Source organism: Pantoea sp. X-Soil-ISGK-421 (assembly GCF_059730785.1).
The window spans coordinates 3,672,877-3,726,439 of sequence record NZ_AP035979.1 but is presented as its reverse complement, the minus strand read 5'-3'; the positions used below and the strand labels follow the sequence as shown (position 1 = coordinate 3,726,439).

The 53,563-nt window shown below is 51.3% G+C and carries 69 protein-coding genes, 3 tRNA genes and 4 rRNA genes (2 of these 76 running past the window's edge); 60 read left to right on the top strand and 16 right to left on the bottom strand.

What is annotated here, in order from left to right:
* Both tauC and tauD read left to right on the top strand, forming a co-directional pair.
* A protein-coding gene (gene tauC, locus AC6I8K_RS17275) for a taurine ABC transporter permease TauC (RefSeq protein WP_483816337.1) crosses the window boundary here: on the top strand, positions 1-81 show its end. Its footprint begins 747 nt before the window's first position; only the last 81 of its 828 coding nucleotides appear in the window; its start codon lies off the left edge, out of view; it ends in the stop codon at positions 79-81.
* Complete coding sequence (tauD, locus tag AC6I8K_RS17270; RefSeq protein WP_497827117.1) at positions 78-917, top strand: taurine dioxygenase; 840 nt, start codon at positions 78-80, stop codon at positions 915-917. The genes tauC and tauD overlap by 4 nt, the downstream gene beginning before the upstream one ends.
* 76 nt (positions 918-993) lie before the next feature.
* On the opposite strand, the gene AC6I8K_RS17265 is transcribed toward tauD, so the two are convergent.
* Positions 994-2,898 (bottom strand): ABC transporter ATP-binding protein, encoded by a 1,905-nt coding sequence (locus tag AC6I8K_RS17265; RefSeq protein WP_497827116.1) that lies wholly within the window; start codon positions 2,896-2,898, stop codon positions 994-996.
* Between the two features lie 114 nt (positions 2,899-3,012).
* Here AC6I8K_RS17265 and kefG point away from each other — a divergent pair, with 114 nt between their 5' ends.
* From kefG to slyD, 4 genes are all read left to right on the top strand, one after another.
* Positions 3,013-3,564 carry a glutathione-regulated potassium-efflux system ancillary protein KefG gene (gene kefG / locus AC6I8K_RS17260; RefSeq protein WP_061719708.1) on the top strand — a complete coding sequence of 184 codons (552 nt, stop codon included), beginning with the start codon at positions 3,013-3,015 and terminating at the stop codon, positions 3,562-3,564.
* Complete coding sequence (gene kefB / locus AC6I8K_RS17255) at positions 3,564-5,366, top strand: glutathione-regulated potassium-efflux system protein KefB (RefSeq protein WP_483816334.1); 1,803 nt, start codon at positions 3,564-3,566, stop codon at positions 5,364-5,366. Before kefG ends, kefB begins: the two co-directional genes overlap by 1 nt.
* A gap of 45 nt (positions 5,367-5,411) precedes the next feature.
* A complete protein-coding gene (locus AC6I8K_RS17250) occupies positions 5,412-5,606 on the top strand; it encodes a YheV family putative zinc ribbon protein (protein ID WP_007892203.1) in 195 nt (64 codons plus the stop codon).
* Between the two features lie 193 nt (positions 5,607-5,799).
* Positions 5,800-6,354, top strand: coding sequence for a peptidylprolyl isomerase (gene slyD, locus AC6I8K_RS17245; RefSeq protein ID WP_049851962.1), 555 nt, complete (start codon positions 5,800-5,802; stop codon positions 6,352-6,354).
* A gap of 43 nt (positions 6,355-6,397) precedes the next feature.
* On the opposite strand, the gene AC6I8K_RS17240 is transcribed toward slyD, so the two are convergent.
* A complete protein-coding gene (locus AC6I8K_RS17240; RefSeq protein ID WP_064739697.1) occupies positions 6,398-6,616 on the bottom strand; it encodes a protein SlyX in 219 nt (72 codons plus the stop codon).
* Positions 6,617-6,896: 280 nt separating this feature from the next.
* Here AC6I8K_RS17240 and fkpA point away from each other — a divergent pair, with 280 nt between their 5' ends.
* The 42 genes from fkpA to AC6I8K_RS17030 all read left to right on the top strand — a co-directional run bounded on the left by fkpA (position 6,897) and on the right by AC6I8K_RS17030 (position 30,338).
* Complete coding sequence (fkpA, locus tag AC6I8K_RS17235) at positions 6,897-7,727, top strand: FKBP-type peptidyl-prolyl cis-trans isomerase (RefSeq protein WP_497827115.1); 831 nt, start codon at positions 6,897-6,899, stop codon at positions 7,725-7,727.
* Positions 7,728-7,900: 173 nt separating this feature from the next.
* Positions 7,901-8,623, top strand: a complete 723-nt coding sequence (locus AC6I8K_RS17230) for a helix-turn-helix transcriptional regulator (RefSeq protein ID WP_007886240.1) — start codon at positions 7,901-7,903, stop codon at positions 8,621-8,623.
* Positions 8,623-9,009: a sulfurtransferase complex subunit TusD gene (gene tusD / locus AC6I8K_RS17225; RefSeq protein ID WP_064739695.1), complete on the top strand. Its 387-nt coding sequence runs from the start codon at positions 8,623-8,625 to the stop codon at positions 9,007-9,009. Before AC6I8K_RS17230 ends, tusD begins: the two co-directional genes overlap by 1 nt.
* On the top strand, positions 9,009-9,368 hold the full coding sequence (tusC, locus tag AC6I8K_RS17220; RefSeq protein WP_064739694.1) for a sulfurtransferase complex subunit TusC: 360 nt from the start codon (positions 9,009-9,011) through the stop codon (positions 9,366-9,368). The genes tusD and tusC overlap by 1 nt, the downstream gene beginning before the upstream one ends.
* Positions 9,369-9,377: 9 nt before the next feature.
* Positions 9,378-9,665 carry a sulfurtransferase complex subunit TusB gene (gene tusB / locus AC6I8K_RS17215; protein WP_497827114.1) on the top strand — a complete coding sequence of 96 codons (288 nt, stop codon included), beginning with the start codon at positions 9,378-9,380 and terminating at the stop codon, positions 9,663-9,665.
* Positions 9,666-9,791: 126 nt separating this feature from the next.
* On the top strand, positions 9,792-10,166 hold the full coding sequence (gene rpsL / locus AC6I8K_RS17210; protein WP_006120575.1) for a 30S ribosomal protein S12: 375 nt from the start codon (positions 9,792-9,794) through the stop codon (positions 10,164-10,166).
* Positions 10,167-10,262: 96 nt separating this feature from the next.
* Positions 10,263-10,733: a 30S ribosomal protein S7 gene (gene rpsG / locus AC6I8K_RS17205; protein ID WP_007886246.1), complete on the top strand. Its 471-nt coding sequence runs from the start codon at positions 10,263-10,265 to the stop codon at positions 10,731-10,733.
* Between the two features lie 93 nt (positions 10,734-10,826).
* Positions 10,827-12,941 carry an elongation factor G gene (gene fusA, locus AC6I8K_RS17200; protein WP_064739692.1) on the top strand — a complete coding sequence of 705 codons (2,115 nt, stop codon included), beginning with the start codon at positions 10,827-10,829 and terminating at the stop codon, positions 12,939-12,941.
* A gap of 69 nt (positions 12,942-13,010) precedes the next feature.
* A complete protein-coding gene (gene tuf, locus AC6I8K_RS17195) occupies positions 13,011-14,195 on the top strand; it encodes an elongation factor Tu (protein WP_180822597.1) in 1,185 nt (394 codons plus the stop codon).
* 177 nt (positions 14,196-14,372) lie between these two features.
* Positions 14,373-14,567, top strand: coding sequence for a bacterioferritin-associated ferredoxin (gene bfd / locus AC6I8K_RS17190; RefSeq protein ID WP_064741591.1), 195 nt, complete (start codon positions 14,373-14,375; stop codon positions 14,565-14,567).
* A gap of 103 nt (positions 14,568-14,670) precedes the next feature.
* Positions 14,671-15,153, top strand: coding sequence for a bacterioferritin (bfr, locus tag AC6I8K_RS17185; RefSeq protein WP_064741590.1), 483 nt, complete (start codon positions 14,671-14,673; stop codon positions 15,151-15,153).
* A gap of 321 nt (positions 15,154-15,474) precedes the next feature.
* Positions 15,475-15,786 (top strand): 30S ribosomal protein S10, encoded by a 312-nt coding sequence (gene rpsJ, locus AC6I8K_RS17180; protein WP_006120582.1) that lies wholly within the window; start codon positions 15,475-15,477, stop codon positions 15,784-15,786.
* 32 nt (positions 15,787-15,818) lie between these two features.
* Positions 15,819-16,445, top strand: a complete 627-nt coding sequence (rplC, locus tag AC6I8K_RS17175; protein WP_008104741.1) for a 50S ribosomal protein L3 — start codon at positions 15,819-15,821, stop codon at positions 16,443-16,445.
* Positions 16,446-16,455: 10 nt separating this feature from the next.
* Entirely contained in the window at positions 16,456-17,061 is a 606-nt protein-coding gene (gene rplD, locus AC6I8K_RS17170) for a 50S ribosomal protein L4 (RefSeq protein ID WP_064741589.1), read from the top strand.
* On the top strand, positions 17,058-17,360 hold the full coding sequence (gene rplW / locus AC6I8K_RS17165) for a 50S ribosomal protein L23 (RefSeq protein ID WP_007891652.1): 303 nt from the start codon (positions 17,058-17,060) through the stop codon (positions 17,358-17,360). The genes rplD and rplW overlap by 4 nt, the downstream gene beginning before the upstream one ends.
* Positions 17,361-17,377: 17 nt before the next feature.
* Positions 17,378-18,199, top strand: coding sequence for a 50S ribosomal protein L2 (gene rplB / locus AC6I8K_RS17160; protein ID WP_007891654.1), 822 nt, complete (start codon positions 17,378-17,380; stop codon positions 18,197-18,199).
* A gap of 16 nt (positions 18,200-18,215) precedes the next feature.
* Positions 18,216-18,494 carry a 30S ribosomal protein S19 gene (gene rpsS, locus AC6I8K_RS17155; RefSeq protein WP_001138115.1) on the top strand — a complete coding sequence of 93 codons (279 nt, stop codon included), beginning with the start codon at positions 18,216-18,218 and terminating at the stop codon, positions 18,492-18,494.
* A 13-nt stretch (positions 18,495-18,507) separates the two neighbouring features.
* Positions 18,508-18,840 carry a 50S ribosomal protein L22 gene (rplV, locus tag AC6I8K_RS17150; RefSeq protein ID WP_007891659.1) on the top strand — a complete coding sequence of 111 codons (333 nt, stop codon included), beginning with the start codon at positions 18,508-18,510 and terminating at the stop codon, positions 18,838-18,840.
* Between the two features lie 17 nt (positions 18,841-18,857).
* Complete coding sequence (rpsC, locus tag AC6I8K_RS17145; protein WP_034830744.1) at positions 18,858-19,556, top strand: 30S ribosomal protein S3; 699 nt, start codon at positions 18,858-18,860, stop codon at positions 19,554-19,556.
* Between the two features lie 12 nt (positions 19,557-19,568).
* Entirely contained in the window at positions 19,569-19,979 is a 411-nt protein-coding gene (gene rplP, locus AC6I8K_RS17140; RefSeq protein WP_002438716.1) for a 50S ribosomal protein L16, read from the top strand.
* Positions 19,979-20,167 (top strand): 50S ribosomal protein L29, encoded by a 189-nt coding sequence (gene rpmC, locus AC6I8K_RS17135; protein WP_007891662.1) that lies wholly within the window; start codon positions 19,979-19,981, stop codon positions 20,165-20,167. The genes rplP and rpmC overlap by 1 nt, the downstream gene beginning before the upstream one ends.
* Positions 20,167-20,421, top strand: a complete 255-nt coding sequence (gene rpsQ / locus AC6I8K_RS17130) for a 30S ribosomal protein S17 (protein WP_007891663.1) — start codon at positions 20,167-20,169, stop codon at positions 20,419-20,421. The genes rpmC and rpsQ overlap by 1 nt, the downstream gene beginning before the upstream one ends.
* A gap of 169 nt (positions 20,422-20,590) precedes the next feature.
* Positions 20,591-20,962 (top strand): 50S ribosomal protein L14, encoded by a 372-nt coding sequence (gene rplN / locus AC6I8K_RS17125; protein WP_006120590.1) that lies wholly within the window; start codon positions 20,591-20,593, stop codon positions 20,960-20,962.
* A gap of 10 nt (positions 20,963-20,972) precedes the next feature.
* The gene (gene rplX, locus AC6I8K_RS17120) at positions 20,973-21,287 is read left to right on the top strand and encodes a 50S ribosomal protein L24 (RefSeq protein WP_007891664.1); all 315 of its coding nucleotides are present in this window, start codon (positions 20,973-20,975) and stop codon (positions 21,285-21,287) included.
* Positions 21,288-21,301: 14 nt separating this feature from the next.
* Complete coding sequence (gene rplE, locus AC6I8K_RS17115; RefSeq protein WP_007891665.1) at positions 21,302-21,841, top strand: 50S ribosomal protein L5; 540 nt, start codon at positions 21,302-21,304, stop codon at positions 21,839-21,841.
* Between the two features lie 14 nt (positions 21,842-21,855).
* Positions 21,856-22,161 (top strand): 30S ribosomal protein S14, encoded by a 306-nt coding sequence (gene rpsN / locus AC6I8K_RS17110; RefSeq protein ID WP_039380805.1) that lies wholly within the window; start codon positions 21,856-21,858, stop codon positions 22,159-22,161.
* A 32-nt stretch (positions 22,162-22,193) separates the two neighbouring features.
* The gene (rpsH, locus tag AC6I8K_RS17105) at positions 22,194-22,586 is read left to right on the top strand and encodes a 30S ribosomal protein S8 (RefSeq protein WP_064741587.1); all 393 of its coding nucleotides are present in this window, start codon (positions 22,194-22,196) and stop codon (positions 22,584-22,586) included.
* Positions 22,587-22,598: 12 nt separating this feature from the next.
* Entirely contained in the window at positions 22,599-23,132 is a 534-nt protein-coding gene (rplF, locus tag AC6I8K_RS17100; RefSeq protein ID WP_064741586.1) for a 50S ribosomal protein L6, read from the top strand.
* 9 nt (positions 23,133-23,141) lie between these two features.
* Complete coding sequence (rplR, locus tag AC6I8K_RS17095; protein WP_007891678.1) at positions 23,142-23,495, top strand: 50S ribosomal protein L18; 354 nt, start codon at positions 23,142-23,144, stop codon at positions 23,493-23,495.
* A 14-nt stretch (positions 23,496-23,509) separates the two neighbouring features.
* Positions 23,510-24,010, top strand: a complete 501-nt coding sequence (gene rpsE, locus AC6I8K_RS17090; protein WP_007891679.1) for a 30S ribosomal protein S5 — start codon at positions 23,510-23,512, stop codon at positions 24,008-24,010.
* 5 nt (positions 24,011-24,015) lie between these two features.
* The gene (gene rpmD, locus AC6I8K_RS17085; protein ID WP_007891681.1) at positions 24,016-24,195 is read left to right on the top strand and encodes a 50S ribosomal protein L30; all 180 of its coding nucleotides are present in this window, start codon (positions 24,016-24,018) and stop codon (positions 24,193-24,195) included.
* 3 nt (positions 24,196-24,198) lie between these two features.
* Entirely contained in the window at positions 24,199-24,633 is a 435-nt protein-coding gene (gene rplO, locus AC6I8K_RS17080) for a 50S ribosomal protein L15 (protein ID WP_007891684.1), read from the top strand.
* 7 nt (positions 24,634-24,640) lie between these two features.
* The gene (secY, locus tag AC6I8K_RS17075; protein ID WP_007891686.1) at positions 24,641-25,972 is read left to right on the top strand and encodes a preprotein translocase subunit SecY; all 1,332 of its coding nucleotides are present in this window, start codon (positions 24,641-24,643) and stop codon (positions 25,970-25,972) included.
* Between the two features lie 32 nt (positions 25,973-26,004).
* Positions 26,005-26,121 (top strand): 50S ribosomal protein L36, encoded by a 117-nt coding sequence (gene rpmJ, locus AC6I8K_RS17070; RefSeq protein WP_004160566.1) that lies wholly within the window; start codon positions 26,005-26,007, stop codon positions 26,119-26,121.
* 146 nt (positions 26,122-26,267) lie between these two features.
* Positions 26,268-26,624 (top strand): 30S ribosomal protein S13, encoded by a 357-nt coding sequence (gene rpsM, locus AC6I8K_RS17065; RefSeq protein ID WP_034830736.1) that lies wholly within the window; start codon positions 26,268-26,270, stop codon positions 26,622-26,624.
* 16 nt (positions 26,625-26,640) lie between these two features.
* The gene (gene rpsK, locus AC6I8K_RS17060) at positions 26,641-27,030 is read left to right on the top strand and encodes a 30S ribosomal protein S11 (protein WP_004160563.1); all 390 of its coding nucleotides are present in this window, start codon (positions 26,641-26,643) and stop codon (positions 27,028-27,030) included.
* 31 nt (positions 27,031-27,061) lie between these two features.
* On the top strand, positions 27,062-27,682 hold the full coding sequence (gene rpsD / locus AC6I8K_RS17055) for a 30S ribosomal protein S4 (RefSeq protein WP_007891687.1): 621 nt from the start codon (positions 27,062-27,064) through the stop codon (positions 27,680-27,682).
* 25 nt (positions 27,683-27,707) lie between these two features.
* Entirely contained in the window at positions 27,708-28,697 is a 990-nt protein-coding gene (locus AC6I8K_RS17050) for a DNA-directed RNA polymerase subunit alpha (protein ID WP_007891688.1), read from the top strand.
* A gap of 40 nt (positions 28,698-28,737) precedes the next feature.
* The gene (gene rplQ / locus AC6I8K_RS17045) at positions 28,738-29,124 is read left to right on the top strand and encodes a 50S ribosomal protein L17 (protein WP_008104728.1); all 387 of its coding nucleotides are present in this window, start codon (positions 28,738-28,740) and stop codon (positions 29,122-29,124) included.
* Between the two features lie 113 nt (positions 29,125-29,237).
* Positions 29,238-29,609 carry a DnaJ family domain-containing protein gene (locus tag AC6I8K_RS17040; RefSeq protein ID WP_483816332.1) on the top strand — a complete coding sequence of 124 codons (372 nt, stop codon included), beginning with the start codon at positions 29,238-29,240 and terminating at the stop codon, positions 29,607-29,609.
* A gap of 1 nt (position 29,610) precedes the next feature.
* A complete protein-coding gene (gene zntR, locus AC6I8K_RS17035; protein WP_483816331.1) occupies positions 29,611-30,048 on the top strand; it encodes a Zn(2+)-responsive transcriptional regulator in 438 nt (145 codons plus the stop codon).
* 50 nt (positions 30,049-30,098) lie between these two features.
* Positions 30,099-30,338, top strand: coding sequence for an alternative ribosome-rescue factor A (locus tag AC6I8K_RS17030; RefSeq protein WP_483816330.1), 240 nt, complete (start codon positions 30,099-30,101; stop codon positions 30,336-30,338).
* Here AC6I8K_RS17030 and mscL read toward each other — a convergent pair.
* The 5 genes from mscL to def form a co-directional block, all read right to left on the bottom strand.
* Positions 30,333-30,746 (bottom strand): large-conductance mechanosensitive channel protein MscL, encoded by a 414-nt coding sequence (mscL, locus tag AC6I8K_RS17025; protein WP_483816329.1) that lies wholly within the window; start codon positions 30,744-30,746, stop codon positions 30,333-30,335. The genes AC6I8K_RS17030 and mscL overlap by 6 nt on opposite strands.
* A 109-nt stretch (positions 30,747-30,855) precedes the next feature.
* Positions 30,856-32,232 carry a Trk system potassium transporter TrkA gene (trkA, locus tag AC6I8K_RS17020; protein ID WP_064741582.1) on the bottom strand — a complete coding sequence of 459 codons (1,377 nt, stop codon included), beginning with the start codon at positions 32,230-32,232 and terminating at the stop codon, positions 30,856-30,858.
* A 31-nt stretch (positions 32,233-32,263) separates the two neighbouring features.
* Entirely contained in the window at positions 32,264-33,550 is a 1,287-nt protein-coding gene (rsmB, locus tag AC6I8K_RS17015) for a 16S rRNA (cytosine(967)-C(5))-methyltransferase RsmB (RefSeq protein WP_064741581.1), read from the bottom strand.
* Positions 33,551-33,595: 45 nt separating this feature from the next.
* Positions 33,596-34,540: a methionyl-tRNA formyltransferase gene (gene fmt / locus AC6I8K_RS17010; protein WP_483816327.1), complete on the bottom strand. Its 945-nt coding sequence runs from the start codon at positions 34,538-34,540 to the stop codon at positions 33,596-33,598.
* Positions 34,541-34,561: 21 nt separating this feature from the next.
* Positions 34,562-35,074, bottom strand: coding sequence for a peptide deformylase (def, locus tag AC6I8K_RS17005; RefSeq protein ID WP_008104717.1), 513 nt, complete (start codon positions 35,072-35,074; stop codon positions 34,562-34,564).
* A 115-nt stretch (positions 35,075-35,189) separates the two neighbouring features.
* Between def and dprA the strand changes: the two genes are divergently transcribed.
* From dprA to aroE, 5 genes are read left to right on the top strand one after another with little or no spacing between them, the layout of a single operon-like run.
* The gene (dprA, locus tag AC6I8K_RS17000) at positions 35,190-36,314 is read left to right on the top strand and encodes a DNA-protecting protein DprA (RefSeq protein ID WP_497827113.1); all 1,125 of its coding nucleotides are present in this window, start codon (positions 35,190-35,192) and stop codon (positions 36,312-36,314) included.
* Entirely contained in the window at positions 36,286-36,759 is a 474-nt protein-coding gene (smg, locus tag AC6I8K_RS16995; RefSeq protein ID WP_007891699.1) for a DUF494 family protein Smg, read from the top strand. The genes dprA and smg overlap by 29 nt, the downstream gene beginning before the upstream one ends.
* Positions 36,760-36,786: 27 nt before the next feature.
* Positions 36,787-37,341, top strand: coding sequence for a DNA topoisomerase family protein (locus tag AC6I8K_RS16990; RefSeq protein ID WP_064741577.1), 555 nt, complete (start codon positions 36,787-36,789; stop codon positions 37,339-37,341).
* Positions 37,338-37,913 (top strand): L-threonylcarbamoyladenylate synthase type 1 TsaC, encoded by a 576-nt coding sequence (gene tsaC, locus AC6I8K_RS16985; protein ID WP_497827112.1) that lies wholly within the window; start codon positions 37,338-37,340, stop codon positions 37,911-37,913. The genes AC6I8K_RS16990 and tsaC overlap by 4 nt, the downstream gene beginning before the upstream one ends.
* 3 nt (positions 37,914-37,916) lie before the next feature.
* A complete protein-coding gene (gene aroE, locus AC6I8K_RS16980) occupies positions 37,917-38,735 on the top strand; it encodes a shikimate dehydrogenase (protein ID WP_483816324.1) in 819 nt (272 codons plus the stop codon).
* Positions 38,736-38,747: 12 nt separating this feature from the next.
* Here aroE and AC6I8K_RS16975 read toward each other — a convergent pair whose 3' ends face one another.
* Positions 38,748-39,302 carry a gamma carbonic anhydrase family protein gene (locus AC6I8K_RS16975; protein WP_064741574.1) on the bottom strand — a complete coding sequence of 185 codons (555 nt, stop codon included), beginning with the start codon at positions 39,300-39,302 and terminating at the stop codon, positions 38,748-38,750.
* Between the two features lie 491 nt (positions 39,303-39,793).
* On the opposite strand from AC6I8K_RS16975, the gene AC6I8K_RS16970 reads away from it, so the two are divergent.
* The 7 genes from AC6I8K_RS16970 to rrf (AC6I8K_RS16940) all read left to right on the top strand — a co-directional run bounded on the left by AC6I8K_RS16970 (position 39,794) and on the right by rrf (AC6I8K_RS16940) (position 45,394).
* Positions 39,794-41,335: ribosomal RNA gene (locus AC6I8K_RS16970) — 16S ribosomal RNA — on the top strand.
* 73 nt (positions 41,336-41,408) lie between these two features.
* Positions 41,409-41,485: transfer RNA gene (locus AC6I8K_RS16965), tRNA-Ile, on the top strand.
* A gap of 142 nt (positions 41,486-41,627) precedes the next feature.
* Positions 41,628-41,703 (top strand) — tRNA-Ala (locus AC6I8K_RS16960).
* Positions 41,704-41,903: 200 nt separating this feature from the next.
* A 23S ribosomal RNA gene (locus tag AC6I8K_RS16955) occupies positions 41,904-44,812 on the top strand.
* 227 nt (positions 44,813-45,039) lie between these two features.
* Positions 45,040-45,155, top strand: a 5S ribosomal RNA gene (gene rrf, locus AC6I8K_RS16950).
* A gap of 14 nt (positions 45,156-45,169) precedes the next feature.
* Positions 45,170-45,245: transfer RNA gene (locus tag AC6I8K_RS16945), tRNA-Thr, on the top strand.
* Positions 45,246-45,278: 33 nt separating this feature from the next.
* Positions 45,279-45,394, top strand: a 5S ribosomal RNA gene (gene rrf / locus AC6I8K_RS16940).
* Together the 16S, 23S and 5S rRNA genes with 3 tRNA genes alongside form the textbook arrangement of a ribosomal RNA operon.
* A gap of 161 nt (positions 45,395-45,555) precedes the next feature.
* On the opposite strand, the gene AC6I8K_RS16935 is transcribed toward rrf (AC6I8K_RS16940), so the two are convergent.
* The 8 genes from AC6I8K_RS16935 to prmA all read right to left on the bottom strand — a co-directional run.
* Positions 45,556-46,317 carry an amino acid ABC transporter ATP-binding protein gene (locus AC6I8K_RS16935; protein WP_064738341.1) on the bottom strand — a complete coding sequence of 254 codons (762 nt, stop codon included), beginning with the start codon at positions 46,315-46,317 and terminating at the stop codon, positions 45,556-45,558.
* An 8-nt stretch (positions 46,318-46,325) separates the two neighbouring features.
* A complete protein-coding gene (locus AC6I8K_RS16930) occupies positions 46,326-47,426 on the bottom strand; it encodes an amino acid ABC transporter permease (protein WP_064738342.1) in 1,101 nt (366 codons plus the stop codon).
* 15 nt (positions 47,427-47,441) lie between these two features.
* Positions 47,442-48,620 (bottom strand): amino acid ABC transporter permease, encoded by a 1,179-nt coding sequence (locus AC6I8K_RS16925; protein WP_064738343.1) that lies wholly within the window; start codon positions 48,618-48,620, stop codon positions 47,442-47,444.
* Between the two features lie 66 nt (positions 48,621-48,686).
* Entirely contained in the window at positions 48,687-49,712 is a 1,026-nt protein-coding gene (locus AC6I8K_RS16920) for an amino acid ABC transporter substrate-binding protein (protein ID WP_064738344.1), read from the bottom strand.
* A 541-nt stretch (positions 49,713-50,253) separates the two neighbouring features.
* The gene (gene fis / locus AC6I8K_RS16915; RefSeq protein WP_007891954.1) at positions 50,254-50,550 is read right to left on the bottom strand and encodes a DNA-binding transcriptional regulator Fis; all 297 of its coding nucleotides are present in this window, start codon (positions 50,548-50,550) and stop codon (positions 50,254-50,256) included.
* Between the two features lie 24 nt (positions 50,551-50,574).
* A complete protein-coding gene (dusB, locus tag AC6I8K_RS16910) occupies positions 50,575-51,540 on the bottom strand; it encodes a tRNA dihydrouridine synthase DusB (protein ID WP_064738345.1) in 966 nt (321 codons plus the stop codon).
* 310 nt (positions 51,541-51,850) lie between these two features.
* On the bottom strand, positions 51,851-52,594 hold the full coding sequence (locus AC6I8K_RS16905; RefSeq protein WP_497827111.1) for a carbonic anhydrase: 744 nt from the start codon (positions 52,592-52,594) through the stop codon (positions 51,851-51,853).
* Between the two features lie 188 nt (positions 52,595-52,782).
* A protein-coding gene (gene prmA / locus AC6I8K_RS16900) for a 50S ribosomal protein L11 methyltransferase (protein WP_064738347.1) crosses the window boundary here: on the bottom strand, positions 52,783-53,563 show its 3' portion. It continues 101 nt past the right edge of the window; only the last 781 of its 882 coding nucleotides appear in the window; the start codon falls outside the window, past its right edge; the stop codon is at positions 52,783-52,785.

Sequence of the window (53,563 nt, the reverse complement as noted above, 5' to 3'; positions counted from 1 at the left end):
GCCCTGATTGCCTTTGGCTTAGAACTGAGTCTGCGCGCCTTGCAGCGCCGACTGACGCCCTGGAATGGAGAACAGCAATGAACGAACGACTTTCTTTTACCGCTCTGGGCCCGAATATCGGGGCGCAGGTCAGCGATGTGGATCTCAGCCGCCCGTTGAGCGATGCACAGTTTGAACAGCTTTATCATGGCCTGCTGCGTCATCAGGTGCTTTTTTTGCGCAATCAGGTGATTACCCCGGAACAGCAGCGCGCGCTGGCGATTCGCTTTGGCGATCTGCACATCCATCCGGTCTATCCGCATGCGGCAGGTGTGGACGAGATCATTGTGCTGGATACCCATCAGGACAATCCGCCGGACAACGATAACTGGCACACCGACGTTACCTTTATAGAAACGCCGCCAGCGATAGCTATTTTGGCGTCGAAGCTGCTGCCGGCGAGCGGCGGCGACACCTTATGGTCAACCGGCATTGCGGCATACGAAGCGCTATCTGAGCCGTTCAAGCAGCTGCTAAGTGGATTGCAGGCGGAGCATGACTTCAAGAAGTCGTTCCAGGAGTACAAATACCGTAAAACCGAGGAAGAGCATCAGCGCTGGCAGCAGGCGGTGGCAAAAAATCCGCCGGTGCAGCATCCGGTGATTCGCACCCATCCCGTCAGCGGACGTAAAGCCTTGTTTGTGAATGAGGGTTTCACCACGCGTTTGCTGGGCCTGAGCGAAAAAGAGAGCGATGCGATTCTAAACTTCCTGTTTTGGCATAGTGCTAAACCGGAGTTCCAGGTGCGCTGGCGCTGGCAGGAGAATGATGTGGCGATCTGGGATAATCGCGTGACGCAACACTATGCGAATGCGGATTATTATCCAGCGCGGCGGGTGATGCATCGTGCGACTGTTCTTGGTGATAAGCCGGTTTGATTTAGCGTGGTCGGCATGAATGCCGACCCTACAAATTAACGTAGGGTCAGCATTTATGCTGACCAGCTAACGTGCATCACTGCGCTAGCATCTGCTCCAGCTGTTCCTGTGCATCCAGCCATGCCATTTCGACCTCTTCCAGCGCAGCCTTGCTTTCGGCCTGACGCTGCAATGCCACATTCAAATCGGCTTTGCGGCTCTGATCGTAGATCGCGCTGTCGGCCAGTTGCGCCTCGGCTTCGCTGAGCTGGGTCTGCCACTTCACCATCTGCTTTTCAAGCTTCTCGATCTCTTTACGCAGCGGTTGGGTTTGTGCGCGCAGTTCGGCGTCACGGCGTTTTTGATCTTTGCGCGATTGCGCACTGTTGCCGTTATCCTGCTTCGGCGCGGCATCCTGTTGCGCTTGCTGCTTCTGCAGATCGCTCAGCCACTGCTGATAATCTTCCAGATCGCCTTCAAACACATCGACCTTGCCATCATGCACCAGATAGAGATCGTCGGTGGTGGCACGCAGTAAATGACGATCGTGCGAGACCACCACCAGCGCGCCTTCGAAATCGATCAGCGCCTCGGTCAACGCCTGACGCATGTCCAGATCGAGGTGGTTGGTCGGTTCATCGAGCAGCAGCAGGTTTGGCCGCTGCCAGACAATTAAGGCCAATACCAGGCGCGCTTTTTCGCCGCCGGAGAAACGCTCGGTGATTTCGCTGACTTTATCGCCCTGGAAGCCAAAGCCACCCAGGTAATCGCGCAGCTGCTGTTCGAGCACTTTCGGCGCGATGCGTGAAAGATGCTGCAACGGCGATTCATCGGCGCGCAGATATTCCAGCTGATGCTGAGCGAAGTAACCGAGCTTGATGCCTTTCGCCAGGCCGACTTTGCCGTCCAGCGCCTCTAATTCACCGGCTAACAGTTTGATCAGGGTGGATTTACCCGCACCATTTCGGCCCAGCAGACCAATACGCGAACCTGGCACCAGGTTGAGTTTGATGGCGTCGAGAATAATGCGCTCGCCGTAACCGGCGGTAACCCGCTCCATCTTCAACAGCGGATTGGGCAAGCTTTCCGGCGCGCGGAAACTGAAGCTGAACGGATTATCGACGTGTGCGGGCGCAATCAGCTCCATGCGCTCCAGCATTTTGATGCGGCTCTGCGCCTGTTTGGCTTTGGTCGCCTGCGCGCGGAAGCGATCGATATACTTCTGCAGGTGCGCCACTTTTTCCTGCTGGCTCTGGAACAGCGCCTGCTGTTGCGCCAGCTTGGCGACACGCTGACGTTCGAACGAGCTGTAGTTGCCGGTGTATTCGAACATCGTCTGTTGTTCGATGTGGATGATCTTGTCTACCACCGGATCGAGGAAGTCGCGGTCGTGCGAAATCAGCACCAGCGTGCCTTCGTAGCTTTTCAGCCAGCGTTCAAGCCAGATGACGGCATCAAGATCAAGGTGGTTAGTGGGTTCATCCAGCAATAGCAGATCGGAACGGCACACCAGCGCCTGCGCGAGGTTGAGGCGCATGCGCCAGCCGCCGGAGAAGTCGCTCACCGGCCGCATTAATTGTTCCTGACTAAAGCCCAAACCGTGCAACAAACTTGAGGCGCGAGCAGGTATGCTCCACGCCTGAATCGCATCCAGCTTGCCGTGCAGCAGGGCGATGGCATTGCCATCGTTGCGCGCATTGGCATCGGCTAATTCAGATTCAAGCTGACGATATTCGCGATCGCCGTCGATAACATACTCCAGCGCGGGTTTGCTCAGCGCCGGGGTTTCCTGGTTAACCCACGCCAGCGCCCAGTTGCTCGGGAAGGTGGCATTACCTGCATCACTGCTGATTTCGCCTTTCAGCAGTGACAGCAGCGTCGATTTGCCGCAGCCGTTTTTGCCCACTAAACCCACTTTCTGGCCTGGGTTAATGGTGGCTGTTGCGTTATCCAGCAGCACATTGGTGCCGCGGCGAATTTGTAGTGCTGAAAAGACAATCATAAGCGCCGTATCGTCAGAATATGTTAATTTACCGGCAACATAATTCGAGAAAATTTGTTGCGTCGAGCATGGTAGCGGAATTCCTGTGCCGTGACGACGCTTTGGAGGGGAACGATGTCGCAGCCACCCAAAATATTGCTGCTTTACGCCCATCCGGAATCACAGGATTCGATTGCTAATCGGGTTTTGCTGCAGTCGGCTATGGAACTGGACCACGTCACGGTGCACGATTTATACGCCCACTATCCGGATTTCTTTATTGATATTCACTATGAGCAACAGCTGCTGCGCGAACATCAAATCGTTGTATTCCAACACCCACTTTATACCTACAGCTGCCCGGCGCTGCTAAAGGAGTGGCTGGATCGCGTGCTGTCGCGCGGCTTTGCCAGTGGTCCGGATGGCAATGCGCTGGAAGGCAAATATTGGCGCAGCGTGGTGACCACCGGCGAACCGGAGGCGGCGTATCACCATAGCGGCCTGAATCGCTATCCGATGAGTGACATCATGCGTCCGTTTGAACTGACGGCGCAGATGTGTCGCATGCACTGGATGACGCCGATGGTCATTCACTGGGCGCGTCGGCAGACGCCGGAAGTGATGCGTAATTTTGCGCGGGCGTACGGCGATTGGCTGGCCTCACCGCTACCGCAAGGAGGTGTGTGATGGAAGGTGAAACGTTACTGACGGCTGGCGTCATTTATCTGGTCGCGGCGGTATTAATTGTGCCGATTGCGGCGCGGCTCGGCATTGGCGCTGTGCTGGGTTATCTGCTGGCCGGTATTGCAATTGGCCCCTGGGGTTTGGGTTTCATCAGCGACGTTGAGGAGATTCTGCACTTCTCCGAACTGGGTGTGGTGTTCCTGATGTTTATCATCGGTCTCGAACTGAACCCCTCGAAACTCTGGTCGTTACGCCGCTCTATCTTTGGTGTCGGCGCCGCTCAGGTGCTGATCTCTGCGGCCATTCTGGGTGGATTGCTGTGGCTGACGGACTTTAGCTGGCAGGCGGCGGTGATCGGCGGTATTGGCCTGGCGATGTCATCGACGGCGATGGCGCTGCAGCTGATGCGCGATAAAGGCATGAACCGCAGTGAATCCGGCCAGCTCGGCTTCTCGGTGCTGCTGTTCCAGGATTTGGCGGTGATTCCGGCGTTGGCGCTGGTGCCGCTGCTGGCGGGCGGCGACAGCGGCCACGTTGATTGGTTGAAAGTCGGCATGAAAGTGCTGGCATTCGGTGGGATGCTGATTGGTGGCCGTTATCTGCTGCGTCCGATCCTGCGTTTTATTGCCGCATCCGGCGTGCGCGAGGTGTTTACTGCTGCGTCGCTGCTGCTGGTACTCGGTTCGGCGTTGTTTATGGACGCGCTGGGCCTGTCGATGGCGCTGGGTACTTTTATCGCCGGTATTCTGTTGGCAGAAAGTGAATATCGTCATGAGCTGGAAGTGGCCATCGAACCGTTTAAAGGCTTGCTGTTGGGCTTGTTCTTTATCTCGGTAGGCATGGCGCTGAACCTCGGCGTGCTTTATACCCACATCACCGAAATTTTGTTGGGCGTGTTAATTTTGGTTACGGTGAAAACGCTGGTGCTGTATGTGCTGGGCCGCATTTATGGCCTGCGCAGCTCAGAGCGTCAGCAATTTGCCGGCGTGTTAAGCCAGGGCGGTGAATTTGCCTTTGTGCTGTTCTCGGCGGCGTCTTCGGCCAAAATGTTCAGCGGCGACCAAATGCCACTGCTGCTGGTGACGGTTACGCTATCGATGATGACCACGCCGCTGCTGATGAACGGCATCGACCGATTACTGGCGCGTCGCTTTAATGAACCCGATGAAAATGCCGAAAAACACTTTGTTGAAGACGATCAGCCACAGGTAATTGTGGTTGGCTTTGGCCGTTTTGGTCAGGTTGTGGGCCGTTTGCTGATGGCCAATAATAAACGTATCACGGTGCTGGAGCGTGATATCTCTGCGGTGAGCCTGATGCGTAAATATGGCTATAAGGTTTACTATGGCGATGCCACTGAACTGGAGCTGCTGCGTGCGGCGGGCGCCGAGAATGCGCAATCCATCGTGATTACCTGTAACGATCCGGAAGATTCGATGACCATTGTGCAGCTGTGTCAGCAGCATTTCCCACAGCTGGAAATTCTGGCGCGCGCGCGCGGTCGTGTTGAAGCACACGAACTGTTGCAAGCGGGTGTTACGCTCTTCTCGCGTGAGACCTTCTCAAGTGCGCTGGAGCTGGGGCGCAAAGCATTGATCACGCTTGGCATGCATCCGCATCAGGCGCAGCGCGCGCAGCAACATTTTCGTCGCCTGGATATGCGAATGCTGCGTGAACTGGTGCCGAGCCACGATGATAGCGCGCAGGTTTCACGCGTGCGTGAGGCGCGGCGCGAATTGGAAGACATCTTCCAGCGCGAAATGCAGCATGAAAAACGCCAGTTTGACGGCTGGGATGATGAGTGAGGCTACACTTAACGTATCCGTTCATGAATAGCGGCAGGAAAGAGTATGCGTAAACAGTTTATTGCCGGTGCGGTTTGTCCGCACTGCCAGGAAAAAGACACATTAGCGTTGTGGCGTGAAAACAATGTTGATGTGGTGGAATGCGTAGAGTGCGGTCATCAAATGCGTGAAGCGGATAAGCAAGTGCGCGATCAGGTTCGCAGCAATGAGCAAGTGATCGGCATTTTTCATCCTGAGTAGCGCAATGGCTCAGGTTTTTTTACGCTTGAACTTACAGCGGGATTGAATTCCGTTACAATCGGCGCCATTAACGCTGAGCAGTATGCAACAACACATTTGTTGGCATCCTCAGTCTTGAACCTTTCTGGTTGGTTATTGCACGCAAAATTGACCAATGGGACGGGATCTTAGTTCTCAACGGTTAGGAGATATCATGAAAGTAGCAAAAGACCTGGTGGTGAGCCTGGCGTATCAGGTTCGTACCGAAGACGGTGTGTTGGTTGACGAGTCACCGGTGAGTGCACCGTTGGACTATCTGCACGGTCATGGTTCCCTGATTTCTGGTCTGGAAAAAGCGCTGGAAAATCATGATGTAGGCGATAAGTTTGACGTGCATATCCCGGCAAACGACGCTTACGGTCAGTACGATGACAACCTCGTACAGCGCGTACCAAAAGACGTGTTTATGGGCGTTGACGAACTGCAGGTTGGCATGCGCTTCCTGGCAGAAACCGATCAGGGTCCAGTTCCGGTTGAAATCACCGAAGTTGAAGACGAGCACGTCGTGGTTGATGGTAACCACATGCTGGCGGGTCAGAACCTGAACTTCAACGTGGAAGTTGTGGCGATTCGCGCAGCGACTGAAGAAGAGCTGGCGCACGGCCACGTGCATGGCGCGGATGGTCATCATCACGATCATGACCACGACCATGGTCACGATCACGGCCAGGGCGGATGTGGCACTGGCGGTTGCGGCTGCAGCCACTAATCAGTACTACGCTGGCGAGGCCACCTTCGGGTGGCCTTTCTTTTTAGTAATGGGGTGGTGGGGTCTCTTCAGACTGCGAGGCGATCATCGACGGCGCGCTATCTTTCACCTTGTCCACTAACAGACGGACCTGCTCACGCAGTCTGATCATCTCCAGCTCGTGCTGAACTACCGTTTGATTGAGCTGATCGATGGTGTATTCCTGAAAAGCCAGTTTGCTTTCCAGCGCCTCAAGGCGTTGTTCCCATTCTATTTGCGGCATGATCTTTCCTCATCTTCCGGTGTTGCGCATTAATCTGTTTCGGGCGTGATTCTACGGCCTTTCGCTTCAGAATCACCTGATATTTTACCTTAACGCGCCATGCTGCATTGAAACGACGCATAACGCCTATATCTCTGATGAAACTTCCTGAAGCAAAAAAGGTCGGAGGTTGAACGGGTAATTACATTGTGGGAGTGTTCGCCGCTGCCACGTAAAGTTATAGTGTGGACCTCAGTCCGCAATGATTCCCGAGGTTAGAGGCTTCGGTTTTGGAGAAAGGATGAATTCACTGTTTAAAGTCACATTGTTAGCTACCACCATGGCCTTCGCGCTGAATGCACCGCTGGCAATGGCAACAGAAACCGCCGCTGCTCCAGCAGACGCTGCGCAGGCAGCGCCGCAAGCACCGAAAAATGCTGCTTTCAAAAACGAAGACCAGCAATCAGCTTATGCGCTTGGTGCCTCCCTCGGTCGCTACATGGACAACTCTCTGAAGGAACAAGAGAAGCTGGGCATCAAACTGGATAAAGATCAGTTGATCGCGGGTGTTCAGGACGCATTTGGCGGCAAGAGCAAACTCTCTGATCAAGAGATCGAGCAAACCCTGCAGTCCTTTGAAGGCCGCGTGAAAGGCGCTGCTCAGGCTAAGATGGAAAAAGACGCGAAAGAGAACTCCGATAAGGGGTCTGCTTACGCCGACAAATTCGCGAAAGAAAAAGGCGTGAAGAAAACCGAATCTGGCCTGCTGTATCAGGTAGAGAAAGAAGGTACCGGTAGCGCGCCAAAAGACAGCGACACTGTAGTTGTCAATTACAAAGGTACGCTGATCGACGGTACTGAGTTCGATAACTCTTATACTCGCGGTGAGCCGCTGTCGTTCCGTCTGGACGGTGTAATTCCGGGCTGGACCGAAGGTCTGAAGCACGTGAAGAAAGGCGGAAAGATCAAGCTGGTGATTCCACCGAACCTGGCTTACGGCAAAAATGGCGTTCCGGGTATTCCGGCTAACTCCACGCTGGTGTTCGATGTTGAACTGCTCGATATCAAACCGGCACCAAAGGCCGATGAGAAAGCACAGGCTCCGGTCGCTGGCGATCAGAAAGCACAGTAATCTGAACTTTCTACTCACGCCGCCTACGGGCGGCGTTTTTATTTCGGAGAAGAGAGTAAAGGTCTGGCTAAAGACCATGACATTTGCCAGACTAGCGCCTGCACAATTATCACAATATGAGTCTGCCCCAATGCTGTCGAGACAGGCTCCAGCCATTTAGGGTAATGTCTTCGATGTCTAATCCATTCAATCCCGGTGAACTGACTGACTTCGATTTACTGGAGCAACGTCCGTTCGAGCAAGCAGACTACGATATCCTCAAATCATACGAAGCCGTTGTCGATGGCCTGGCGATGCTGATTGGCTCGCACTGCGAAATCGTGCTGCATTCCCTGGAAGATTTGAAGTGTTCCGCGGTGCGTATCGCTAACGGTGAACACACCGGGCGCAAAGTGGGTTCGCCTATTACCGATTTGGCTCTGCGTATGCTGCACGATATGCATGGCGCAGACAGCAATGTGTCCAGAGCCTACTTCACGCGTGCGAAAAGCGGCGTGCTGATGAAATCGGTCACTATTGCGATTCGTAATCGCCAGCAGCGCGTCATTGGCTTGCTGTGCATCAACATGAACCTTGACGTCCCGTTCTCGCAAATAATGTCGACCTTTATGCCACCGGAAATGCAGCAGGTGGATTCCAATGTCAATTTTGCCAGTTCGGTGGAAGATCTGGTGATGCAGACGCTTGAGTTCGCGATTGAAGAAGTGAGCGCTGATCGTAACGTCTCCAACAACGCCAAGAATCGCCAGATCGTGCTGAATATGTATGAGAAGGGCATCTTCGATATTAAAGACGCGATTAACCAAGTGGCCGATCGCCTCAATATTTCTAAGCACACGGTTTATCTCTACATTCGCCAGTTTAAAAGCGGTGATTTCCAGGGGCAGGATCGCTAATGCGCTACACGTTGCTAGTCACCGGACCGGCATACGGCACGCAACATGCCAGCAGTGCGCTATTGTTTGCGCGCGCGCTAGTAAAGGCCGGACATCAGCTAGAGAGCGTGTTCTTTTATCGTGAAGGCGTGTTAAATGCTAACCAACTTAGCGCGCCGGCGAGCGATGAGGTGGATATGGTACGTGAATGGCAGCAGTTGCGTGCTGAAAGTGGCACCGCGCTGAACATCTGTGTGGCCGCAGCATTACGACGTGGCGTAACGGATGCGCAGGAAGCGGCGCGCTTGCAACTGGCGGGCAGTAATCTGCAGCCAGGTTTTGAACTGAGCGGTTTGGGCGCACTGGCAGAAGCCGCGCTCGGCTGCGATCGTCTGGTGCAATTCTGATGAACCGCGTGGCCTTCCTGTTTACTCAGGCACCGCACGGCAGCAGCGCCGGCAGGGAAGGGCTGGATGCTGTGCTGGCGACAGGCGCGTTAAGCGAGGATATCGGTCTGTTCTTTATCGGTGATGGCGTGCTGCAGCTCCAACGCGATCAACAACCCGAGCAGATTCTGGCGCGCAACTATATCGCTACCTTTGGCGTACTGGCGCTGTACGATATCGACCAGTGTTTTATCTGCGCTGATTCGCTGCTGGCGCGTGGCCAAAGTTTGACGGCTGAACGTGTGTTGGCTGCTGAGGTGCTGGATGCTGCATCGCTGCGCGAGAAGCTGGCTACCTATCATCGTGTTATTCGTTTCTGAGAACTGATTATGCTCTACACGCTGCTGCACTCTCCCTGGCAATGCGATCTTGATAGCCTGCTGCTTCTATTGAAAGATGGCGACGATCTGCTTTTGTTGCAGGATGGCGTGACCGCCGCTTTGGCCGGCAGCCAGATGTTAACCAAGCTCAGCACATCGCCGGCTACGCTGTGGGTATTACTAGAAGATGTAGCGGCGCGCGGCCTGGCTGAGCAAATTTCGACCAAAGTAGCACGTTTGGACTATACTGGTTTCGTTGCTATGACAGCGAAGCATCAACAACAAGTGGCCTGGTAAGAGCGAAAACCTGGTTATTTCTTGACACCCTTTTGACACAGCCCTAAAATTCTGCCTCCTCGTAGTAATACGAGGCGATTTATTACGTGTTTACGAAGCAAAAAGCTAAATCCCAGGAGCTATTTAATGGCAACAGTTAACCAGCTGGTTCGCAAACCACGCGTACGCAAAGTTGCAAAGAGCAACGTGCCTGCGCTGGAAGCTTGCCCGCAGAAACGTGGTGTTTGTACTCGTGTGTACACCACCACCCCTAAAAAACCAAACTCAGCACTGCGTAAAGTTTGCCGTGTGCGTTTGACTAACGGTTTTGAAGTTACCTCCTACATCGGCGGTGAAGGTCATAACCTGCAGGAGCACTCCGTGATCCTGATCCGTGGCGGTCGTGTTAAAGACTTGCCAGGTGTGCGTTACCACACCGTTCGTGGCGCGCTGGACTGCTCAGGTGTTAAAGACCGTAAGCAGTCACGCTCCAAGTACGGCGTGAAGAAGCCAAAGGCTTAATGGTTCTCCGTTAAGTAAGGCCAAACGTTTTAACTTAAATGTCAAACTAAACTCGTAGAGTTTTGGACAATCCTGAATTAACAACGGAGTATTTCCATGCCACGTCGTCGCGTCATTGGTCAGCGTAAAATTCTGCCGGATCCTAAGTTCGGATCAGAGCTGCTGGCTAAATTTGTAAATATCCTGATGGTAGATGGTAAAAAATCTACTGCTGAATCTATCGTCTATACCGCGCTTGATACCCTGGCTCAACGCGCTGGTAAAGATGGCCTGGAAGCGTTCGAGGTTGCTCTCGAAAACGTACGTCCGACTGTCGAAGTTAAGTCACGTCGCGTTGGTGGTTCTACCTACCAGGTTCCAGTTGAAGTCCGTCCGGTTCGTCGTAATGCCCTGGCAATGCGTTGGATCGTAGAAGCTGCTCGTAAACGCGGTGATAAATCTATGGCTCTCCGCCTGGCGAACGAACTTTCTGATGCTGCAGAGAACAAAGGTACTGCAGTTAAGAAACGTGAAGACGTTCACCGCATGGCTGAAGCCAACAAGGCGTTCGCACACTACCGCTGGTAACAGCAACGTAGTTGTTATTAACCCAGCGGGCGTCCCAGTGACTCACCTGCTGGGCTTTTTTAACTTAGAACGTCTAAGAATCAGAGGAATCAAATGGCTCGTAAAACACCCATTGAGCGCTACCGTAACATTGGTATCAGTGCGCACATCGACGCCGGTAAGACTACAACTACCGAACGTGTTCTGTTCTACACCGGTGTAAACCACAAAATCGGTGAAGTGCATGACGGCGCAGCAACCATGGACTGGATGGAGCAGGAGCAGGAACGTGGTATCACCATCACGTCTGCTGCGACTACCTGTTTCTGGTCTGGTATGGCTAAGCAGTTTGAACCACACCACGTAAACATCATCGACACCCCGGGACACGTTGACTTCACCATCGAAGTTGAACGTTCTATGCGTGTGCTTGATGGCGCAGTAATGGTTTACTGTGCGGTTGGTGGTGTTCAGCCACAGTCTGAAACCGTATGGCGCCAGGCTAACAAATATAAAGTTCCACGCATCGCGTTCGTTAACAAAATGGACCGTATGGGTGCTAACTTCCTGAAAGTTGTTGACCAGATGAAAGCGCGCTTGGGTGCAAACCCAGTTCCACTTCAGCTGGCTATCGGCGCAGAAGAAGGCTTCACCGGCGTTGTTGACCTGGTGAAGATGAAAGCGATCAACTGGAACGATGCCGATCAGGGCGTTACCTTCGTTTACGAAGACATCCCAGCTGATATGCAGGAACTGGCTGAAGAATGGCGTGCGAATCTGGTTGAAGCCGCAGCTGAAGGTTCTGATGAGCTGATGGAGAAATTCTTCGGCGGTGAAGAACTGACTGAAGAAGAGATCAAAACTTCTCTGCGTAAGCGCGTTCTGAAAAACGAAATCATCCTGGTGACCTGTGGTTCTGCATTTAAGAACAAAGGTGTTCAGGCGATGCTGGATGCGGTTGTTGAATACCTGCCAGCACCGACTGACGTTACCGCGATTAACGGTATGCTGGACGACGGTAAAGACACGCCGGCTGAACGTCATTCTGATGACAAAGAGCCGTTTGCTGCACTGGCGTTCAAAATTGCTACCGACCCGTTTGTTGGTAACCTGACCTTCTTCCGCGTTTACTCTGGTGTTGTTAACACCGGTGACACCGTGTTCAACCCGGTTAAGTCAAACCGTGAGCGTCTGGGCCGTATTGTTCAGATGCACGCGAACAAACGTGAAGAGATCAAGGAAGTTCGCGCGGGCGATATCGCCGCGGCGATCGGTCTGAAAGACGTGACCACTGGTGACACCCTGTGTGACCCAGATAACGTCATCATTCTTGAGCGTATGGAATTCCCTGAGCCGGTAATCTCTATCGCCGTTGAGCCGAAAACCAAAGCTGACCAGGAAAAAATGGGTCTGGCTCTGGGTCGTCTGGCGAAGGAAGATCCATCATTCCGCGTATGGACTGATGAAGAAACCAACCAGACCATCATCGCTGGTATGGGTGAGCTGCACCTCGACATCATCGTTGACCGTATGAAGCGTGAATTCAACGTTGAAGCGAACGTCGGTAAACCTCAGGTTGCTTACCGTGAAGCAATTCGCGCGAAAGTTACCGACATCGAAGGTAAACACGCCAAGCAGTCTGGTGGTCGTGGTCAGTATGGTCATGTTGTTATCGACATGTACCCACTGGAGCCGGGCGTTAACCCGAAAGGTTACGAATTTGTCAACGATATCAAGGGCGGTGTGATTCCAACTGAATACATCCCTGCGGTTGATAAAGGTCTCCAGGAGCAGCTGAAGTCAGGTCCTCTGGCCGGTTATCCGGTAGTCGATCTGGGTGTTCGTCTGCACTTCGGTTCATACCATGATGTCGACTCCTCAGAGCTAGCGTTTAAACTGGCTGCTTCTTTGGCCTTTAAAGATGGCTTTAAGAAAGCACAACCTGTGCTGCTTGAGCCAATCATGAAGGTTGAAGTAGAGACTCCGGAAGAGAACACCGGTGACGTTATCGGTGACCTTAGCCGTCGTCGTGGTATGCTCAAAGGACAGGAATCTAACGCTACTGGCGTTCAGATCCATGCTGAAGTTCCGCTGTCTGAAATGTTCGGATATGCAACCCAGCTGCGTTCTCTGACCAAAGGCCGTGCTTCTTACTCCATGGAGTTCCTGAAGTACGATGATGCGCCGAACAACGTCGCTCAAGCCGTTATTGAAGCTCGTAGCAAATAAGCTACGGTTTAAAAATTGTGAACTGATGCCTTCATGACTCATGAAGGCACAACGTAAGGAATTATCGCCATGGCGAAAGAGCAATTTCAGCGTAACAAACTGCACGTAAACGTGGGCACCATCGGTCACGTCGACCACGGTAAAACCACCCTGACTGCAGCAATCACTACCGTTCTGGCTAAAACCTACGGCGGTAAGGCAAGCAAATTCGACGAGATCGATAAGGCGCCAGAAGAGAAAGCACGTGGTATCACCATCAACACTTCTCACGTTGAATATGAAACCCCGACTCGCCACTATGCGCACGTTGACTGCCCAGGCCACGCCGACTATGTGAAAAACATGATCACCGGTGCTGCGCAGATGGACGGCGCGATCCTGGTTGTTGCTGCGACTGATGGCCCTATGCCTCAGACCCGTGAGCACATCCTGCTGGGTCGTCAGGTTGGCGTTCCTTACATCATCGTGTTCCTGAACAAGTGCGACATGGTTGATGATGAAGAGCTGCTGGAACTGGTTGAGATGGAAGTACGTGACCTGCTGTCAGCATATGACTTCCCAGGCGACGACACGCCAATCGTTCGTGGTTCTGCTCTGAAAGCGCTGGAAGGCGAAGCAGAGTGGGAAGCTAAGATCATTGAACTGGCTGAGCATCTGGATACCTACATCCCAGAGCCAGTACGTGCAATCGACCTGCCGTTCCTGCTGCCAATCGAAGACGTATTCTCAATCTCAGGCCGTGGTACTGTTGTTACCGGTCGTGTTGAGCGCGGTATCGTTAAAGTGGGCGACGAAGTTGAAATCGTTGGTATCAAGGCGACTGTTAAGTCTACCTGTACCGGCGTTGAAATGTTCCGCAAACTGCTGGACCAGGGTCAGGCAGGCGAGAACTGCGGCGTTCTGCTGCGTGGTATTAAGCGTGAAGATATCCAGCGTGGCCAGGTTCTGGCTAAGCCGGCTTCAATCAAGCCGCATACCAAGTTCACTTCAGAAGTGTACGTTCTGTCTAAAGATGAAGGCGGCCGTCATACTCCGTTCTTCAAAGGCTATCGTCCACAGTTCTACTTCCGTACCACTGACGTGACCGGCAACGTTGAGCTGCCAGAAGGCGTTGAGATGGTAATGCCAGGCGACAACGTTCAGATGACCGTTGAGCTGATCCACCCAATCGCGATGGATGAAGGCTTGCGCTTCGCTATCCGTGAAGGCGGCCGTACTGTTGGTGCGGGTGTTGTTGCTACAATTATCGCTTAATTGCGTTAATGTCGGTGGCTGCTCAGGTAGCCACCGCAGCAGGAAAAGAGCACTTCGGTGCTCTTTTTTTATGTCTGAATTCCGCCGTTTCGATTAATCCCACATAAAAGCTGCGTTTGAAATAAAAACCATTCTCATTTACAATTTGATCATAAATTGTACGGGAGTTCGCAGTAAATGTACGTCTGCTTGTGTAATGCCGTGAGTGATAAAACTCTTCGCGAAGTGATTCGCCGCTATCAACCTAAATCCATGCAGCACTTGCGTCAGTTGGTTCCGATTGGCAAACAGTGTGGCAAGTGCGTGCGCTTTGCCCGGGAGATCATGGAAGATGAACTGCAAAATGTTCCGTTGTATAAAGAGATAGCGTGACTGCGTAATCTTACTTCCGCAATAACCACAATAACTGTCGCGTTTTTTTGACTTCCTTCTAACCGCATCTACGATTTATGTAGTTGGAAGCGGAGGATACAAAATGAAGGGCGACGGTAAAATCATAAGTTATCTCAATAAATTGCTGGGAAATGAGCTGGTTGCAATCAATCAGTACTTTCTTCATGCGCGTATGTTTAAAAATTGGGGCTTGATGCGACTCAACGATGTTGAGTATCACGAGTCAATCGATGAAATGAAGCATGCCGATAAGTACATTGAACGGATTCTTTTTCTTGAAGGGATTCCAAATCTGCAAGATCTCGGCCGACTGCGCATCGGCGAAGACGTGCCGGAAATGCTGCAGTCTGACCTGTCATTAGAACTGGAAGGCGCAAAGGATTTGCGGGAAGCGATAGCCTATGCTGACAAGGTTCATGACTATGTCAGCAGAGACATGATGATTGAGATTCTTACGGAAGAGGAGGGTCACATAGATTGGTTGGAAACCGAACTCGAACTGGTAAGAAAGCTCGGCCTGCAAAATTATCTTCAGTCTCAATTAAAAGAACAAAACGAACACTAGCCTGATGCCAATAAGTAATTCCACTCAAGCCCGCGACAATCAAAAACGAATGTCGCGGTTTTTTTTTGGTCAGAAGCCAGATTGATGTGGTTAAAAACACAACACGGGTTGCTTCCTAAACAGATCTAAGTATAATGCGCGGGCCTGCCGATATTGGTGCGGCGCGATTCGAGCAGAATCGCAGGGGATAGCAGTTCATGTATCGCCTAACAATACTCCCAATTGGGGAGTTATATGCTGAACGATTACACTCCTCCATCAATCGTAATGGATGTGGGTAGTAATTCTTTTCGTTTATAAAATGTTTGGAGCCTTGGTCTCATGTCGAACCAAAGAATCCGTATCCGTCTTAAAGCGTTTGATCATCGCCTGATCGATCAATCAACCGCGGAAATCGTTGAGACTGCCAAGCGCACTGGTGCGCAGGTACGTGGTCCGATCCCGCTGCCAACCCGCAAAGAGCGTTTTACCGTTCTGATCTCTCCGCACGTTAACAAAGACGCGCGTGATCAGTACGAAATCCGCACTCACAAGCGTCTGGTAGACATCGTTGAGCCAACTGAAAAAACCGTTGATGCTCTGATGCGTCTGGACCTGGCTGCCGGTGTTGACGTGCAGATCAGCCTGGGTTAATCAGGTCATCGAGCGATTGAGAGGTTGATACAATGATTGGTTTAGTCGGTAAAAAAGTGGGTATGACCCGCATCTTCACTGAAGATGGCGTTTCAATCCCAGTAACCGTTATCGAAGTTGAAGCAAACCGCGTTACTCAGGTTAAAGGCCTGGACAACGATGGTTACCAAGCTATCCAGGTTACCACCGGTGCTAAAAAAGCAAGCCGTGTGAGCAAGCCTGAAGCAGGTCATTTTGCTAAAGCTGGCGTTGACGCTGGCCGTGGTCTGTGGGAATTCCGCACCGAAGGTGAAGATTTCTCTGTTGGCCAGAGCATCAGTGTTGAAATTTTCGCTGACGTTAAAAAAGTAGACGTTACCGGTACCTCTAAAGGTAAAGGTTTCGCAGGTACCGTTAAGCGCTGGAACTTCCGTACCCAGGACGCTACACACGGTAACTCCTTGTCACACCGCGTTCCGGGTTCTATCGGTCAGAACCAGACTCCGGGCAAAGTGTTCAAAGGCAAGAAAATGGCTGGTCAGCTGGGTAATGAGCGCGTAACCGTTCAGAGCCTGGAAGTAGTACGTGTTGACGCTGAGCGCAACCTGCTGCTGGTCAAAGGTGGCGTCCCGGGTGCAACTGGGTGCGATCTGATTGTTAAACCAGCTGTGAAGGCGTAAGGGGATAGCAATGGAATTAGTACTGAAAGACGCGCAGAGCGCGCTGACTGTTTCCGAAACTACCTTCGGTCGTGATTTCAACGAAGCGCTGGTTCACCAGGTTGTTGTTGCTTATGCCGCTGGTGCTCGTCAGGGTACTCGTGCGCAGAAGACTCGTGCTGAAGTTACTGGTTCAGGCAAAAAGCCTTGGCGCCAGAAAGGTACCGGCCGTGCGCGTGCAGGTTCTGTAAAGAGCCCAATCTGGCGTTCAGGTGGCGTGACCTTCGCTGCACGTCCGCAGGACCACAGTCAAAAAGTTAACAAAAAGATGTACCGCGGCGCGCTGAAAAGCATCCTGTCCGAGCTGGTACGTCAGGACCGTCTGATCGTTGTCGAGACGTTCTCTGTAGAAGCACCTAAAACTAAGCTGCTGGTACAGAAACTGAAAGACATGGCGCTGCAAGATGTGCTGATCATCACCGGTGAACTGGATGAGAATCTGTTCCTGGCTGCGCGTAACCTGTACAAGGTTGACGTGCGTGATGCAGCGGGCATCGACCCAGTTAGCCTGATCGCCTTCGACAAAGTCGTTATGACTGCGGAAGCAGTTAAGCAAGTTGAGGAGATGCTGGCATGATCCGTGAAGAACGTCTGCTGAAAGTAGTGCGTGCACCGCACGTATCAGAAAAAGCATCTACTGCGATGGAAAAAACCAATACCATCGTTCTCAAAGTTGCTAAAGACGCGACCAAAGCAGAGATCGTTGCTGCTGTTGAGAAACTGTTCGAAGTGGAAGTTAAAGACGTAAACACCCTGGTAGTTAAAGGGAAAGTTAAGCGTCACGGACAGCGTATCGGTCGTCGTAGCGACTGGAAAAAAGCTTACGTCACCCTGAAGGAAGGCCAGAATCTGGACTTCGTCGGCGGCGCTGAGTAAGTCGGAGGAGAAAGACAATGGCAGTTGTTAAATGTAAACCGACATCTCCGGGTCGTCGTCACGTAGTTAAAGTGGTGAACCCAGAGCTGCACAAGGGCAAACCATTTGCCCCGCTGGTAGAAAAAAACAGCAAATCCGGTGGTCGTAACAACAATGGTCGTATCACTACCCGTCATATCGGTGGTGGTCACAAGCAGGCTTACCGTATTGTTGACTTCAAACGCAACAAAGATGGTATCCCAGCAGTTGTTGAGCGTCTTGAGTACGATCCGAACCGTTCTGCGAACATCGCACTGGTTCTGTACAAAGATGGCGAGCGCCGTTACATCCTGGCCCCTAAAGGCCTGAAAGCCGGCGATCAGATTCAATCTGGCGTTGATGCTGCGATTAAAGCAGGTAACACCCTGCCGATGCGTAACATCCCGGTGGGTTCTACCGTTCATAACGTAGAAATGAAACCAGGCAAAGGCGGTCAGATTGCTCGCTCAGCTGGTACTTACGTGCAGATCGTTGCGCGTGAAGGTTCCTACGTTACCCTGCGTCTGCGTTCAGGCGAAATGCGCAAAGTTGAATCCGAATGTCGTGCAACTCTCGGCGAAGTCGGCAACTCTGAGCACATGCTGCGCGTGCTGGGTAAAGCTGGTGCAACCCGTTGGCGTGGTGTTCGTCCTACCGTTCGCGGTACTGCGATGAACCCAGTCGATCACCCGCACGGTGGTGGTGAAGGTCGTAACTTTGGTAAGCACCCGGTAACTCCGTGGGGCGTTCAGACCAAAGGTAAGAAGACCCGTAGCAACAAGCGTACTGATAAATTTATCGTACGTCGCCGTAGCAAATAATTTTAGAGGATAAGCCATGCCACGTTCTCTCAAGAAAGGTCCTTTTATTGACCTGCACTTGCTGAAGAAGGTAGAGAAAGCGGTGGAAAGCGGTGACAAGAAGCCCCTGCGCACTTGGTCCCGTCGTTCAACGATCTTCCCTAACATGATCGGTTTGACCATCGCTGTCCATAATGGTCGTCAGCACGTTCCTGTCTTTGTTTCCGACGAAATGGTCGGCCACAAACTGGGTGAATTTGCACCGACACGTACTTATCGCGGCCATGCTGCAGATAAGAAAGCCAAGAAGAAATAAGTAGGAGGAAGAGATGGAAACTATTGCTCAACATCGCCATGCTCGTTCTTCTGCTCAGAAGGTTCGCCTGGTGGCAGACCTGATTCGCGGTAAGAAAGTGTCGCAGGCTCTGGATATTCTGACCTACACCAACAAGAAAGCTGCTGTGTTGGTTAAGAAAGTCCTGGAATCTGCCATTGCGAACGCCGAACACAACGATGGCGCTGATATCGACGATCTGAAAGTCGCGAAAATCTTCGTAGACGAAGGCCCAAGCATGAAGCGCATTATGCCGCGTGCGAAAGGTCGTGCAGATCGCATCCTGAAGCGCACCAGCCACATTACTGTGGTTGTGTCCGATCGCTGAGACTCTGGAGACTAGCAATGGGTCAGAAAGTACATCCTAATGGTATTCGCCTGGGTATTGTAAAACCATGGAACTCTACCTGGTTTGCGAACACCAAAGAATTCGCTGACAACCTGGACAGCGATTTTAAAGTCCGTCAGTTCCTGACTAAGGAACTGGCTAAAGCGTCTGTATCTCGTATCGTTATCGAGCGTCCGGCTAAGAGCATCCGTGTGACTATTCACACTGCTCGCCCGGGTATCGTTATCGGTAAGAAAGGTGAAGACGTAGAAAAACTGCGTACGGTCGTCGCGAAAATCGCTGGCGTTCCTGCACAGATCAACATCGCCGAAGTCCGTAAGCCGGAACTGGACGCTAAATTGGTTGCTGATAGCATCACTTCACAGCTGGAGCGTCGTGTGATGTTCCGTCGTGCTATGAAGCGTGCTGTACAGAACGCAATGCGTCTGGGCGCGAAGGGTATTAAAGTCGAAGTCAGCGGCCGTTTGGGCGGTGCCGAGATCGCACGTACCGAATGGTACCGTGAAGGTCGCGTACCGTTGCACACACTGCGTGCAGACATTGACTACAACACCTCTGAAGCGCACACCACTTATGGTGTAATCGGCGTTAAGGTATGGATCTTCAAAGGCGAGATCCTAGGTGGTATGGCTGCTGTTGAACAACCGGAACCGGCTGCTCAACCTAAAAAGCAGCAGCGTAAAGGCCGTAAGTAAGGAGAGTCGCTGATGTTACAACCAAAGCGTACGAAATTCCGTAAAGTGCACAAAGGCCGCAACCGTGGTCTGGCGCAAGGTACGGATGTCAGCTTCGGTACTTTCGGTCTGAAAGCTGTTGGCCGTGGTCGTCTGACTGCTCGTCAGATCGAAGCAGCACGTCGTGCTATGACCCGTGCAGTTAAGCGTCAAGGTAAAATTTGGATCCGTGTATTCCCGGACAAACCAATTACCGAGAAGCCGCTGGAAGTGCGTATGGGTAAAGGTAAGGGTAACGTGGAGTATTGGGTTGCCCTCATTCAACCGGGTAAAGTCCTGTATGAAATGGACGGCGTTCCGGAAGAGCTGGCCCGTGAAGCCTTCAAGCTGGCAGCAGCAAAACTGCCTATCAAAACCACCTTTGTTACTAAGACGGTGATGTAATGAAAGCAAATGAGCTGCGTGAAAAAAGCGTTGAAGAGCTGAACACTGAGCTACTTAACCTGCTGCGTGAGCAGTTTAACCTGCGCATGCAAGCAGCATCCGGCCAACTTCAGCAAACCCATCTGCTGAAAGAAGTGCGCCGTAATGTTGCACGTGTTAAGACTTTACTGACTGAGAAGGCGGCGTAATGACCGATAAAATCCGTACTCTGCAGGGTCGTGTTATTAGTGACAAAATGCAGAAATCTGCAGTTGTTGCTATCGAACGTGTCGTGAAACACCCGATCTACGGTAAATTCATCAAGCGTACGACTAAGCTGCACATCCATGACGAGAACAACGAATGCGGTATTGGTGACGTGGTTGAAATCCGCGAAACTCGTCCGCTGTCTAAGACTAAGTCTTGGACGTTAGTTCGCGTTGTAGAGAAAGCGGTTCTGTAATAGAATCCGCTTCCTCTAAAAAATAAAATGAACGGCTCGTCTGAGCCGTTCATTTTTTCTACCCATGTGCGAGAACCGGTGTTATAATGCCGCGCCCTCAATTATGGGGCTTTTTAACGACCTGAGGTTTGGGTCCCGAAGTAGTAGTTGACATTAGCGGAGCACTAAAATGATCCAAGAACAGACTATGCTGAACGTCGCCGACAACTCCGGTGCACGTCGCGTAATGTGTATCAAGGTTCTGGGTGGCTCGCACCGTCGCTACGCAGGCGTCGGCGATATCATCAAAGTGACCATCAAGGAAGCAATTCCTCGTGGCAAGGTGAAAAAAGGTGATGTCCTGAAAGCGGTAGTGGTGCGCACCAGGAAGGGTGTTCGTCGCCCGGACGGTTCTGTCATTCGCTTCGATGGTAATGCATGCGTTATTTTAAATAATAACAGCGAGCAACCTATCGGTACGCGTATTTTTGGGCCGGTAACTCGTGAACTTCGTACTGAAAAGTTCATGAAAATTATCTCTCTGGCACCAGAAGTACTCTAAGGAGCGAGCAATGGCAGCGAAAATCCGTCGTAACGACGAAGTTATCGTGCTTACCGGCAAAGACAAAGGTAAACGCGGTAAAGTAAAGAATGTCCTGACTTCTGGTAAGGTCATCGTTGAAGGTATTAACCTGGTTAAGAAACATCAGAAGCCGGTCCCGGCCCTGAACCAACCAGGTGGCATCGTTGAGAAAGAGGCTGCAATTCAGGCTTCCAACGTTGCACTCTTCAATGCGGCAACCGGCAAGGCTGACCGTGTAGGCTTTAGATTCGAAGACGGCAAAAAAGTCCGTTTCTTCAAGTCTAATAGCGAAACTATCAAGTAATTTGGAGTAGTACGATGGCGAAACTGCATGATTACTACAAAGACGAAGTAGTCCAGAAACTCATGACAGAGTTCGGCTACAATTCTGTCATGCAAGTCCCTCGGGTCGAGAAGATCACCCTGAACATGGGTGTTGGTGAAGCGATCGCTGACAAGAAACTGCTGGATAATGCAGCAGCTGATCTGGCAGCAATCTCCGGTCAAAAACCGCTGATCACCAAAGCACGCAAATCAGTTGCAGGCTTCAAAATCCGTCAGGGCTATCCGATCGGCTGTAAAGTAACTCTGCGCGGCGAGCGCATGTGGGAGTTCTTTGAGCGTCTGATCACTATTGCTGTACCGCGTATCCGTGACTTCCGTGGTTTATCTGCGAAGTCTTTCGACGGTCGTGGTAACTACAGCATGGGCGTTCGTGAGCAGATCATCTTCCCAGAGATCGATTATGACAAAGTCGATCGCGTTCGTGGTTTGGATATTACCATTACCACTACTGCGAAATCTGATGATGAAGGCCGTGCTCTGCTGGCTGCCTTTGAATTCCCGTTCCGCAAGTAAGGCAGGGTTACTTAATGGCTAAGCAATCTATGAAAGCACGCGAAGTTAAGCGTGTGAAATTAGCAGACAAGTTCTTCGCTAAACGTGTTGAACTGAAAGCGATCATTTCTGATGTGAACGCTTCCGACGAAGACCGTTGGAATGCCGTTCTCAAGCTGCAGAGTCTGCCGCGTGATTCCAGCCCTTCACGTCAGCGTAACCGCTGCCGTCAGACAGGTCGTCCGCACGGTTTCCTGCGGAAGTTTGGGTTGAGCCGTATCAAGGTCCGTGAAGCCGCAATGCGCGGTGAGATCCCGGGCCTTAAAAAGGCTAGCTGGTAATTGTCACCATTTGAATCACGGGAGTAACACAGATGAGCATGCAAGATCCGATCGCGGATATGCTGACCCGTATCCGTAACGGTCAGGCCGCGAACAAAGTTGCGGTCTCTATGCCTTCCTCCAAGCTGAAAGTGGCAATTGCCAACGTGCTGAAGGAAGAAGGCTATATTGAAGATTTTAAAATCGAAGGCGACATCAAGTCTGAACTGGAAGTAACACTTAAGTATTTCCAGGGTAAGTCTGTTGTAGAAAGCATTCAGCGTGTTAGCCGTCCAGGTCTGCGCATCTATAAGAAAAAAGATGAGCTGCCAAAAGTTATGGCTGGGCTGGGCATTGCTGTAATTTCTACTTCTAAAGGTGTCATGACTGATCGTGCAGCGCGCCAAGCTGGTCTTGGTGGCGAAATTATCTGCTACGTAGCGTAATCGGAGGATAAAATGTCTCGTGTTGCAAAAGCACCTGTCGTTGTTCCTGCGGGCGTAGAGGTAAAACTCAACGGTCAGGAAGTTTCGATTAAAGGCAAAAACGGCGAGCTGACTCGTACTATCAACAGTGCTGTAGAAGTTAAGCAAGCAGACAACGCCCTGACTTTCGCTCCACGCGAAGGTTATGCGGATGGTTGGGCACAAGCAGGTACTGCTCGTGCATTGCTGAACGGCATGGTTATCGGTGTTACCGAAGGCTTCACCAAGAAGCTGCAACTGGTTGGTGTTGGTTATCGTGCAGCTGTTAAAGGCAACTCTGTGAGCTTGGCCCTTGGCTTCTCTCACCCTGTTGACCATGCACTGCCGGCCGGCATCACTGCTGAATGTCCAACTCAGACTGAGATCGTGCTGAAAGGCGCTGATAAACAGCTGATTGGTCAGGTTGCAGCTGATCTGCGCGCCTACCGTCGTCCTGAGCCTTACAAAGGCAAGGGTGTTCGTTACGCCGACGAAGTCGTGCGTACCAAAGAGGCTAAGAAGAAGTAAGGTAACACTATGGATAAGAAATCTGCTCGTATCCGTCGTGCGACCCGTGCACGTCGCAAGCTCAAAGAGCTGGGTGCTACTCGCCTGGTGGTACATCGTACCCCGCGTCATATTTACGCACAGGTGATCGCCCCGAACGGTTCCGAAGTTCTGGTTGCTGCTTCTACTGTAGAAAAAGCTATTGCCGAACAACTGAAGTATACCGGTAACAAAGACGCCGCTGCAGCTGTAGGTAAAGCTCTGGCTGAGCGCGCTGTTGAGAAAGGCATCAAAAATGTCTCTTTCGACCGTTCCGGGTTCCAATATCATGGTCGTGTCCAGGCACTGGCAGATGCTGCCCGTGAAGCTGGCCTTCAGTTCTAAGGTAGAGGTCTAAGATGTCAAACATCGAGAAACAAGCTGGCGAACTGCAGGAAAAACTGATCGCGGTAAACCGTGTATCTAAAACTGTAAAAGGTGGTCGTATTTTCTCCTTCACCGCACTGACTGTAGTGGGTGATGGTAACGGCCGCGTTGGTTTTGGTTACGGTAAAGCGCGTGAAGTTCCAGCAGCGATCCAGAAAGCGATGGAGAAAGCCCGTCGCAATATGATTAACGTCGCGCTGACTCACGGAACTCTGCAGCACCCTGTTAAAGGTGCTCACACAGGTTCTCGTGTGTTCATGCAGCCGGCTTCTGAAGGTACCGGTATTATCGCCGGTGGTGCAATGCGCGCCGTTTTAGAAGTCGCTGGAGTACATAACGTTTTGGCTAAAGCGTATGGTTCTACAAACCCGATTAACGTGGTTCGTGCAACTATCGATGGCCTGGGCAATATGAATTCTCCGGAAATGGTCGCTGCCAAGCGTGGTAAATCCGTTGAAGAAATTCTGGGGTAATCACGATGGCTAAGACTATTAAAATTACACAAACCCGCAGTTCAATCGGCCGCCTGCCTAAGCACAAAGCGACTCTGGTTGGCTTGGGTCTGCGTCGCATCAATCACACCGTTGAGCGTGAAGACACGCCTGCTGTACGCGGTATGATTAACGCGATTTCCTACATGCTGAAAGTGGAGGAGTAAGAGATGCGTTTAAACACTCTGTCTCCGGCCGAAGGGTCTAAACACGCTTCTAAGCGTCTGGGTCGTGGTATCGGTTCTGGCCTCGGTAAAACTGGTGGTCGTGGTCACAAAGGTCAGAACTCTCGTTCTGGCGGTGGCGTACGTCGCGGTTTCGAGGGTGGTCAGATGCCTCTGTACCGTCGTCTGCCGAAATTCGGTTTCACCTCTCGCAAAGCAATGATCACCACAGAAGTTCGTCTGTCTGATCTGGCGAAAGTTGAAGGCGGTATTGTTGACCTGAATACGCTGAAAGCGGCCAATATTATCGGTGTTCAGATTGAATTCGCGAAAGTGATTCTTTCTGGTGAAGTTTCTGCACCGGTAACGGTTCGCGGTCTGCGTGTCACCAAAGGTGCTCGTGCTGCAATCGAAGCTGCTGGCGGTAAAATCGAGGAATAAGTAGCAGATGGCAAAGCAACCGGGATTAGATTTTCAAAGTGCCAAAGGTGGCTTTGGTGAACTGAAGCGCAGACTGTTGTTTGTAATCGGTGCACTCATTGTCTTCCGAATTGGCTCTTTTATTCCAATCCCCGGTATCGATGCCACTGTACTTGCCAAACTGCTTGAGCAACAGCGTGGCACCATCATTGAAATGTTCAACATGTTCTCTGGTGGTGCTCTCAGTCGTGCCTCAATCTTCGCACTGGGTATTATGCCGTATATTTCGGCCTCTATTATTATCCAGCTGCTGACGGTGGTTCATCCAGCGTTAGCTGAGATTAAGAAAGAGGGTGAAGCTGGTCGTCGTAAGATTAGCCAGTACACTCGCTACGGCACACTGGTTCTGGCTGTATTCCAGTCGATCGGTATTGCTACCGGTTTACCGAATATGCCTGGAATGCAGGGACTGGTAATGAATCCAGGCTTTGCATTCTACTTTACCGCTGTTGTAAGTCTGGTTACCGGGACAATGTTCCTGATGTGGCTGGGCGAACAGATTACTGAACGAGGTATCGGCAACGGTATCTCGATCATTATCTTCGCAGGTATTGTTGCGGGCCTCCCGCCGGCCATTGGCCATACCATCGAGCAAGCGCGGCAAGGTGACCTGCACTTCCTTCTGTTGCTGTTGGTTGCAGTTCTAGTATTTGCAGTGACGTTCTTTGTTATTTTCGTCGAGCGTGGCCAGCGCCGCATTGTGGTCAACTACGCTAAACGTCAGCAAGGTCGTCGTGTATATGCTGCACAGAGCACACATTTACCGTTGAAAGTGAACATGGCGGGCGTAATCCCAGCTATTTTTGCTTCCAGCATTATTCTGTTCCCAGCGACCATAGCATCATGGTTCGGGGGCGGTACCGGTTGGAACTGGCTGACAACAATTTCGCTGTATTTGCAACCAGGACAGCCGCTTTATGTGCTACTCTATGCGACTGCAATCATCTTCTTCTGTTTCTTCTACACGGCGTTGGTATTCAACCCACGTGAAACAGCAGATAACCTGAAGAAGTCTGGTGCATTCGTACCGGGAATTCGTCCGGGAGAGCAAACGGCGAAGTACATCGATAAAGTAATGACACGTTTGACCTTAATCGGCGCACTGTATATTACTTTTATCTGCCTGATCCCGGAGTTCATGCGTGATGCTATGAAAGTTCCATTCTACTTTGGCGGTACATCGCTGCTCATTGTAGTGGTCGTCATCATGGACTTTATGGCTCAAGTGCAAACTCTGATGATGTCGAGTCAGTACGAGTCTGCATTGAAGAAAGCTAACCTGAAGGGCTATGGCCGTTAATTCGGGTGCTTGAGAAGTTACGGAGAGTAAAAATGAAAGTTCGTGCTTCCGTCAAGAAATTATGTCGTAACTGCAAAATCATTCGCCGCGACGGTGTCGTACGTGTGATCTGCAGCGCCGAGCCAAAGCATAAACAGCGCCAAGGCTGATATTGTCACATATTTTTCTTGCAAAGTCGGGTTGAGCTGGCTAGATTAGCCAGCCAATCTTTTGTATGTCGATGCGTTACCATTTGAGTATCCTGAAAACGGGCTTTTCAGCATGGGACGCATTTGTTTAATTATAGGAGTGCATAGTGGCCCGTATAGCAGGCATTAACATTCCTGATCAAAAACATACCGTTATCGCATTAACTTCGATCTTCGGTATCGGTAAAACTCGTTCTAAAGCCATCTGCGCTTCAACGGGTATTGCTGAAAATGTTAAGATCAGAGAGCTGTCTGAAGAACAAATTGAACAGCTGCGTGAAGCAGTTGGTAAATTCGTTGTTGAAGGTGATCTGCGCCGTGAAATCACCCTGAGCATCAAGCGTCTTATGGACCTTGGTTGCTATCGTGGTTTACGCCATCGTCGTGGTCTGCCAGTTCGCGGTCAGCGTACTAAGACCAATGCACGTACCCGTAAGGGTCCGCGTAAACCGATCAAGAAATAATCGGGGTGAGTAAATAATGGCAAAGGCACCAGTTCGTGCACGTAAGCGTGTAAGAAAACAAGTCTCAGATGGCGTGGCTCATGTCCATGCATCTTTTAACAACACCATCGTTACCATTACGGATCGTCAGGGTAACGCACTGGGTTGGGCAACCGCCGGTGGTTCCGGTTTCCGCGGTTCACGTAAATCTACTCCGTTTGCTGCTCAGGTAGCTGCAGAGCGCTGTGCAGAAGCAGTGAAAGATTACGGTATTAAGAATCTGGAAGTTATGGTTAAGGGTCCGGGTCCAGGTCGCGAATCAACAATTCGTGCTCTGAACGCTGCTGGTTTCCGCATCACTAATATTACTGATGTGACTCCAATCCCTCACAACGGTTGTCGTCCGCCGAAAAAACGTCGCGTTTAACGCCCGTTTTTAGGTTAGTTGGAGAAAGAAAATGGCAAGATATTTGGGTCCTAAGCTCAAGCTGAGCCGTCGTGAGGGTACCGACTTATTCCTTAAGTCTGGCGTTCGCGCGATCGATACCAAGTGCAAAATTGAACAACCACCTGGTCAGCATGGTGCGCGTAAACCGCGTCTGTCTGACTACGGCGGCCAGTTGCGTGAAAAGCAGAAAGTTCGTCGTATGTACGGCGTGCTGGAGCGTCAGTTCCGTAACTATTATAAAGAAGCAGCACGTCTGAAAGGCAACACAGGTGAAAACCTGCTGGCCCTGCTGGAAGGTCGTCTGGATAACGTTGTTTACCGTATGGGCTTTGGCGCCACTCGTGCAGAAGCACGTCAGCTGGTTAGCCACAAATCTATCCTGGTGAACGGTCGCGTTGTTAACATCGCTTCTTATCAGGTATCTCCGAATGATGTCGTAAGCATCCGTGAGAAAGCCAAACAGCAATCTCGCGTGAAGGCCGCTCTGGAGCTGGCTGAGCAGCGTGAAAAGCCAACCTGGCTGGAAGTTGATGCTACTAAGATGGAAGGTGTGTTCAAGCGTATTCCTGAACGTACTGATCTGTCTGCGGACATTAACGAACACCTGATCGTCGAGCTTTACTCTAAGTAAAGCTTAGTACCAAAGAGAGGACACAATGCAGGGTTCTGTGACAGAGTTTCTAAAACCGCGCCTGGTAGATATCGAGCAAGTGAGTTCGACGCACGCCAAGGTGACCCTTGAGCCGTTAGAGCGTGGCTTTGGCCATACTCTTGGTAACGCACTGCGCCGTATTCTGCTTTCTTCCATGCCGGGTTGCGCGGTGACCGAGGTTGAGATTGATGGTGTGCTTCATGAGTACTCCACCAAAGAGGGCGTACAGGAAGATATCCTGGAAATCCTGCTTAACCTGAAAGGGTTGGCGGTAAGAGTTCAAGGTAAAGATGAAGTCATCCTTACTCTGAATAAATCTGGCATTGGCCCTGTGACTGCAGCCGACATCACCCACGACGGTGATGTTGAAATCGTCAAGCCGCAGCATGTGATCTGCCACCTGACCGATGAAAACGCATCTATTAGTATGCGCATCAAAGTTCAGCGTGGTCGTGGTTATGTGCCGGCTTCTGCCCGAATTCATTCGGAAGAAGATGAGCGCCCAATCGGCCGTCTGTTGGTTGACGCTTGCTACAGCCCTGTAGACCGTATCGCCTACAATGTTGAAGCAGCGCGTGTAGAACAGCGTACCGACCTGGACAAGCTGGTCATCGAAATGGAAACTAACGGCACAATCGATCCTGAAGAGGCGATTCGTCGTGCGGCTACCATCCTGGCAGAACAACTGGAAGCTTTCGTTGACTTACGTGATGTACGTCAGCCGGAAGTGAAAGAAGAGAAACCAGAATTCGATCCGATCCTGCTGCGCCCTGTTGACGATCTGGAATTGACTGTCCGCTCTGCTAACTGCCTTAAGGCAGAAGCTATCCACTACATCGGTGATCTGGTACAGCGTACCGAGGTTGAGCTGCTTAAAACGCCTAACCTGGGTAAAAAATCTCTTACCGAGATTAAAGATGTGCTTGCTTCACGTGGTTTGTCTCTGGGCATGCGCCTGGAAAACTGGCCACCAGCAAGCATTGCTGATGAATAACCGGATCACAGGTTAAGGTTTCACTGAGAAGGATAAGGTCATGCGCCATCGTAAGAGTGGTCGTCAACTGAACCGCAACAGCAGCCATCGTCAGGCTATGTTCCGCAACATGGCTGGTTCTCTGGTTCGTCATGAGATCATTAAGACGACTCTGCCGAAAGCCAAAGAGCTGCGCCGCGTAGTTGAGCCGCTGATTACTCTTGCCAAGACCGACAGCGTAGCTAATCGTCGTCTGGCATTCGCCCGCACTCGTGATAACGAGATCGTGGCAAAACTGTTTAACGAGCTGGGCCCGCGTTTCGCGAGCCGTGCAGGTGGTTACACTCGCATTTTGAAGTGTGGCTTCCGTGCTGGTGACAACGCTCCGATGGCTTACATCGAGCTGGTTGATCGTCCAGAAGCTCAAGCAGAAGCTACTGCAGAGTAATTTGCAGTATCGTAAAAAACCCGCTTCGGCGGGTTTTTTATTGCCCGCAATTCCTTCCCATTTTCTCCCCTTTCGCTATGCTGATGGCTAAGACACGCGTCAGGAACTCTCTTATGTGGCTAATCGATCAACTTGTTGAGCAGCATATTCGCGAAGCTCAGGAAAAAGGCGAACTAAGTAATCTGCCCGGCGAAGGTGCACCGTTACAATTAGATAATGACACCGGAGTGCCAGCAGAGTTACGTACTGCATATCGGTTGTTAAAAAACTCCGGATACTTACCGCCCGAACTTGAAATGCGTCGGGAAGCATTAGCGCTAAATGATCTGCTTCATAAACTGGATCCTGACGATGTAAAGTCACGTGAGTTAACAAAACGTTTAGCGCTATTAGAAATAAAACTTCAACAGGCAGGAATAAGTACCGACTTCTTACACGGTGATTATAGTAAGGTGATCCATCATCATCTGCAGCGGGATAAATAGCATGTACCGAATTGGCCAACTAGCAAAAATGGCAGATGTCACGCCAGACACCATCCGCTTTTATGAAAAACAGCAGATGATGAATCATGAAGTACGCACCGAGGGCGGCTTTCGCCTTTACAGCGAAGATGATTTACAACGGCTTCGTTTTATTCGCTATGGTCGCCACCTCGGCTTCAGCTTAGCGTCGATTCGTGGTTTATTGTCAATACGCGTCGATCCGGAACATCATACTTGTCAGGAATCAAAAGCTATCGTGGCGAAGCGGTTGGATGAGGTGAACGGTATGATCGCCGAACTGCAGACCATTCAGCGTTCATTGCACCGTTTAGCCGAAACCTGCTGCGGAGACGTACATAGCAGCGCTAGCTGTTCAATTCTTGAAGCGCTGGAAAAAGGTGAAGAACCTCATGCCGAACTTTGTTGCAGCAGAGATTGAATTTTGCGCTAGAAGGAATATAGTTGCGCCGTTACTAACCGGAGGATCAGATGACTCGTTATCAGCACCAAAAAGGTAAAATCAACGACAATGCGCTCGAAGCACTATTACACGATCCACTTTTTCGACAGCGCGTTGAGAAGAATCAGAAAGGGAAAGGCAGCTATCAGCGTAAAGACAAACATGCAAAAGGACGTAACTGGGAGGCCAGTGATAAGCAGAGAAGTTTATCACTGGCCTTCTTCTTTAAAGACAAAAAAGCCGCCTTAATGGGCGGCTTTTCATCATAATTTATCGTGTTTTTGTTGTTTTAACAGGTCACGGATTTCAGTGAGCAGTAACTCTTCATTTGTTGGTTTTGGTGCTGCTTTTTCAACTTCTTTTTTCTGATATAACTTATTCATTACTTTAATTGCCAGGAAGATCGCAAAGGCAACAATAACGAAATCGAAAACGGTCTGAATAAAGTTACCGTACTCCATCACTACAGCAGGAATATCACCTTCTGCCGGCTTTAATATCCATTTGAACTGTTTAAAATCGACACCGCCGATCAACAAGCCGAGTGGTGGCATGATGATATTTGCGACCAGTGAAGAAACAATCTTACCAAAAGCGGCACCGATGATGACACCGACTGCCAGATCAACTACGTTCCCACGCATTGCAAAATCACGAAACTCTTTGAATAAACTCATTGTTATCTCCTTGCCTTGGCCAATGGCTAAAGTCTAACAAACCTTTGTGCAATTGCCATTAGAACAATGGATTAAGCAAAATTATCACGCGAACTAGTGCCCGCAGCTTTTACAGGAAGAATGGACTTGGTTGGAATAGACGCTCTACATCGGGCACAAACTTCTTATCCGTCAAGAACATAATCACATGGTCGCCTTGTTCCACCCGCACGCTATCATTAGCGATGATCACCTCATCACCGCGCACAACAGCACCGATAATGGTTCCCGGCGGCAACTTAATATCTTCAATTAAACGTCCGACCACGCGTGAGGTCGTTTCATCGCCGTGCGCGATGGCTTCAATAGCTTCTGCAATGCCACGACGCAGCGAGGAAACACCAACAATATCTGCTTTACGAACGTGGCTAAGCAGGGCCGAGATCGTGGCTTGTTGTGGCGAGATCGCAATGTCGATCACGCTGCCTTGTACAAGATCAACGTAGGCGCGGCGCTGGATCAGCACCATCACTTTTTTGGCGCCCATCTTCTTAGCCAACATTGCCGACATGATATTGGCCTCATCATCGTTAGTCACTGCAATGAAGAGATCCACCTGATCAACATGCTCTTCGGCCAGCAATTCCTGATCCGAAGCATCACCGTAAAATACAATAGTGTCGTGCAAACGCTCAGCTAATTCCGCCGCACGCTGTTGATTACGTTCAATCAACTTCACGCTGTATTGTTTTTCCAGACGCTGCGCCAAGCCAAAGCCGATATTTCCGCCGCCAACCAACATGATGCGCTTATAAGGTTTTTCCAGACGCTGCATTTCGCTCATTACCGCACGAATATGCTGACTAGCGGCAATAAAGAATACTTCGTCGCCGGCTTCCACAATCGTAGAACCCTGTGGCCGAATGGGGCGATCCTGACGAAAAATTGCGGCTACACGCGTATCGATGTGTGGCATATGTTCGCGCATGATCGACAGAGGATTACCGACCAAAGGGCCGCCATAATAGGCTTTGACCACTGCCAGGCTCACTTTACCCTCGGCAAAATTCACCACCTGAAGTGCACCAGGATATTGAATCAGACGATAGATATTGTCGATCACCAACTGCTCAGGAGAGATCAGATGATCAATCGGCACGGCCTCAGGCACAAACAGCTTATCAGCATCGCGTAAGTATTCAGCGGCGCGAATACGTGCGATGCGATTTGGCGTATTGAAAAGTGAATACGCAATCTGACAAGCCACCATGTTGGTTTCATCTGAGTTTGTCACCGCCACCAACATATCGGCATCTTCAGCTCCGGCTTCTCGCAAAATCCGCGGATGCGAACCGTGACCATGCACTACACGCAGATCAAACTTGTCCTGTAATACGCGCAAACGCGTTGCATCGCTGTCGACGACCGTAATATCGTTGTTTTCCCCAACCAGATTTTCTGCCAGGGTTCCGCCGACCTGACCGGCGCCGAGGATAATGATTTTCATGGCTTAGATGCTCTTGTCAGAGTGCGCAGCACTATTTTTTCATCAGCTTAGCGTAGAAGAAACCATCGCCGCCATCGATGGTAGGGAAAACCTGCCAGCCATTGCTTTGGCCTTGGGGCAACGCTTCAGCTACAGCATCGCTGTGTGCGGCCAAAAAACTGCTGATTTGATTATGGTTCTCTTCCGGCAAAATGGAGCAGGTGGCATAAATCATGGTGCCGCCAGATTTGAGACGCGGCCAAACTGCTTCCAGAATTTCACGCTGTAAATTCGCCAGCTCTGGAATATCACGATCGCGCCGCAGCCATTTGATGTCGGGATGGCGACGAATAACGCCAGTGGCAGAGCAGGGTGCATCAAGCAAAATGCGATCAAATTGCATGTCACCACACCATTCTGCCGGTGTACGACCATCCCCCTGACGCACTTCAGCCTGCATACCCAGCCGCTGGAGGTTTTCATGCACGCGGAGCAGACGTTGCTGATCAATATCGACGGCTAATACTTTGGACTGCGGGGCTATTTCGAGGATATGTGTGGTTTTTCCACCCGGAGCAGCGCAGAGATCGAGAATAGATTCACCATTCTTCGGTTCAAGTAGCAGTGCGCAACGTTGCGCTGAGAGATCCTGCACTGTCACCCAACCTTGATCGAAACCTGGCAAATGGCTGACTGGAGCGGGGGAGTCCAAACGCAATGCATCGGGCGCGTCGGCAGGGAAGGCAATTTTGTCTTCTGCCTGCAATAACGCCAGCCAGGCATCACGACTATGATGCTGACGATTGACGCGCAGCCACATCGGCGGGCGCTGATTATTGGCTTCAACAATTTGCTTCCACTGATCTGGCCACGCTGCCTGCAGACGTTTGAGCAACCAGCCAGGATGCCAGTAGCGTTGCGTGCCTTGGTCAACTTCGGCTAATAGCACTTCTTGCTGACGCAGGAATTGGCGCAACACACCGTTTAATAGACCTTTTAAATTCGCCCGTTTAAGTACTTCAGCTCCCGCAACGGTTTCTGCCAATGCTGCATGCGCAGGCACGCGCGTATAAAGCAGCTGATAAAGGCCAACCATCAACAGATAATGCAACACTCGCTGCTTACCGGTTAACGTGCGCTCCATCAATTTGCCGATTAAGGCTTCCAGCTGCGGCAGCGTGCGCATCACGCCAAAACAGAGCTCTTGCAGCAGCGCGCCATCTTTGTCGGATAAGGTCTTTTGCGCGCCCGGTAAAATGGCACTTAGCGATTCGCCCTTGTCCACAACGCGTTCAATGAGTTGCGCGGCCAGGCTGCGCAGGTTGGTAGCTTTTTTCATTTTATTTCATCAAACAAAAAGCCCGGTCAAACCGGGCTTGGAGGATCAGGCCAGAACGGTTCCAGCAACGAACCATTCGCGACGTGAATTGAGCAGATCCTGAGCGGACATGGCTTTTTTACCGGCAGGTTGCAGCGTTAACAGATTAAGCACACCATCAGCGGTCGCAATCTGAATACCTTGTTTATCAGCATGTAGTATTTCACCGGGTTGTTTATTCTGATGAGGCAAAATCGTTGCCTGCCAGACTTTTACCGGTTGCTCTTCTATCATGAAATAGCTCATTGGCCATGGATTGAAGGCGCGAATACAACGTTCCAATTGTGCTGCTGGAAGTGACCAATCAAGGCGTGCTTCTTCTTTGCTCAGTTTCTCGGCATAAGAGACCAGCGCTTCATCCTGAACTTCTGGTTTAGCGTTACCACTTGCCAACAGATCCAGCGTTAACAACATGCCTTGCGGACCGAGTTGCGCCAACTTTTCATACAGCGAAGCACTGGTGTCTTCTGCTGTAATTGGGCAAGACAGCTTATGCAGCATGTCACCGGTATCAAGGCCAACATCCATCTGCATGATGGTGACGCCAGTTTCGGTATCGCCGGCCCATAGAGAGCGTTGAATAGGCGCAGCTCCGCGCCAGCGTGGCAGCAGCGAGCCATGCACATTAATACAACCCAAGCGCGGCATAACCAGCACGGCTTTCGGCAGGATCAAGCCATAAGCGACTACCACCATAATATCGGCCTGCAAATCGGCAACCAGATGCTGGTTCTCTTCAGGCTTCAGAGATTTTGGTTGAAACACGGGAATATCGTGCGCCTGCGCCAGGATTTTTACCGGGCTTGGCGTAAGTTTATTACCGCGTCCGGCAGGACGATCGGGCTGGGTAAAGACACCAACAACCTGATGCTCAGAAGCAAGCAACGCGTCTAAATGACGCGCTGCAAAGTCAGGTGTACCGGCAAAGATAATTTTGAGCGGTGCAGACACAGTTTAACCTTCTATTAGCACTTAATCTTCGCGTGCGTTTAGGCGGGCCAATTTTTCCAGTTTCTGTTTGATGCGCTGACGTTTCAGAGGCGACAGATAATCTATGAAAAGTTTGCCATCAAGATGATCGATTTCGTGCTGGATACAAATCGCCAGCAAACCATCGGTTTCCAGCTCAAAGCTTTTGCCGTCGCGATCCTGCGCACGCACTTTGACCCATTCAGCGCGCGGCACAAAAGCACGTTGCTCAGGAATGGAAAGACATCCTTCTTCAATTCCGGTTTCACCGCTTTTCTCCAGCAGTTCCGGATTGATCAATACCAAACGCTCGTCACGATTTTCAGAAACATCAATAACAATGATGCGCTGATGAATGTCGACCTGAGTCGCCGCTAAGCCAATACCTTCTTCGGCGTACATGGTTTCGAACATGTCGTCGACAATACGCTGAACGTCTGCGTTTACGGTTGCCACCGGCGCAGCGATTTTGCGAAGGCGATCATCAGGGAAATGTAATACCTGCAAAACTGACATAAATATCCAGATCTGTATGCGTTAAAGAAAAGATTACTGCCTCATATTGTAGACTTTTTGATGCCTGATTGACAGCATTGCGCCGCATCATAGCGCGGCTGACAGGGAGTGTGGCATGGAAAGAATTGAATGGATGCTCAGGCTGGCAAATGTGAAGGGCTTAAGCCGCCGGCTTGCCAAAAATTTGGCTGTGACGCTGCAAGATAATGCGCATGTTGATAATGAGCTTTTGTTGGATCAGGGATTAAACGAAACACAGCGACAACAGTTCAATGTGCTATGCCCGCGCCAGTTAGAACGAACGTATGTGTGGCTGGAGCATGAACAGCATCATTTAGTGGCCTGCATCGATGAATATTATCCTTCGGCGTTAGCGGAAATCAGTCGACGTCCATCACTGCTGTATGTTGCCGGTAGTTTGGACGTCTTGCAGACACCACAGCTCGGTGTGGTGGGAAGTCGCCTTTGCACGCATTATGGTCAGCAATGGGGAAGTTGGTTTACGCAGCAATTGGCGCTGAGTGGATTGACTATCACCAGCGGTCTGGCTCGTGGAATTGACGGCGTGGCGCATCGAGCCGCGTTAGAAGTGCAGGGCAAGACCGTGGCAGTGTTAGGCAGCGGCCTGCAGCATATCTACCCTAAAAGTCATCAAGCACTGGCGCGCGAGATTGTTATTGGTGGTGGCGCGCTGATCTCGGAATTTCCCCTTGATATGGCACCGCATGCGGTTAACTTTCCACGACGTAATCGCATTATCAGTGGTTTAAGCTTGGGTGTGTTGGTGATTGAAGCCTCGTTGAAAAGCGGTTCGCTAGTTACAGCACGCTATGCTTTGGAACAAAATCGTAACGTTTATGCGTTACCCGGTGCGCTAGGCAATCCAGGCAGTGAAGGGACGCACTGGCTCATCCAGCAAGGTGCGCTGCTGGTGGCGCATCCCAACAATATTCTTGAGGATTTACATTCGACGCTGCAATGGTTGCCTGATAGCACTTCAGAAACAATATATTCACAAGACAGTGACGATGTTCCATTGCCATTTGCAACTGTGTTGGCTAACGTAGGTGATGAGGTTACACCTGTTGACGTCGTCGCTGAACGTGCCGGCCAACCTGTGCCAGTTATCGCAGCTCACCTGCTGGAGCTGGAGTTAGCAGGATGGATCGCAGCTGTACCCGGCGGCTATGTCCGATTGAGGAGGGCATGCCATGTTCGACGTACTTATGTACTTGTTTGAGACGTATATCCACAACGAAGCTGAAATGCGCGTTGATCAGGATAAATTGACCGATGATTTAACCGATGCCGGTTTTCATCGTGAAGATATCTACAATGCGTTGAATTGGCTTGAGCGGTTAGCGGATTATCAGGAAGGCTTAGTTGCGCCTGTACTCATGGCAAATGATCCGCTCTCAATGCGCATCTATACCGAAGAGGAAAACCAGCGCTTAGATGCAGAATGTCGCGGTTTTATTTTGTTCCTGGAACAGGTCCAGGTGCTGAATATGGAAACGCGCGAGATGGTCATCGAACGTGTAATGGCCCTTGATACCCTCGAATTCGATCTTGAAGATCTCAAATGGGTGGTGTTGATGGTGCTGTTTAACATTCCAGGATGTGAAAACGCCTATCAACAAATGGAAGAACTGTTATTCGACGTCAATGAAGGTATGCTGCATTAATAATCTGCGATTGATGCAACCGGTAATATGAGTAAATCAGCACTATTCTCCGTGCCTAAACACGATCCCTGCCCCGCTTGCGGGGCAGAATTAGTTATACGCTCCGGTAAACACGGCCCCTTTCTGGGGTGCGTTAATTATCCTACCTGCGACTACATCCGCCCGCTAAAAAGTCAGGGAGACGGTCATGTCGTTAAAGTACTGGAAGGCCACGCGTGCCCGCAGTGTGGCGCAGACAAAGTTCTTCGCCAGGGACGATTTGGCATGTTCGTGGGTTGCAGTCATTATCCGGAATGTAATTACACCGAAACCATCGACAAGCCGGATGAAACGGCTATTGCCTGTCCGCAGTGTCAGAGCGGTAAACTGGTTCAACGGCGCTCGCGCTATGGCAAAACCTTCTATTCCTGCGATCGCTATCCAGATTGCCAGTTTGCACTTAACTCAGCACCGGTTGAAGGCGTTTGCCCGCATTGTCAGTTCCCATTATTAATTGAGAAAAAAACCGCACAGGGCATAAAGCGCTTTTGTGCCAGCAAACGTTGCGGTAAGCCCATCGTCCAGGACGAATCATCATCATGAAGCCAAGTCAGTATTCAGCAGGCAGTCTCGATTTTTGCATCGAGCAGCTACAACAACAGGCAGTTATCGCCTATCCAACCGAAGCCGTGTTTGGATTAGGCTGCGATCCCGATAGTGAAAGTGCCGTAATGACGCTTCTGGCACTTAAGCAGCGTCCAGTCGAGAAGGGACTTATTTTGATTGCGGGTGATTACGCGCAACTTGAACCTTATATTGCTGATCGTGAACTCTCGGTATTGCAGCGCGAGCGTATGTTTGCGAGCTGGCCAGGCCCGGTAACCTATGTGGTGCCCGCTTCGCCACACACGCCGCGCTGGTTAACAGGTCGTTTTGACTCACTGGCAATTCGCGTTAGCGATCATCCTGATGTTCAGGCTTTATGCCGTAGTTTTGGTAAACCTTTGGTTTCGACCAGTGCCAACCTCTCTGGTGAGCCACCTTGTCGTAATGCCGAAGAGGTTGCGCAGCAATTTGGTTCAGATTTCCCGGTTTTGCATGCTGAAACGGGTGGGCGCCTGAATCCTTCTGAAATCCGCGATGTCATTAGCGGTGAACTTATTCGTCAGGGCTAATTTATGAAAAGTTTTGCCGTTTTTGGACATCCCATTGCGCATAGCAAATCTCCTTTCATTCATAGCCGGTTTGCTGAGCAAACCGGTATTGATCATCAATATGGAATGGAGTGCGCGCCACTTGATGGTTTTTCTCAGTCGATCGCTGACTTCTTTGCTAACGGCGGAAAAGGTGCCAACGTCACGCTACCTTTCAAACAGCAGGCGTGGGAGTTTGCGGATGAGCTTAGCGAGCGCGCCGCATTATCTGGAGCGGTTAACACATTAAAGAAAGATGCACAGGGCAAGATCTTCGGTGATAACACGGATGGCATCGGTTTGCTCAGCGATCTAGAACGTCTGGAGATGATCCATCCAGGCGATCGAATTCTGCTGGTGGGTGCCGGTGGTGCTGCGCGTGGCGTAATCCTACCGCTGCTTTCATTTGGATGTTCGCTGGTGGTGGTGAATCGCACCGTGGTGCGCGCCGAGCAGCTGGCAGAGATTTTCCAACTTAGCGGTGAAATTAAAGCGTCCAGTTTCGAGCAACTAGCGGGTCAGGAATTTGATCTGATCATTAATGCGACCTCAAGCGGTGTCGATGGCGAAGTTCCGGCATTAGCCGCATCACTTGTTCGCCCGCAGACGCGTTGCTACGACATGTTTTATCAACAAGGTTTGACGCCATTTTTACTGTGGTGCCAGCAACAGGGTGCGCAGCAGCTTGCTGATGGTGTTGGCATGCTAGTTGGTCAAGCGGCTCACGCTTTCCATTTATGGCATGGCGTGATGCCAGAGATCACGCCAGTGATAACCAAACTGAAGCAGGCAATGCATCAGTAATAAGCTTGACGATCAGGGATGAGTTTGGCTTTCCTGATCGAGATATTCATTCTTCCAGGCCACATAGTTGTTAGATGAATAAAGTAGTCCGGCGATTTCAGCTTCATTGAGCGGGCGTACCTGCTTAACTGGACTGCCCAGATAGAGGTAGCCACTTTCCAGGCGTTTACCTGGTGGCACTAAGCTGCCCGCACCAATCATCACATCGTCTTCGACAATTACACCATCCAGTAGAATCGATCCCATACCAACCAGTACGCGATTGCCGATAGTACAGCCGTGCAGCATTGCTTTATGCCCCACCGTGACATCCTCACCAACAATCAGCGGATAACCTTGCGGGTTGCTGCTGGACTTGTGAGTCACGTGCAGTACGCTGCCGTCCTGAATATTGCTTCTTTTGCCAATCACGACTTTATTTACGTCACCGCGAATCGCAACCAGCGGCCAGATGCTTACGTCATCGGCAAGTTGTACTTCGCCCACCACCACACTGCTGTTATCGATCATCACGCGATCGCCTAGTTGTGGAAAATGGCTCTTATAAGGTCGTAGGGCTGTAGACATGATCTTCTCCTTTTACGTTTTTACCCAAGCCTGCGGTTTAAAAGGCGGATAAACAAGATGATTTTTGAGCAGATCGCTCGCGATCGCAGCGAAAAGAATGAAAACTCGCCAGTCGATTAAAAAGATCGAAAAAAGGGGTTGTGCAAAAAACTCGGATCCCTATAATGCGCCACCACTGAGACGGCAAAGCGGCAACGCAGACGGCTCAGCAGGGAGTGAAGAAATTCACCCCGCCGGATGAAAACGCTGAAAAAAGTGTTTGACTCTGAAGGAGGAAAGCGTAGTATACGCCACCTCGCGACAGACGGTTAACCCGCTGCTCGCAACGCTCTTTAACAATTTATCAGACAATCTGTGTGGGCACTCGCAGGATTGATATCAGCGTCTCCGGACGCAAAAAAATATCAAGTCTCACGAGTGAACACATAATGAAATTCATTATGACGTTTTACAGATGAGCATCGCTTAACTTGTTTAAGCAAATCAAACTTAAATTGAAGAGTTTGATCATGGCTCAGATTGAACGCTGGCGGCAGGCCTAACACATGCAAGTCGAACGGTAGCACAGAGGAGCTTGCTCCTTGGGTGACGAGTGGCGGACGGGTGAGTAATGTCTGGGAAACTGCCCGATGGAGGGGGATAACTACTGGAAACGGTAGCTAATACCGCATAACGTCGCAAGACCAAAGTGGGGGACCTTCGGGCCTCACACCATCGGATGTGCCCAGATGGGATTAGCTAGTAGGTGGGGTAATGGCTCACCTAGGCGACGATCCCTAGCTGGTCTGAGAGGATGACCAGCCACACTGGAACTGAGACACGGTCCAGACTCCTACGGGAGGCAGCAGTGGGGAATATTGCACAATGGGCGCAAGCCTGATGCAGCCATGCCGCGTGTATGAAGAAGGCCTTCGGGTTGTAAAGTACTTTCAGCGGGGAGGAAGGCGGTGAGGTTAATAACCTTACCGATTGACGTTACCCGCAGAAGAAGCACCGGCTAACTCCGTGCCAGCAGCCGCGGTAATACGGAGGGTGCAAGCGTTAATCGGAATTACTGGGCGTAAAGCGCACGCAGGCGGTCTGTCAAGTCGGATGTGAAATCCCCGGGCTTAACCTGGGAACTGCATTCGAAACTGGCAGGCTAGAGTCTTGTAGAGGGGGGTAGAATTCCAGGTGTAGCGGTGAAATGCGTAGAGATCTGGAGGAATACCGGTGGCGAAGGCGGCCCCCTGGACAAAGACTGACGCTCAGGTGCGAAAGCGTGGGGAGCAAACAGGATTAGATACCCTGGTAGTCCACGCCGTAAACGATGTCGACTTGGAGGTTGTTCCCTTGAGGAGTGGCTTCCGGAGCTAACGCGTTAAGTCGACCGCCTGGGGAGTACGGCCGCAAGGTTAAAACTCAAATGAATTGACGGGGGCCCGCACAAGCGGTGGAGCATGTGGTTTAATTCGATGCAACGCGAAGAACCTTACCTACTCTTGACATCCAGAGAACTTAGCAGAGATGCTTTGGTGCCTTCGGGAACTCTGAGACAGGTGCTGCATGGCTGTCGTCAGCTCGTGTTGTGAAATGTTGGGTTAAGTCCCGCAACGAGCGCAACCCTTATCCTTTGTTGCCAGCGGTTCGGCCGGGAACTCAAAGGAGACTGCCAGTGATAAACTGGAGGAAGGTGGGGATGACGTCAAGTCATCATGGCCCTTACGAGTAGGGCTACACACGTGCTACAATGGCGCATACAAAGAGAAGCGACCTCGCGAGAGCAAGCGGACCTCATAAAGTGCGTCGTAGTCCGGATCGGAGTCTGCAACTCGACTCCGTGAAGTCGGAATCGCTAGTAATCGTAGATCAGAATGCTACGGTGAATACGTTCCCGGGCCTTGTACACACCGCCCGTCACACCATGGGAGTGGGTTGCAAAAGAAGTAGGTAGCTTAACCTTCGGGAGGGCGCTTACCACTTTGTGATTCATGACTGGGGTGAAGTCGTAACAAGGTAACCGTAGGGGAACCTGCGGTTGGATCACCTCCTTACCTGAAGATACCTTCCCGCGTAGTGCTCACACAGATTGTCTGATAGAAAGTAACGAGCAGAAAAAACCTCTACAGGCTTGTAGCTCAGGTGGTTAGAGCGCACCCCTGATAAGGGTGAGGTCGGTGGTTCAAGTCCACTCAGGCCTACCAAATTTCTTCTCATGCTGCGTTAAAGCGCCGCTCGTATAGTGAACTATACGTCGCGACACTTTGCCTTGCCTGAAAAGAAATGACCGTTTGTAAAAGCGGGACTCCTGGTGAGTGGTAGTAGTGGTCTCTGCAGTAACTGTATGGGGCTATAGCTCAGCTGGGAGAGCGCCTGCCTTGCACGCAGGAGGTCAGCGGTTCGATCCCGCTTAGCTCCACCATTACAGTGACTCAAAACAATACTTCAGAGCGTGCCGGCAACGGCGTGCTGCGAAGTATTATGCTCTTTAACAATCCGGAACAAGCTGAAAATTGAAACGACGTGTTGGTTCATTTCTCCGTAATAAGAAATGAATAACGACATGTTCGAGTCTCTCAATGCCTGCAGTCTGCAGCGTTGCAAAACGCCTGTGGGTTGTGAGGTTAAGCGACTAAGCGTACACGGTGGATGCCCTGGCAGTCAGAGGCGATGAAGGACGTGCTAATCTGCGTAAAGCGTCGGTAAGGTGATATGAACCGCTACAGCCGACGATGTCCGAATGGGGAAACCCGGTGCACTCAGTGCATCATCGCAACATGAATACATAGTGTTGCGAGGCGAACCTGGGGAACTGAAACATCTAAGTACCCAGAGGAAAAGAAATCAACCGAGATTCCCCCAGTAGCGGCGAGCGAACGGGGAACAGCCCAGAACCTGAATCAGTTTGTGCGTTAGTGGAAGCGTCTGGAAAGTCGCGCGATACCGGGTGATAGCCCCGTACACGAAAGTGCACATTCTGTGAGTTCGAAGAGTAGGGCGGGACACGTGGTATCCTGTCTGAATATGGGGGGACCATCCTCCAAGGCTAAATACTCCTGACTGACCGATAGTGAACCAGTACCGTGAGGGAAAGGCGAAAAGAACCCCGGCGAGGGGAGTGAAACAGAACCTGAAACCGTGTACGTACAAGCAGTGGGAGCCTTCATTTATGGGGGTGACTGCGTACCTTTTGTATAATGGGTCAGCGACTTATATTCTGTAGCAAGGTTAACCGTATAGGGGAGCCGCAGGGAAACCGAGTCTTAACTGGGCGTTAAGTTGCAGGGTATAGACCCGAAACCCGGTGATCTAGCCATGGGCAGGTTGAAGGTTGGGTAACACTAACTGGAGGACCGAACCGACTAATGTTGAAAAATTAGCGGATGACTTGTGGCTGGGGGTGAAAGGCCAATCAAACCGGGAGATAGCTGGTTCTCCCCGAAAGCTATTTAGGTAGCGCCTCGTGAACTCATCTTCGGGGGTAGAGCACTGTTTCGGCTAGGGGGCCATCCCGGCTTACCAACCCGATGCAAACTGCGAATACCGAAGAATGTTATCACGGGAGACACACGGCGGGTGCTAACGTCCGTCGTGAAGAGGGAAACAACCCAGACCGCCAGCTAAGGTCCCAAAGTCATGGTTAAGTGGGAAACGATGTGGGAAGGCACAGACAGCCAGGATGTTGGCTTAGAAGCAGCCATCATTTAAAGAAAGCGTAATAGCTCACTGGTCGAGTCGGCCTGCGCGGAAGATGTAACGGGGCTAAACCATGCACCGAAGCTGCGGCAGCGACGCGTATGCGTTGTTGGGTAGGGGAGCGTTCTGTAAGCCGTTGAAGGTGTGCTGTGAGGCATGCTGGAGGTATCAGAAGTGCGAATGCTGACATAAGTAACGATAAAGCGGGTGAAAAGCCCGCTCGCCGGAAGACCAAGGGTTCCTGTTCAACGTTAATCGGAGCAGGGTGAGTCGACCCCTAAGGCGAGGCTGAAAAGCGTAGTCGATGGGAAGCAGGTTAATATTCCTGCACTTGGTGTTACTGCGAAGGGGGGACGGAGAAGGCTAGGTTATCCGGGCGACGGTTGTCCCGGTTTAAGCGTGTAGGCTGACACCTTTGGTAAATCCGGGGTGTCTTAAGGCTGAGGCGTGACGACGAGCCACCACGGTGGTGAAGTAACTGATGCCCTGCTTCCAGGAAAAGCCTCTAAGCTCCAGGTAACACGAAATCGTACCCCAAACCGACACAGGTGGTCAGGTAGAGAATACCAAGGCGCTTGAGAGAACTCGGGTGAAGGAACTAGGCAAAATGGTGCCGTAACTTCGGGAGAAGGCACGCTGGCGCGTAGGTAGAGGGACTTGCTCCCCGAGCCGAAGCCAGTCGAAGATACCAGCTGGCTGCAACTGTTTATTAAAAACACAGCACTGTGCAAACACGAAAGTGGACGTATACGGTGTGACGCCTGCCCGGTGCCGGAAGGTTAATTGATGGGGTTATCCGCAAGGAGAAGCTCTTGATCGAAGCCCCGGTAAACGGCGGCCGTAACTATAACGGTCCTAAGGTAGCGAAATTCCTTGTCGGGTAAGTTCCGACCTGCACGAATGGCGTAATGATGGCCAGGCTGTCTCCACCCGAGACTCAGTGAAATTGAAATCGCTGTGAAGATGCAGTGTACCCGCGGCAAGACGGAAAGACCCCGTGAACCTTTACTATAGCTTGACACTGAACATTGAGCCTTGATGTGTAGGATAGGTGGGAGGCTTTGAAGCGTGGACGCCAGTCTGCGTGGAGCCAACCTTGAAATACCACCCTTTAATGTTTGATGTTCTAACGTAGGCCCGTAATCCGGGCTGCGGACAGTGTCTGGTGGGTAGTTTGACTGGGGCGGTCTCCTCCCAAAGAGTAACGGAGGAGCACGAAGGTTGGCTAATCCTGGTCGGACATCAGGAGGTTAGTGCAATGGCATAAGCCAGCTTGACTGCGAGAGTGACGGCTCGAGCAGGTGCGAAAGCAGGTCATAGTGATCCGGTGGTTCTGAATGGAAGGGCCATCGCTCAACGGATAAAAGGTACTCCGGGGATAACAGGCTGATACCGCCCAAGAGTTCATATCGACGGCGGTGTTTGGCACCTCGATGTCGGCTCATCACATCCTGGGGCTGAAGTAGGTCCCAAGGGTACGGCTGTTCGCCGTTTAAAGTGGTACGCGAGCTGGGTTTAGAACGTCGTGAGACAGTTCGGTCCCTATCTGCCGTGGGCGCTGGAGAATTGAGGGGGGTTGCTCCTAGTACGAGAGGACCGGAGTGAACGCACCACTGGTGTTCGGGTTGTCATGCCAATGGCATTGCCCGGTAGCTAAGTGCGGAAAAGATAAGTGCTGAAAGCATCTAAGCACGAAACTTGCCCCGAGATGAGTTCTCCCTGACTCCTTGAGAGTCCTGAAGGGACGTTGAAGACTACGACGTTGATAGGCCGGATGTGTAAGCGCAGCGATGCGTTGAGCTAACCGGTACTAATGACCCGTGAGGCTTAACCTTACAACGCCAGAGGCGTTTTGGTCTGAGAGACCTGAAATTTTCAGCTTGTTTTAACGGATAAAGAATCCAGTTTTGTCCTGCGGAGTTAAGTCCGAAGGATTTTGCGCTGAAGCAAGGCGGCAAACGAGACGATACGACGGAGCATACGAGGGTATGTGACGGAGTAGCGCGAGTGCGGCCAACGCAGCAGCAGCGTAAAAGACACAGGACAGAGCGAAAAGAATTTGCCTGGCGGCTTTAGCGCGGTGGTCCCACCTGACCCCATGCCGAACTCAGAAGTGAAACGCCGTAGCGCCGATGGTAGTGTGGGGTCTCCCCATGCGAGAGTAGGGAACTGCCAGGCATCAAATTTAGCGTGCTGATATGGCTCAGTTGGTAGAGCGCACCCTTGGTAAGGGTGAGGTCCCCAGTTCGACTCTGGGTATCAGCACCAGTTATAGGCATGAGTTCGGTTTAAAAGAATTTGCCTGGCGGCTTTAGCGCGGTGGTCCCACCTGACCCCATGCCGAACTCAGAAGTGAAACGCCGTAGCGCCGATGGTAGTGTGGGGTCTCCCCATGCGAGAGTAGGGAACTGCCAGGCATCAAACACAGAAGCCCTGAACGAAAGTTCAGGGTTTTTTTGTATGTTTCAAAAAGTCATGCTACCGCTACGAAATCAACGCTTCGCAACCCTTAAAACCACAGATATAAAAAAGCCCCTGCTTTACAGCAGAGGCGATTGTTAACTTAACTGACTGAACATCAATGAATAACTTGCGACAGGAATGCACGCGTACGTTCTGATTTCGGGTTAGCAAAGAACTCCTGTGGCGGCGCCTCTTCCACAATTTCACCGCGATCCATAAAGATCACGCGATCCGCCACGGTGCGCGCAAAGCCCATTTCATGCGTAACGCACAGCATCGTCATGCCATCTTCTGCCAGGCCAATCATCGTATCGAGCACTTCTTTGACCATTTCTGGATCGAGCGCGGATGTTGGCTCATCAAACAGCATAATTTTCGGCTTCATGCAGAGTGACCGGGCGATTGCCACACGTTGCTGCTGTCCCCCTGAGAGTTGACCGGGGAACTTGTGCGCATGCTCGGCGATACGTACACGCTGAAGGTAATGCATAGCCAGCTCTTCCGCTTCTTTCTTCGGCATTTTACGCACCCATATTGGTGCCAGCGTGCAGTTTTGCAGAACGGTAAGATGAGGGAAAAGATTAAAATGCTGGAAAACCATGCCTACTTCGGTGCGAACGCGTTCGATATTGCGGATATCATGATTCAAATGGATCCCATCAACTACGATACGGCCTTGCTGATGTTCTTCCAGGTGATTAATGCAACGAATAGTCGTCGATTTACCCGAACCTGAAGGCCCGCACAGTACGATACGTTCGCGTGGTTTCACTTTTAAGTTGATGTCTTTCAGTACATGGAACTGGCCGTACCATTTATTGACGTTTTCGAGTGTAATCATCATGGCATCAGCCGCATTAGTCATAGTTTGTGTCATGTTAAACCTCAGTGCGATGCACGCCCGGTGTGAAAACGCTTTTCCAGATACTGGCTATAGCGCGACATGCTAAAACAGAAAATCCAGTAAACCATGGCAGCAAAGACATAGCCTTCCGTCGACATACCCAACCATGTTGGGTCAACGGTGGCTTGCTGCACGCTACTGAAGAGATCGAATAGACCGATGATGATCACCAGGCTGGTATCTTTAAACAGTGCAATGATGGTATTCACGAGGCCGGGAATGGTCATCTTGAGCGCCTGCGGTAAAATCACCAGCATTTGGGTTTTCCAGTAGCCCAGTGACAGTGATTCAGCCGCTTCATATTGGCCTTTCGGCAGCGCCTGCAAACCGCCGCGCACCACTTCCGCGACATAAGCGGACTGGAACAAGATCACGCCAACCAGTGCACGCACCAGTTTATCGATCGTAGTGCCTTCCGCCATGAACAGCGGCAACATTACCGACGACATAAACAGCACGGTAATCAGCGGTACACCACGCCAGAACTCAATGAAGATGATCGACAGTGTACGCACCACCGGCATTTCAGATCGGCGTCCCAGCGCCAATAAAATGCCTAAAGGCAGCGCGCCGGCAATCCCCACTGAAGCGATAATCAGCGTCAATGTCAGACCGCCCCATTGGCGAGTCTCTACGCGCTCTAAACCGAAATAGCCCCCGTACATCAAGAACCAAACCACAATCGGATATACCAACGCCCAGCAGGCGATATAGCGACCGCGACGTGGCATCGATTTGATGAACATCGGAACGATCGAGAGTAAGCCGATGACCAGCGACAGATTGATGCGCCAGCGCAACTCATGTGGATAAAGCCCATACATAAACTGGCCAAAGCGTGCATGGATAAACACCCAGCAAGCACCTTCTTTTGTGCAGTCTGCGCGCGTCTCGCCAATCCAGTTAGCCTGAAATACCAGCCAGTTCAGAGCCGGAGGAATCACGTTCCAGATCAGCCAGATGCTGAATAGGGTGAGGAGCGTATTCAGCCAGCTGGAGAACAGATTTTTGCGCGCCCAAAGCCAAGCCTTGCTGAGTGGATGGGTCGGAATCGGCGGTGTTTCATGTGTAGTAACAGACATAATGATCCCGTTCTCTTAACGCTCAACCAGCGCAATTTTGCGATTATAGAGGTTCATCAGCAGTGAAATGATCAGGCTGATAATCAGGTATACCGCCATGGTAATCGCGATGGTTTCAATCGCCTGACCGGTTTGGTTCAGCACGGTACCGGCAAACAGCGAAACCATGTCTGGATAGCCGATAGCGGCCGCCAGCGATGAGTTTTTCACGATATTGAGATACTGGCTGGTCAGTGGTGGGATGATCACGCGCATTGCCTGCGGGATGATCACCTGGCGCATGGTCACTGGATTGGGCAAACCGAGCGAACGTGCGGCTTCACTTTGACCATGAGGTACCGACTGAATCCCCGAGCGAATCACTTCAGCGATAAATGATGAGGTATAAACCGACAGCGCGAGGGTCAACGCGGCGAGCTCAGGTATCATCACGAAACCGCCGCGGAAGTTAAACCCACGCAGTTCCGGCACATCCCAATGCATAGCAGCGCCAAACAAGGTATGCGCAATCAGCGGCAGTAACACCACAAGTCCAACCGCAGCTGGCCAGGTGCGACGCAGTTGACCGGTTTTTAACTGATATTTGCGGTTATAACGGAACAGCGCCACGCAACCAAGCACCGCTAATGCCAATGCGATCAGGAATGGCCAGGTACCGGGCGCATATTCTGGCCATGGGATATACAAACCGCGATTGCTGACGAATGCCATATCAAAAGCGTTTAGCGCCTGACGAGGGCCGGGCAGGTTACGCAGAACCGCAAAGTACCAAAAGAAGATTTGCAGCAGCGGCGGGATATTACGGAAGGTCTCAATATAAATGGTTGAGAGCTTACGCAGCAGCCAGTTTTCTGACAAACGCGCCAGACCGATAGCAAAGCCAAGAATTGAGGCAAACACAATACACAGCGCAGAAACCAGCAGGGTGTTGGTTAACCCCACCATAAACACGCGCGCGTAAGTATCGCCTTCGGTGTAATCGATCAGGTGCTGGACAATGCCGAAGCCGGCACTGCGATCAAGAAACCCGAATCCGGAAGTGATGCCACGATTGGCCAGGTTGATTACGGTGTTGTGGATCAAATATCCCACCACAGCAAGCACGGCAACAATCGCGACGATCTGGTAAAGCCAGGCGCGAACCGTAGGATTACCGAACGAAAAATCCCTTTTTACGGTTGGGCGTTGCGACATGTTAAAACCTCAGTGAAGATTACGCGTGGGCACCGCAGGATGCGGTGCCCGACTGGCAGGACGAAATTAACGCACTGGCGGAGCGTACTGGATGCCGCCCTGATTCCAGAGCGCATTCTGACCGCGCTTAATTTTCAGTGCGCTATCTTTGCCAACGTTACGATCGAACACTTCCTGATAGTTACCGACTTGTTTGATGATGTTGTAAGCCCACTTGTTATCCAGCTTCAGGTCTTTACCGAAATCACCTTCCGCGCCCAGCAAATGTGCCATATCCGGTGTAGTTGGCTTCGCCACCATGTCATCGACATTTTTAGAGCTGATACCCATCTCTTCCGCGTTCAGCATGGCATACAGCGACCATTTAACGATGGTGAACCAATCGTCATCACCGCGACGCACAACTGGACCCAGCGGCTCTTTGGAGATCACTTCTGGCAGTACGATGAACTCGTCTGGCTTGCCAAGTTTAATACGCAGCGCATACAGCTGAGATTGGTCAGAAGCAAGGGTGTCGCAACGGCCGCTGTCGAGCGCCTTAGCCGATTCGTCAGAGCGGTCGAAGGTGACCGGTGTGTACTGCATTTTATGGGTTTTAAAGTAGTCAGCCACGTTCAGCTCGGTATCAGTACCGGCCTGAATACACACGGTGGCACCATCCAGCTCTTTAGCACTTTTCAAACCTGCTTTCTGGTGAGTCAGGAAGCCGATACCGTCGTAATAGTTCACCCCTGCAAACAGGAAGCCCATGCCGCCATCGCGCGATGAGGTCCAGGTGGTGTTACGAGACAAGATGTCCACTTCGCCCGATTGCAGCGCGGTGAAGCGCTCTTTCGCGGTCAGCGGGGTATATTTCACTTTGGTTGCATCGCCAAATACCGCAGCAGCGGCTGCACGGCATACATCCACATCGATACCGGTGAATTTGCCGTTAGAATCAGCATAAGAGAAGCCTGGCAGGCCGTCACTGATGCCGCACTGTACAAAACCTTTCTTCTTAATGGCATCCAGCGTGGTGCCAGCGTGCGCTTGTTGAGCAACAGCGAACAGCGAGGCTGCAGCAACCAGAGTGGAAAGCATCATCTTTTTCATAAAGCATCCTGTGTGGCGATATCGTGTGTTGTTATGTTTGCACGCACTTTACTGTGCGCTTTTTCTGTCTGTGGTGGTTAGCCATCCACAACTCTGCAAACCTGATGCCAGGTTTGCAGAATCCTGAATTCTTTGGAAAGATCTTTTAATAACCTGAAGCACTCAGAAGATTCTGACTAATATGGCGCACCAAAAGGCAGCATGACGAGACGACACGATCACAAATAGTGCAAAAAGTTTCACTATATGGAAGCAGTGTGAGCTAACGCTCAGGAGAGGATGTATGAGTTTGTACGCTTACGGGTGAAGCGGGTAATGATCACACGTTGAGCAGCTTAGGTGTAATGAAAGGAGAGAGACGCGAGTAATAAGTGGAGGCAAAAAACGCTGCTGAGAGGGGAAAAAATTACTGATGCAATTGCAACTATCGTTACCATTATCGCGCCAATTGTTTCATGCGTTGCTAACGTCAGGAGACTTTCCGCGCAGCAGAAACAAAAACGCCAGCCATAAGGCTGGCGTTATCGCAGCAACGAACTGATTAGTTCATGCCGTATTTTTTCAGCTTCTTACGCAGGGTACCGCGGTTGATACCCATCATCAGAGCTGCACGGGTCTGGTTGCCACGGGTGTACTGCATCACCATGTCCAACAGAGGCTGCTCGACTTCTGCCAATACCAGCTCATACAGGTCACTCACATCCTGACCGTTCAGTTGAGCAAAATAGTTCTTCAGTGACTGTTTAACCGAATCACGCAGTGGCTTTTGGGTCACCTGATCCTGAGAGTTAACGGTAGAAACGGTGAGTACGTCAGAATTTACGCGTTGTTCGAACATAGTTCTTTCAGCTCTTTATTTCGTTTACGCAAGATTTTCGAAGTATGCCTCCAACGCCTCCAGCTGTTCGCTGGCATCCTCTATGGCGTTGAATGTGCGCCGAAACTGGTCATCAGGAGCACTTTCCTGCAAGTACCAAGAAACGTGTTTTCGGGCAATACGGTATCCTTTGCGCTGACCGTAAAAGTCGTGCAGCTCCCGTATATGTCCAATCAGCATTTGCTTCACTTCAGCCAGCGGCTTCGGTGCCAGCAGCTCCCCTGTGTCCAGATAATGCTGGATTTCCCGGAAGATCCACGGTCTTCCCTGAGCGGCACGGCCAACCATAAGAGCATCGGCTCCGGTATAGTCGAGCACCGCTCTGGCTTTATGCGGGTCAGTAATGTCGCCATTCGCAATGATCGGAATGGAAACGCTCTGCTTAACTGTCCGAATGCTGTCATATTCAGCAAATCCCTCAAACAAACAGGCGCGCGTGCGGCCATGAATGGTGAGAGCCTGAATGCCACAGCGTTCAGCCAATTGGGCAATCTCTACACAATTACGATTTTCTTTGTCCCAGCCGGTGCGAATCTTCAGCGTAACCGGTACATCAACTGCATTTACGACCGCGGTGAGAATCGACTCCACCAGTTGCGGATGTTGCAGCAGTGCTGAACCTGCCATCTTACGATTCACTTTTTTGGCCGGGCAGCCCATGTTGATATCGATAACCTGCGCGCCAGACACCACATTAATGCGCGCGGCGGCAGCCATCTCATCAGGATCGCAACCGGCAATTTGCACGGCACGAATCCCAGGCTCGTCACTATGCACCATACGCAAACGTGATTTGTCACTGGCCCAAACTTCCGGGTTAGATGACAGCATCTCGGAGACGGTCATACCGGCGCCGTTCTCATAACACAGGGTGCGAAATGGCTTATCGGATACTCCGGCCATAGGCGCAGCAATGAGTCGATTACGTAGCTGATATTGTCCAATGCGCATGAAAAAGAAGTGACCCTAACTGTTCGCAAGGCGGCGTATATTACGCATTTTTTAAAAAAGATGAAAGGCCAAACTTTGAACAATTCGCCGTCAAGGTTCCAGGGAATCTGCCTGAAGGCGCGGGTAAATGATATTAATCTTTATAATTCAAGTGCTTATGAAAATACGATGAAATTGTGTACAAAAATTTTTCTTAAAACATGAGCATAATCACAAAATAAAAACCGCCACATCCGGTAATTAGCCAGAGAAATGACGGCATTTCGATTATTAATTGTACTAATTTGTCCGTTCAGAGGTTATCCGAAGGTTATTCAACAATCAGGCGACCATGCAACGGTTGCAGCGGACGGTTGTTGGCGTTTTTTAACGCCTGCTGGAATGCTTGCAGCTGTGATTGAGAAAGCGTGACGGGCTGCTTCATCACCAACCAGCGCAAGCCTTCGGTGCAAGGAGGCGTGGTAAGCGAACCGCTGAAACGATAATAGTGACGATCGGTTGGGAAGAGCGGAGTTAAATCCATCCGCTGCTTCACCTCCACAGCCTGATTTTCCTGCTTAGGCATGGCAGCAATAAGCGGGTTAAGGGCGCTGTTTTCTTTACCTACTTCGAACATCACGGCAATCACTGCAATTTCGCCATCGGCGTTCGCATGGACGAAATGCGCTTCGAGGGGATAAGCGTGGCCGTTGATTTGGTTCTCACTTGGCGTGTGGAAGTGATATTGCTTGAGGCGGAAGATCTCGCCATCCAGCATAAAGTTATCTTCATCATCCACATCCACCTGCACGGTATGACCGTTATTCACCAGTTTTTCAGCCGCAGTGTGGAACTCTAGCCTAAGGGGCGGCAGGCGGCCTTCAATGGTATTACGGATATCAATGGGCGATTGAAACTTGCCGTTATGGCAGGTTTTGAAATCGGCGGAGAGTTCGCCCCAGTGTTCTGGGCCGGCGCTGCCTTCATAACTCCAGTGCGGTGCGGTGGGGGCCGATGCGGCGTTTGCACCGATGCTGAAGGACAACATGGCGCTAAGCAAGAGGGCGGTTTTCATGCTAAATCTCGACTAAAAAGGGGACCGGCAAGCGGCGTGCAGCAGATAATACGTGGCGAGGTGGAAATGACTACTCTGTAATGCCGTTTGCAGGGAAGAACCAGACAAGGCTTGGTTTTTTTGCCCTTTTTGTGGCGAGACGCATGCCTGCCCGGCTTCGGGCCGACATGCGGGAATGAGAACGTGACTTAGCGACGCACGCCGGTGATGCGGCACCACTCCTCTTTTTCGGCAACCGGATCCAAATCGAAGCGTTCAACATAAGCTTCACACACGCCTTCGGCCTGGCTCGCCAGCACGCCGGACAATCCAAGGTGGCCACCGGTTTTCGGCAGCACGCTGATCAACGGTGCCAGCTCGCGCAGCGGACCCGCGAGGATGTTGGCGACCACCACATCCGCCTGCAGGTTTTCTGGCTGCTGATGGGGCAGATAGAGCGCCAAACGCTCGGAGACGCCATTACGTTCGGCGTTATCGCGGCTAGCCTGTATCGCCTGCGGATCGATATCAATACCAATGGCTTGCGCGGCACCCAACTTCAGCGCAGCAATGGCGAGAATGCCCGATCCACAGCCAAAATCGATCACCGTTTTACCCTGCAGATCCAGCCCGTCGAGCCAGGTTAAACACAGTGAAGTGGTGGGATGTGTGCCGGTGCCAAACGCAAGGCCCGGATCGAGCATCACATTAACCGCTGAAGGATCCGGCACATCACGCCAGCTCGGGCAGATCCACAAACGCTCACCGAAACGCATCGGGTGGAAGTTATCCATCCATTCGCGCTCCCAGTCTTTATCTTCGATCTGTTCGATCTTATGACGAAACGCGGATCCCAGCAGCGGGTGCTGGCTTAACTCGGCCACCACATCGCTCATCTCGGTTTCGGCATCGAACAGGCCGATGACATCGGTATCGCCCCACAGCAGCGTTTCACCCGGCAGCGGCTCGTAAACCGGATTGTCGTGAGTA

Coding starts and splice junctions, on each gene's coding strand:
- tauD (WP_497827117.1), top strand. CDS start 78: ATGAACGAACGACTTTCTTTTACCGCTCTGGGCCCGAATATCGGGGCG.
- AC6I8K_RS17265 (WP_497827116.1), bottom strand. CDS start 2,898: ATGATTGTCTTTTCAGCACTACAAATTCGCCGCGGCACCAATGTGCTG.
- kefG (WP_061719708.1), top strand. CDS start 3,013: ATGTCGCAGCCACCCAAAATATTGCTGCTTTACGCCCATCCGGAATCA.
- kefB (WP_483816334.1), top strand. CDS start 3,564: ATGGAAGGTGAAACGTTACTGACGGCTGGCGTCATTTATCTGGTCGCG.
- AC6I8K_RS17250 (WP_007892203.1), top strand. CDS start 5,412: ATGCGTAAACAGTTTATTGCCGGTGCGGTTTGTCCGCACTGCCAGGAA.
- slyD (WP_049851962.1), top strand. CDS start 5,800: ATGAAAGTAGCAAAAGACCTGGTGGTGAGCCTGGCGTATCAGGTTCGT.
- AC6I8K_RS17240 (WP_064739697.1), bottom strand. CDS start 6,616: ATGCCGCAAATAGAATGGGAACAACGCCTTGAGGCGCTGGAAAGCAAA.
- fkpA (WP_497827115.1), top strand. CDS start 6,897: ATGAATTCACTGTTTAAAGTCACATTGTTAGCTACCACCATGGCCTTC.
- AC6I8K_RS17230 (WP_007886240.1), top strand. CDS start 7,901: ATGTCTAATCCATTCAATCCCGGTGAACTGACTGACTTCGATTTACTG.
- tusD (WP_064739695.1), top strand. CDS start 8,623: ATGCGCTACACGTTGCTAGTCACCGGACCGGCATACGGCACGCAACAT.
- tusC (WP_064739694.1), top strand. CDS start 9,009: ATGAACCGCGTGGCCTTCCTGTTTACTCAGGCACCGCACGGCAGCAGC.
- tusB (WP_497827114.1), top strand. CDS start 9,378: ATGCTCTACACGCTGCTGCACTCTCCCTGGCAATGCGATCTTGATAGC.
- rpsL (WP_006120575.1), top strand. CDS start 9,792: ATGGCAACAGTTAACCAGCTGGTTCGCAAACCACGCGTACGCAAAGTT.
- rpsG (WP_007886246.1), top strand. CDS start 10,263: ATGCCACGTCGTCGCGTCATTGGTCAGCGTAAAATTCTGCCGGATCCT.
- fusA (WP_064739692.1), top strand. CDS start 10,827: ATGGCTCGTAAAACACCCATTGAGCGCTACCGTAACATTGGTATCAGT.
- tuf (WP_180822597.1), top strand. CDS start 13,011: ATGGCGAAAGAGCAATTTCAGCGTAACAAACTGCACGTAAACGTGGGC.
- bfd (WP_064741591.1), top strand. CDS start 14,373: ATGTACGTCTGCTTGTGTAATGCCGTGAGTGATAAAACTCTTCGCGAA.
- bfr (WP_064741590.1), top strand. CDS start 14,671: ATGAAGGGCGACGGTAAAATCATAAGTTATCTCAATAAATTGCTGGGA.
- rpsJ (WP_006120582.1), top strand. CDS start 15,475: ATGTCGAACCAAAGAATCCGTATCCGTCTTAAAGCGTTTGATCATCGC.
- rplC (WP_008104741.1), top strand. CDS start 15,819: ATGATTGGTTTAGTCGGTAAAAAAGTGGGTATGACCCGCATCTTCACT.
- rplD (WP_064741589.1), top strand. CDS start 16,456: ATGGAATTAGTACTGAAAGACGCGCAGAGCGCGCTGACTGTTTCCGAA.
- rplW (WP_007891652.1), top strand. CDS start 17,058: ATGATCCGTGAAGAACGTCTGCTGAAAGTAGTGCGTGCACCGCACGTA.
- rplB (WP_007891654.1), top strand. CDS start 17,378: ATGGCAGTTGTTAAATGTAAACCGACATCTCCGGGTCGTCGTCACGTA.
- rpsS (WP_001138115.1), top strand. CDS start 18,216: ATGCCACGTTCTCTCAAGAAAGGTCCTTTTATTGACCTGCACTTGCTG.
- rplV (WP_007891659.1), top strand. CDS start 18,508: ATGGAAACTATTGCTCAACATCGCCATGCTCGTTCTTCTGCTCAGAAG.
- rpsC (WP_034830744.1), top strand. CDS start 18,858: ATGGGTCAGAAAGTACATCCTAATGGTATTCGCCTGGGTATTGTAAAA.
- rplP (WP_002438716.1), top strand. CDS start 19,569: ATGTTACAACCAAAGCGTACGAAATTCCGTAAAGTGCACAAAGGCCGC.
- rpmC (WP_007891662.1), top strand. CDS start 19,979: ATGAAAGCAAATGAGCTGCGTGAAAAAAGCGTTGAAGAGCTGAACACT.
- rpsQ (WP_007891663.1), top strand. CDS start 20,167: ATGACCGATAAAATCCGTACTCTGCAGGGTCGTGTTATTAGTGACAAA.
- rplN (WP_006120590.1), top strand. CDS start 20,591: ATGATCCAAGAACAGACTATGCTGAACGTCGCCGACAACTCCGGTGCA.
- rplX (WP_007891664.1), top strand. CDS start 20,973: ATGGCAGCGAAAATCCGTCGTAACGACGAAGTTATCGTGCTTACCGGC.
- rplE (WP_007891665.1), top strand. CDS start 21,302: ATGGCGAAACTGCATGATTACTACAAAGACGAAGTAGTCCAGAAACTC.
- rpsN (WP_039380805.1), top strand. CDS start 21,856: ATGGCTAAGCAATCTATGAAAGCACGCGAAGTTAAGCGTGTGAAATTA.
- rpsH (WP_064741587.1), top strand. CDS start 22,194: ATGAGCATGCAAGATCCGATCGCGGATATGCTGACCCGTATCCGTAAC.
- rplF (WP_064741586.1), top strand. CDS start 22,599: ATGTCTCGTGTTGCAAAAGCACCTGTCGTTGTTCCTGCGGGCGTAGAG.
- rplR (WP_007891678.1), top strand. CDS start 23,142: ATGGATAAGAAATCTGCTCGTATCCGTCGTGCGACCCGTGCACGTCGC.
- rpsE (WP_007891679.1), top strand. CDS start 23,510: ATGTCAAACATCGAGAAACAAGCTGGCGAACTGCAGGAAAAACTGATC.
- rpmD (WP_007891681.1), top strand. CDS start 24,016: ATGGCTAAGACTATTAAAATTACACAAACCCGCAGTTCAATCGGCCGC.
- rplO (WP_007891684.1), top strand. CDS start 24,199: ATGCGTTTAAACACTCTGTCTCCGGCCGAAGGGTCTAAACACGCTTCT.
- secY (WP_007891686.1), top strand. CDS start 24,641: ATGGCAAAGCAACCGGGATTAGATTTTCAAAGTGCCAAAGGTGGCTTT.
- rpmJ (WP_004160566.1), top strand. CDS start 26,005: ATGAAAGTTCGTGCTTCCGTCAAGAAATTATGTCGTAACTGCAAAATC.
- rpsK (WP_004160563.1), top strand. CDS start 26,641: ATGGCAAAGGCACCAGTTCGTGCACGTAAGCGTGTAAGAAAACAAGTC.
- rpsD (WP_007891687.1), top strand. CDS start 27,062: ATGGCAAGATATTTGGGTCCTAAGCTCAAGCTGAGCCGTCGTGAGGGT.
- AC6I8K_RS17050 (WP_007891688.1), top strand. CDS start 27,708: ATGCAGGGTTCTGTGACAGAGTTTCTAAAACCGCGCCTGGTAGATATC.
- rplQ (WP_008104728.1), top strand. CDS start 28,738: ATGCGCCATCGTAAGAGTGGTCGTCAACTGAACCGCAACAGCAGCCAT.
- AC6I8K_RS17040 (WP_483816332.1), top strand. CDS start 29,238: ATGTGGCTAATCGATCAACTTGTTGAGCAGCATATTCGCGAAGCTCAG.
- zntR (WP_483816331.1), top strand. CDS start 29,611: ATGTACCGAATTGGCCAACTAGCAAAAATGGCAGATGTCACGCCAGAC.
- AC6I8K_RS17030 (WP_483816330.1), top strand. CDS start 30,099: ATGACTCGTTATCAGCACCAAAAAGGTAAAATCAACGACAATGCGCTC.
- mscL (WP_483816329.1), bottom strand. CDS start 30,746: ATGAGTTTATTCAAAGAGTTTCGTGATTTTGCAATGCGTGGGAACGTA.
- trkA (WP_064741582.1), bottom strand. CDS start 32,232: ATGAAAATCATTATCCTCGGCGCCGGTCAGGTCGGCGGAACCCTGGCA.
- rsmB (WP_064741581.1), bottom strand. CDS start 33,550: ATGAAAAAAGCTACCAACCTGCGCAGCCTGGCCGCGCAACTCATTGAA.
- def (WP_008104717.1), bottom strand. CDS start 35,074: ATGTCAGTTTTGCAGGTATTACATTTCCCTGATGATCGCCTTCGCAAA.
- dprA (WP_497827113.1), top strand. CDS start 35,190: ATGGAAAGAATTGAATGGATGCTCAGGCTGGCAAATGTGAAGGGCTTA.
- smg (WP_007891699.1), top strand. CDS start 36,286: ATGTTCGACGTACTTATGTACTTGTTTGAGACGTATATCCACAACGAA.
- AC6I8K_RS16990 (WP_064741577.1), top strand. CDS start 36,787: ATGAGTAAATCAGCACTATTCTCCGTGCCTAAACACGATCCCTGCCCC.
- tsaC (WP_497827112.1), top strand. CDS start 37,338: ATGAAGCCAAGTCAGTATTCAGCAGGCAGTCTCGATTTTTGCATCGAG.
- aroE (WP_483816324.1), top strand. CDS start 37,917: ATGAAAAGTTTTGCCGTTTTTGGACATCCCATTGCGCATAGCAAATCT.
- AC6I8K_RS16975 (WP_064741574.1), bottom strand. CDS start 39,302: ATGTCTACAGCCCTACGACCTTATAAGAGCCATTTTCCACAACTAGGC.
- AC6I8K_RS16935 (WP_064738341.1), bottom strand. CDS start 46,317: ATGACACAAACTATGACTAATGCGGCTGATGCCATGATGATTACACTC.
- AC6I8K_RS16930 (WP_064738342.1), bottom strand. CDS start 47,426: ATGTCTGTTACTACACATGAAACACCGCCGATTCCGACCCATCCACTC.
- AC6I8K_RS16925 (WP_064738343.1), bottom strand. CDS start 48,620: ATGTCGCAACGCCCAACCGTAAAAAGGGATTTTTCGTTCGGTAATCCT.
- AC6I8K_RS16920 (WP_064738344.1), bottom strand. CDS start 49,712: ATGAAAAAGATGATGCTTTCCACTCTGGTTGCTGCAGCCTCGCTGTTC.
- fis (WP_007891954.1), bottom strand. CDS start 50,550: ATGTTCGAACAACGCGTAAATTCTGACGTACTCACCGTTTCTACCGTT.
- dusB (WP_064738345.1), bottom strand. CDS start 51,540: ATGCGCATTGGACAATATCAGCTACGTAATCGACTCATTGCTGCGCCT.
- AC6I8K_RS16905 (WP_497827111.1), bottom strand. CDS start 52,594: ATGAAAACCGCCCTCTTGCTTAGCGCCATGTTGTCCTTCAGCATCGGT.